The organism is Paenibacillus sp. UNC496MF (assembly GCF_900113915.1).
GTDB classification, from domain to species: Bacteria; Bacillota; Bacilli; order Paenibacillales; family Paenibacillaceae; genus Paenibacillus_Z; species Paenibacillus_Z artemisiicola.
In genome coordinates, this window is the sequence record NZ_FORE01000011.1 from 287003 (window position 1) to 344673 (window position 57671).

The window sequence follows — 57671 nt, forward strand, 5'->3', positions numbered from 1 at the left end:
CTCGAGGCCCGTGACCCACAGCACGACGTCCAGCAGATGGCTGCCCGAATCGTTCAGTTGCCCGCCGCAGGACAACGCAAGGTTTTGCCTCCAGGTGCCCGTTGCGCCGATCAGCCATCTTTGGGCCTGGTAGGCGGTGATGAAGTTGATTTTCCCCAGTTCCCCTCTTGCGATCAAGTCGCGGATAAACATATAGGGACCCATCAGGTGACGCTGGTACGCGACGACCAAATGCTTGTTCACCTTTTCGGCATGCGCGATGATTTTCTCCGCATTGTCGGCCCCGCTTACGAACGGCTTCTCCATCAGCACGTGAAGACCGCCGTCGAGGCATGCCATTCCTTGCTCGAAGTGCATGCTATGCGGGGAAACAATAACGGCCGCATCCGCGCCGGATTGCGCAATCGCTTCCCGGTAGTCCGCGTAGACGGCAATGTCGGCGAGCTGAGGGTATGTTTCCTTCACCACGTTAATGGCCTTGTCGGACGGATCCGACAACGCGACGATTTCTGCTTCAGGCACGTTCAACAATCTGCGGATGTGCTCTCTTCCCATGCCACCTACACCGATCATAAGAAACCGAACTTTATCCATTTCAACGCCTCCCATACCATCCTCTTTTGTTAACGCTTACAGTTCCCGGTCGAAAAAAGATTGTTGCAGCGATGGAGATAACGCGCACGTATACGTGCGGTGCATGATCGACACGTTGCCCAGCAATCCTCGAGGTAAATTATAACATCGCAACATTTTATTGTATACGCTGATTATTTGGACGATTCTACGATTAATTTAGCGATTCTGCGCCTTGGCCGCTTCGCTTAGGTCGCGGACTTTCCCATCGCCAACGGGAAAGCAGCCGATCGTTGCGACCGGCTGCGTCGTTTCCATTCAATCGTTCACCGTCAAATTAACGTTGTCCTCGCGACCAAACGTCCGTGCGCGGTTATCGCCCTTCGACTACATGGGCGGTAAGCTGACGATTGGCGAAGTCGAAGACGAATTCCACGGTTTCGTTATCCCGTTCCAAGATCAACGCCGACTTCGTCGAAGACCCGCTTCGGGGGTAACCGTCGATCGAATACGTCTGGGACAAGGTTCCGTAAGGAGCGACCGCGTAATCGAACGAGCCCCGGAACGGAAATACGAACGTCCGCCGGTAAAGGCCGTTCCCCTTATAGTACATGCGGGTCGTCTCGCTGTTGGAATCGTAATTGATCGCGCCGACCTGATGCTGGAAGCTGCCGTATAAAACGACGCGCGCCGGAAGCTTGACGCCGGTCTCGGGATCGAAGTCGTTCGCCGCGCCGAAGGGAGCGTTCGGAATCGGATTGCTTGCCCGGCCCCGGAGATCTTCCTCCGACTGCCAAAGCCGCTTGATCGTCTCTTCCTGACCGAATCCGAGCGGACAGCCGGCGCCGGGGCGATTGGCTTGATAAACGTCGGCGGCCGCTTCGCCTTCGCCGCTTGCCGGCATCGGGATCCGGCAGCTGCCCAACGTTCTGCGGACCGGCATTTGCAAATACGCATGGATGTTGGTTACGGCCGTCCATTTGAAGGCATACTCCAAGAATCGGTCGCGGCTCTCCGCGTCCTGCGAGGCAAACCACGCAATCTGGTCGTACCCCCACCATTCCATCCAAGCTCGGCGTTCGTCCGGAATGCCGTCGCTTTCGCTGAAGAACTTCCCTCCCCAATTATCGAGCTCCATCAGCATCGGCAAGGAATCGCAGCTCCAGCCGCTCGGCGTTACGCCGCCTTCGCTGAACCCCTCTTGCACCAGCGCGAGCTTGTCTCCCGTCCGATCCAAGATCGGCATCCGCGAATAGGGCATGGAATGAAAGTCGAACAGAAGCTCGCCGTTGATATTGACCCCGTGGGTATGCGCATCGAGCAGCACGATGCCGCGCCTCGCATGGACGCCGGCGTAGTCCCTGATCTTCCGGAACAAGGCGGTCGTCTGCCGAAACCCGTCGTCTTCGGCGGTATACAAATGGACTTGTCCCATATGGATCGCCTCGTACCCGGCATCGATATAACGCACCGCCCTGTAATAGAACCATAGCTGCGCCTCCAGCTTGTTCAAGTTCGGAATGCCGCCGTCCCCATCCCACACGAATCCCTGCGGCTTCGAATCGAACAGCATGTCCGCGTAACGGAACGTACGCCGTTCGACCGGCAATCGAAACGCCTCGAACACCCAAACCGGGATGTCGATGCGCTCCACGCCGCTGAAAACGGCTTCAAAAATGCACGTCTGCAGCATAATGTCCGGGTCGACCGCATGCACGCGTTCCGCAAGCGCCCGAGAGTTCCGGAAGTGCGCGTCGTCATCCGGTTCCAGCAGCCACACGCCCGAGGCGCGGCCGAGAAACTTGGCGCCGATATTGCCGATCATTCTGAGATCGTCGTCCAACGTCGCGCTGTTGACCAGATCCGCGGCCGTGACCGCCCGCGAAAGGTAGCTTTCCAACGCGTCGCGAGGAATCGTTCCGTTATACATAGACTGGCTCATAAGGTACCTCCAATAGCGTGATTAGAACTCGAAGAGAAGCGGTTCGCCGCTTTTCTGGTATCGATACCATACTGACGGATACTCCTACTATACCATCTCTCTTATCAAATGCGCGCTATTTTTCGATAAAATAAAATTGTCCCGATGGATCAACGATTGCTTGATCATCGGGACGCCGTGCGGCGAACATGCATACGCCGGGTTAATTCAGAGCTGCGAAAACTTGGCGACCTTCCGCGCGTACCTCTTTTCGATCCCGAGCGCGATCATATGGAGACCGAGAATGTACGCGATGTACGCGAGCAGCGGAAAGAACAGCACCCACCGGTAGATATACAAATTCCCCCGGGACTGTCCGATCAGCCCGCTCCATTCGTTCGTGCGGCTCGCGTATTCCGGATACAGCAAATCTTTGTAGACCAGCGTGCCGCCGACGAAGAGATTAAAGATCGCCAGCTGTCCGAACAAGCCGAGAATCAAGACGATTTCTTGGACGAACAGAATCAGAAGGCTTTCCTGCAGATGCGGCAGCAGATGCGTGCGAATGATCCGCCGGCGTCCGGCCCCGACCGAGCGGGCGGAGAGGATGAACGGCTCCTCGCGGAGCACCGTCGTTTTCGCTTTCACCGTCGATGCCACCGCCGGAATCCCGACCAGCGCCAGTACGGCGGACAGGATCAGGGTCATCTCGAGGGGAGTCGCCGAAGGATCCATCGAGATGCCGGTCATGATCATCCAGACGACGATAAAAATCGGGATGCCGTTCAACATCGTCCAGATCGGCGTCCGGCCGGTCCGAGAGATCCTTCCCGCCCCGTAATAACCAAGCAGCAGCCCCAGCGCCCCGCCCGCGAAAAGGCGAAAGAACGCGACCGATAACGAGGCGATGATCGTATATTTCGCCCCGTCCAGGAGCTTCGCCGCCATGTCGGTCCCGTATTTATCCGTGCCGAACGGGTGGCTTGCCGACGGCGGGAACGGCGGCGCGACCAGCGTGCGGTGACCGGGCTCGCCGACATAATGGGGCGGCACGTTCTCGCTTAGATCGTACGGGGCGGCATATTCGCCGAAGAAGCACGCAACGAGGAAGAGCATCGTGATCGCCAAACCGGTTGCCAATGTTTTATTCATCGCGCGAACACCTTCTCCCACCCGAATAGCAAGGCTCTTACGAGCGCAAACAAAATCGCGTACAGCAGCAGCAGCGTCAAGATCCCGTTCACGACGAGGTTGTATTGGTACAGTTTGAACGTGGTATACGCGTTGGCGAATACGAACGCCGTCACGCCGTTCAAGTTATACAAATATTCGAAAATGAACAAATTCCCGAACAGAATGGCCAAGAATTTATTCGCGTCGGCTTTGATGAAGGGCAGTACGTTAGGCAGCGCATGGAAGAAGATCCTGTAACGCTTCTTCAATCCTCGCGCTTTCGCGGCCATGATGTAGTCCTCGGTCAGCGTCTGGCTCATGTGAAGCGCGACGTTCCGGATCATGTAGCCCGAAGGAACGATGATGGTCGAGAGGAGCGGAAGCGCGACCGCCGGCCGATCCGCGGTTATGCTCGCAACCTGTACGAGAAGCAGTCCGGTCGCCGACGACAACAGGACGATTGCAAACTGCAGCAGCAGCACGATGACGAAATCCGGGAGCACGCCCGTCACGTCCAATAGACGTCTGAGCCGCTTCGCGCGCGACAGCGCAAAATGGATGCCGAGCGCGATGCCCATGGTTAAGCCGACCGCGGCGCCGGTCGCCAAGTAGATCAAAGAAAGCATGAAGCTGCTTCCGATCTGGCGAAAGAACGGTAATTCCTTCTGGCCGGCCAGGCAGCGGAAGCTGTCGCCGTTCGCGATTCCTTCCAAGTAGCGCGCGAGGCTCGTCCATCCTTCGGACCAATGGAAGCGAAGCGAACCGTCGAACGCGCTTTGCTTCAGTACGGCGGGAAACGTCGCAAATGCAAGCACGAACGACAGCGTGCCCAGTAGCATGAAGATGTACCGCGTTACTTTTGTCATGCCGTAACCGAAATCCTTTCCGTCCGATGCTTACGGGCTTATGCGAGGAAGAGGGCTCGTTCATAACACGACGAACCGCGTCCGTTTGTGACGCCAACGGAAGAAGAGCAATCGGAGGCACTTCGGCCGATTGCTCTTCTTCCTATGTCCCGCGGCTACCTATCCCCGGGCTCATCTATCAATGCAACGGTTAATACGCTAGCGTGGACAGACCGTGAATGTGCGACAGGTAGCGCACATCGCTCGCTTTTTTCATCAAGGTGGCCGGGAAGCCTTTCAGTTCGATGCCGCTTTCGCCGATCCAACCGATGCCGTCCTTGCGTCCCAAGCTCGCGAGCGAACCGGAATTAATCGGCTCGAACGCCTTCATCTTCGCGCCTGTGAAGTAAGCGAACAGACTGCTTCCGACATGCTCGCCCATCTGCCAAGACAGCTGCGCGGTCGGCGGATACGGAAGGCCGTTCGGCCCCATGACGGCGGCGCAGTCGCCGGCAAGGAAGACATCCGGGTGCGAGACGGATTGCAAATAAGCGTTGACCGAGGCGCGTCCGTGGTCGACTTCGATCCCGCAGTTCGCCACGAGCGGGCTGCCCTTCACGCCGCCGGCCCACAGCACCGTACCCGCTTCGATGGTCCGGCCGTCCTTCAGGCTGACCGTCGTCCCCGTCGCCTCCGTGATCGTAAGCCCCGTGAGGAAGCGGACGCCGCGCGCTTCGAGGCTCGCGGTCGCGCGGTCGATCAGATCATCGGAGTAGGTGGCGAGAATGCGCGCTTTGGATTCGACGAGATACAAAGCGACGTCCGCAAAGTCGACGCCGTGCGCCCGGCATAGGCCCGGAAGCTCGTCCGCCAGCTCTCCGGCGAGCTCGACGCCCGTCAAGCCGCCGCCGCCGATGACGAACGTCGCGTCCGCTTTGCGTCTCGTTCTCGCGTACGCGGCTATTTTGTCGTTGATATGCCCGTAGATCCGTTTCGCGTCGGCGACGGATTTCAGCGTAAAGCTATGTTCCTCCAGTCCCGGCACGCCGAAGAAATTCGATTCGCTGCCGAGCGCGAGCACCAGCGCGTCATACGTCAACGCGGTTCCGTCCTCCAGATCGACGCGTCGGGCATCCGGATCGATTCCCGTCACCGTGCCGATCCGCAGGTTGATGTCTTTGCCTTTGAACAGATTCGCGAGCGGCAAGGTGACGGCCTTCTCGGCTACGTTGCCGACAGCCAGACGGTGCAGCTCCGTAATGATTTGGTGCGTCTCGTACTTGTTGATGACCGTAATCGCGGCTTCCTCCGGCGAGAAATGCGCGCGGGCGGATATCGCGCCGAGAAGACCGCCGTAACCCGCTCCTAAAATCAAGATGTGCTTGCTCATGTTGTCCCGATCTCCTTGCCGTTAATTTCTTCGTTCGCCTAGAATCGCCAAGTATGCCTGACCGAAGCGAAGCATCCGTTGAAGCTCGGGATCCTTGAGCAATCCCAGCATCCCGAACAGGCCGATCGCGGCCTCTTCCCGTTCCGCGCGTTCGCGGGCTTCGATGGCGGCCGACGCGAGATGCTTGACCGTTGCCTCCATGGGCTTCACGACCTCCCGGATGGCGCCCAGCGTATCCTGTACGAGTACCCGGTCACCCGCCGCTTGTCTCGCCACATCGTAGAACTTCGTCAGCAGCGCCGTCATCTCGGCGAGCTTGGGCAAATGATCGGCCAGCTTGGTCAACGCCTCCTGGACTTCCGGCTTGACGAGTTGATTCAGAATATCCGCGCCATTCGTTTGGGATTGGAGCGCTTCTTGCTTTTCAAGGGTGGATTGTACCACGTCGTTGTTCCTCCTGTTATCTTGCTCGTTCATCGTGCGACATCCATCTCTCCGAAGAATGGAGACGTTCGCTCATATGACCGGACCGCGCTATTTTTGTCTTCAAATAGCGCACGTTATATTCGGATGCCTCGCCCCAAAGCGGAACGCGGCCGCTTACGGGCATGCCAGCCTTTACGAGCGCTTCTACTTTCCTCGGATTGTTCGTGATCAGCGTGACGGGCTTCGTCCGAAACGTTTTCAGCACTTCGATCGCATCGCCGTAATCGCGCGCATCGTCCGCGAATCCGAGCTTCAGGTTCGCGTCCACGGTGTCGTACCCGTTCTCCTGCAGAATATAGGCCAAGGCCTTGCTAAACAATCCGATCCCTCTGCCTTCATGATTGGCCAGGTAGAATAACGCGCCGTTGCCGCTGCCGACGATTTGCTTCATCGACTGCTTCAGCTGATAGCCGCAGTCGCAGCGTTTGCTGCCGAAGATGTCCCTGGTATGGCAAATCGAATGGAAGCGGATCAAAGCTTGCTCCGCCCGTTGCATATCGCCGTACACCAGCACGCTCGATTGCTGCCATTCGGCCAGATTGACGCGGGATAACCGTTCGATGAGGCAGGCGAGGTCCGGCGTCGTTTCGTCCGCGTTCAACCAGGCATACCACGAGAACGCGATCGTTTTCCCATCCAAGTCAATCGGCAGCTTGATCGGCCCGGCCACGTAAATCGCTTTGTTGCCGGTTTGAATAAGGCGAATTTTATCTCGCAGTGCCGAAATCACTTCCGCATCGTACGCTTTCATCGGTTTCTCTTCTCCAACGCCGTTCGAGGTCATCGTTTCTCTTCCTCCAAGACGCGATCCTTAACCGGCAGGAGGTTGTCCTCGATAAACTCGCGATGGACGACCGACCAGGACGGAAGCTGCGGCGCTTTCGCATGAATCTCGAACGGTTCGTTCATGACGATGCCCGGGGCGTCGGTCGCGACTTCGAAGAGCATGCCGCCTTGTTCGCGGTAATAGAAGGCGTTGTAGCGCTGCCGGTTAATGATCGCCGTCGCTTCGAAACCATGATCGACGACCCGTTCGCGGCACTTCCGAAGCTCTTCGTCGTTCCGGGCCCTCCACGCGATATGATGAACGGTTCCGGCGCCTCGATCTCCCCAGGGCATGGGCGATGCGTTGAGGTCGATGTAGTTCCCGAAGTCCCCGGCAGTACGATAACGAACCCATCCGCCTTCCCGACCGACTCTTTCCAGCCCCAGGATAAGCCGCAGCGTCCGCTGCGTGCCGTCCGGATCCGCGCTGTACAGCTTCGCGCCGCCTAACCCTTTGATCGCCTTATCGAACGGAATATCTCCGAGCGGCCACTTGCTTGGCGCTCCCGCTTCTCGCTCCACCATCTCCAGATGCAAGCCGTCAGGATCGGCGAACCGCAAATACGTCTCATCGAAACGCCGCGCGCGCCTGCATGCCACCCCCAGGTTGGCAAGGCGTTCTTCCCAGAATGCCAGGGCGTTCGCGGGAACGGCAAGCGTCGTATAGCCCACTTGACCGCCGCCTACGCTCCCGCGACGGGCGTCCTTGGAAGGGAAGAACGTCAGGGCCGTTCCCGGACGGCCGGCTTCATTGCCGTAATAGAGATGATAGATTTCCGGTGCATCAAAGTTGATGCTCTTCTTCAATAACCGCAGCCCCAACGTCTTGGAGTAAAAGTCCACGTTCAGCTGCGGCGTGCGGATGAAGGACGTGATGTGGTGAATACCTGCTGTCCCAGCCATGTTAGATGCCCTCCGATTCTCCGAGGATGACGACAATGCCTCATCCAGATCACGCATATTCTCATTATGGACGGCCGCGTATCCCGTCCGGCCGAGCCATTTTCCTACCCTTGCCTTGCGGTGTTCCACCACTCCTTCCGCTCGTGCTATTCGTCGCCCTTTGCGAGGCAATCCCAGTATAGTCGAACCTGCGGCGACGAACGTCACCCGATATTAGCTCCTTGAAGCAAAATATTGATGGATTTGCCGACGATGAATCGGCCCTCCGCAGGGCCGCGCTGCCGCTGCGGCAAGTCGAAACGAACCGAAAAAGAGCAACCGGCAGCTAACAAGCTCCGATTGCTCCTTCGAATTTCATGAAGACCTCGGCCGGTCTCTTCTCCCCCGGCGCGACGCTCAGTTATTCACCCGGTCTGCTGCTTACACGTTTGGAACGATAAACGCAATAATGCCAAGACCGATCGACAACCACGCCAGTTTCTTTTTAGGGGTAGCCAGGGCTGCGAGTCCAAGGATAACGGCGATGCTGCCCATCCACACGGACGCATAGAAAAACCCGATCACGGCGACTACGATTCCGATCCAACTCAGCCATTTTCCAACCATTTCATTCATGTCACACATCTCCTTCATTCGTTCCGCGCTATCAAGCGATTGATTTTTGCGAGCTTCCCCAGTATAGAAGAAGAGGCGACTTTTATCGTTACCTAATATTAGCTCCTTCAAGCAAAATATTGATGCGCTATCCGTTGAAACCGATCTCCTTGGACAATTTCAAGCAGTTCTCTTGCAGCGAACGGACCGCTTCGGCCGTTTCGGATGCGTCCATGGTTCCGCTAAGCGCCAAGATCGTAATGGCGGCGATGATGTGGCCGCTTCGGTTGAATACCGGACATGAAAGGCCCACGATTCCGGGCGCTACGGTCGAGTCGCTCCGCGCGTATCCCTTTTCTTTGATTTCCCGGATCTCCTTCTTGAACGCATCCGCGTCCTTCCGGTCTTCTTCCAATTCGCGTTTGATCAAGTTCTCCGTTTCTTCGTTTCGCATAAAAGCCGCGAACACTTTCCCCGAAGATGATTTCGTTACGCCGACTTGCGATCCCACCCTGATGCCGATGCTGATGGGACGTTTGCTTTCGATGCAGCGGACAAAAAACGGACCGTTCATTCCCCATAGCGACAAATACACCGTTTCATGAACGGCATCGTTGATGGCTTTCATATACGGGACCGCCGCCTCGTTAATATCCATCGCCTCGACGGCCCCGAGGCCCAATAAAACCAGTTCGGATCCGAGGGCGTATTTCAAATCCTCCCCTTTTTTCAAGAAGCCGGATCTGCAAAAGCTCGTTAAATAATGATGGAGTTTGCTTTTCGGCATGTCGCAAATTTCGGCAAGCTGCGTGATCGTCAGCGGTCTTTTTGCCGCGGCGATCTTTTTTAATATCGCTAACCCGATTTCCAATGACTGTATGCCCTGACCTTTTATTTCCTGCGACATCGATGGATTCTCCTCTATATTCGACTATGTATCCGCTTAAAATTGTAAAACCTTCCATAGGATCGGCGCTTCTTTACTTCGGCGTTTGCGCGCTGTTAAGATATATTATATATCACTCACTAAATATTAAACAAAATAGAGCGAACATTTGATACGCTGCTAATTTGAACAAAAGAAAGTCATGCGGTGAACGAAACGCTAGCATGCATTCGAACCCGCATCCGGCAACTTGGAGGAAAATGAAAATGATTCTGCAGAAGCTCGCGGACAATACGTTCAATTATAGGAGAGCCGTAACCTTCCAGTCCCGCAAACCCGCCGCTTTGATTCAAACGGCCGGCGTACGGAGTCCCGGCATGAAGGCGCTGATCGTCGATGGCGAACGGCCTGCCCGGGAAGCCGTTATTCGGTTCGTGGAATGGGAGCGACACGGCATCGGGGAGGTATTCGAGGCAGCGGACGGCGGGTCGGCCAGAAGAATGATCCGGGAGCATCGGCCGGAATTGATCCTGGTGGACATGACGATGCCGGGAATGGACGGCATTGAACTGCTGCGTTGGATCAAGGAACAGCTGCCTTCCGCTAAAACCATCATGATGAGCGGATATCCGGATTTCCGGCTCGTCCGGCGCGCGATGAGGGCCGGAGGCTCGGATTATTTGCTTAAACCCATCCAAGAGACAGACATTCGGAACGCCGTCCATCGGGCCGTTCAGCTGTGGAAGCACGAAGCCGATTGGCGCAGGCAGCAGGGCGGCCTTCATATCGAGATCAACCGGCTCAAGCCGATATGTTGGGAGAAGATGTTCAGCCAGCTGATTCGGCATCCGGAAGATCACCACCGGCACCTTCCCGAAATTCGGCGCGAATTCTCGGCATTCGGCGCCATGACCGCGTGCAGATGCTCCGTACTCAGCCTGGAGCAGATCGATGCGTCCATTCGGCGCGAATTCGACAAGCATCACGACCTGCTGTTCTTCGCGCTCACCAACGTGTGCAACGAGATTCTGCGCCGGTCGCGGTCGGGATTCGCCTTTCGTTATTGGTCGAGCGAGAATGAAATCGTGATTCTCCATTGGCATGCGCCGGAGCAGGCGGAGAGGATCATCCGGAAAATCAATCAGTGCTTGCATCAGGCGCTGGGCGCCAGGTTTGACATTGGCATCGGCACGACCAAGAAGTTCCACCATGAAGTCAGGCATGCCTATCTGGAGGCCAAGGCCGCTCTGCATCGGCGTTATGCCGAACCGGCGGAAGACCGCGTTTATGTTCTCGAAATCGTTCCGGACCGAAGCGCGATGGCAGATATCCGGAACTATATCCAAACGCACTATTTTACCGATATATCGCTCCAGCAACTATCGAACCGGTTTCATTTTAGCCGGGAATATATCTCGCGGCGGTTCAAACAAGATTTCGGCGTGAACTTATCGGATTATTTGGGGGACATCCGGATCGACAAGGCCAAGCAATACTTAGCCCATTCTTCCTTGAAAGTCTCGCAGATCGGCGAGATGGTCGGCTACCCGGATATGAAATATTTCAGCAAGGTGTTCAAAACCAAAACCGGCTGCTCCCCCTTAAGCTATCGGAGCGCCCTCGTGCACGAGAATGGGAACAAGCCGCACTGCTAATCGATGATCGCCGGTCGCCTGCTCAAGGCCGCCGGCGCTTTTTACGTTCCTCTTATAACGTGCTGAGCCGGAGCTCATAAAAATACTGCACGCTCGGATGTTTCAGCTTGATCGTCTCGCGCATGTTCAAGATCCGCTTCTTCCCGATCCGTCTGTCCACCAGGGCTAGAATATTCGCTATAATCTCCTTGCTCTCCAGGCTTTCCTCGATCGAACGGGCCAAAAACTTCGTGGCTTCCGCATGAAAATTCGATTTGCTTAACGTCGACTGCGCGGCCATCAGCTCTTTCGCGAGTTCCGTTCGTCTTCGTCCCCTCGCGATGACTTCGAGCCGTTCCTCCGGAACCGGCCCCTTGGCATCTTTCCTGACCGCCTCCAATTCGTCGCGATGGATCGGAATGTGAATCGACGGGTCATGCTTGATCTCCAGCTCCGATTGGTACCATCGGATCGAAGTCGTCGCATCGTTCATATTGAGCACGTTCTTTTTATCGACCGCGATATTGCAAAGTCCTGCTTTATCCGGTAGATAGCGGTAGCTGGTTGCGAGATAGTCGACCCTCCCGATTAAGGCCGGACTGAGAAAACTCTCCAATTGTTGCTTCAATTTGCTCCAGGACATGGAATCCTCCTCTGCACGACATGAATTCTACCTCATCAGGGCGTCCTTCCATTATAGCCATCATACAATAACGAACGCCTAAATGAATAACCGGAGACTGGATCCGCTCGGGAGTTCGCCAGGCATCGCATCAATAAAAGCAGCCGGTCATCTAAAGAGACCGGCTGCCTGCTCGTTATGACTGACGTTCGTTTTCCTCTTGCATGCCATCCTAGGCATTCACCAGAAAATAAAGAATACGCACGCAGCGGCCCGTGCTTAATGCAGGCGAATCCGCCGCGATGCGAATGTCGACCGTATGTCCGCCGGGTACCAATCCGTCCGTCAGCAGTACGATTTTCGGCCGGTAAAACGCCGTGCATCGCGAATCAAAGAGCCGCATCGGCTCGTAACGCCCGCCATCGATCGCGAATTCGATGTCGCCGAGGTCCATGCCGGCCAACACCGCGATGCCCACCGCGGTACCATGGAAACGCAATCTGAAAGCCGCTCCGGCCGTATCCCCGATCAAGGCCTCGCCAGGCAGCTTCCAATAACAGACATGCTCGAATCGCCATGGCTGCTCGTGCCTCCAGCCGGGCGCGCTCGCCGCCGTACCGGGCGGAAGCAGTCCGGCATGCTCGTAGCACGACGGTTCCAAGGGCTCCGGCAGGCCTGCGGTCTCGTCCTGATCCGCATCATCATCCTCTCGATACCCGAGCGTTTCGTGCAGAAACGTTTCAACCAAGCCGCCGTACAGGCCGAAGCCCGCGTCGTGGGGATGCACCTCATCCGCGCTGTAATCCTCCCATCGCAGCTCGCCGGCCGCGATCCCCTCGTAGATGCTCCGCGCGATCGAGAGGGACGGAATGCCGTAATGCGCCGCGACTTCCTCATAGTGCCCGATCGCGGGCTGGAGCCTGCCCTGTTCCCCGAACAGCCGCAAGCCGGCCGTATTCGGCGAGTAAATGAACCCGATCGCCATCCGCGGATTCGACCGCTTGGCCTGCCGCACGATGCCTTCCATGGCGCGGACCGAGGCCGTCCGGTCGCCGGCGTCGTTCACCGCGAATTCGACGAACAACAAGTCGACCGGTCCTTGCTTAAGGACATGCTCCCGGAAACGATAGGCCCCATAGACCGAATCCGTTCCGCCGACGGCCGCATTCACGAACGTAAAGGCAACCTCAGGATACCGGCTCGCCAAATATTGACCGGTCAGCGCGCGATAGCTATAGCGCTCCGCGTCCGAGGCTCCGGCGCCTTCCGTGACCGAGCCGCCGATAAAGGCGACCTTGAACGTCCGCGCGCCCGCGCGCAGCTTCTTGGCCGCATGAGCCAAGCCGCCGCGCAGGTGATAGTGAACTCTCATCTCTTCTCCTCCTAGGTCCCGGAACTGGTGAATCTCCGCGAAAAAAGGACGGTTCCGGGATCCGCGGGGATCCCGGAACCGCCCTCTGCCTACGCTTGCTTCGCCACGGACTCGTTCACCGTAACGACCATGACTTCGCTGGAAGTCGTCCCTGCATCGTTCTCGATCTCGCACCGATACTCGTAGATGCCGGCCGGCCGGCCCGCGATCGGCGTCGTAGCCGATTGCGCCTGCGGCGTTTGGCCCGCGAGCGTCTGCGTATCGATCAGCACGCCGTTCTCGTACAGCCGGTAGGTCGCGCCGTTCGTGCCCCACCATAGGTTCATGTTCACGCTGTAGCTTCCGTCGCCGTCCCAATTGTCATTGGCGAGCACCGGTTCGGCCGGCTCCGCTTGCGTGACGTTTACGGTCAATTCGTCGCTGCGCGTCGTGCCGTAAGCGTTGGCAAGCTCGGCATAGTAGCGGTACGCGCCGTTCTTCCTGCCGCTTACGGACGTGACGGCGGATTGCGGGTTCGGCGAATCGTCGGCGAGCGTTTGCGTGTCGATCAGCACGTCGTTCTCGTACAGCTTGTAGACGCCGCCGTTATTGCCCCACCACATATTCATGCTGATCGTATAGCTCCCGTCCGGAATGCCCGTATCGTATCCGTTATCGCTCGACAGGATCGGTTTTCCCGGCACGCCCGCGCTTTTCGGGGCAATGTTCGCCACCGCGGCCGTAACCGTTCCCGGATTGCCGGCTTGGTCTACGAACGCGAACGTAAACTCGCCGTTGCTTTGGAACGTATAGCTGTCGGAGCCTCCGTTGTTGGTGACCGTGACTTGCTCGCTTGGCGCGATCGTCGCGACCACGCTGCCGGAGGTCGGCGCTGCGGTGCTGTAACCGACTTCCGCCGTCGGCGCGGTCCGATCGATCGGAACGGTTAACGTTCGGGCTTCTTCCACGTTCCCCGCGCCATCCGTCGAGCGATAGCGAATGACGGTTGAACCGTCTTGATCGACCGTGAACGGGTTCTCGTAAGGCTGCCAGTTTACCCCGTTATCCAGACTGTACTCGCTTCCCGCCGCGCCCGGCTTGTCGTCCTCCGCCGTCAACGTTACGCTGACCGGCTGGACATACCAGCCGTTTTGTCCGTCCGGCTGCGCCGGAGACAGCGCGGCCGTCGTCACGGGCGCCGTCGTGTCAGGCGATTCGATACTCCCGATCGCGATCGGCGAAAGCGGCGTCGACCCGTAAACTTCGAAATACCCTTCGTCCTGAATCGGATTGTTCGTGTCCGTCCAGTTGACGACTTCGGTCCCGTCCACGTTCATGATCACTTGCACGCCTTCGTGCGTATCGATGGCTCCCAGCTGCACCGTATGCCAGATGCCGCTTTGCAGAAACGTATTCGGTATGCTCTGCACGATCAGGTTCGTGCCGTTCCACTTCTGCACTTCGATAACGGCCGTCTTGACCACGATCAAGTACTGGCTGTTCGCTTCCCATGCCGGCTTGCTCGTATTGGTCGCGCGTATGCCGAACCCCTGCAGGCCGTTGGACGTATCGAGCTTCGCTTTGAACCGCACCAGCTCGTTGTGCTTGATTTTGGCGCCCGCGTAACCGAAGACCGTCCGAGCCGTCGCCGGCGTAAACACCAGGCCGTCGTCCGAGAAATTCAAGCTGCCCGGGTCGGCGTCCCAGCCCGCTTGATCGGCGAGCATGTCATTGACGTCGACGGTCACGGTCGCGTCCAAATTGCGGGACGACCGAAATGCGGAGATTGCGGTATTCAGCGTACGCACCGCGGCGTCGACCGCATCCTCCGACGCGTTCGAATCGGCCGAAACCGCCGTCGCACTTTGGACGGCGGACAGCAATTCCGCTTTCGCGCCCGCGGGATACTGGCCGGGTTCGCTTCCTTCCGCCGCTCCCGCATAAAGCGCCTGCGCCGTGGAGATCGCGGCGTTCAGCTTCGTTTTGTCCACGTACAGGCCCGGGGGCGTCAATCGCGTTTTGAATTCGTCCGCGAACATGTCGTCGACGTACAAATCCGCGAGCGAGGTGCCCGTCTGGACATACAGGTTGGCGGCGGTAATCGGCGCTGCCAGATTGAACGTATAGGTGCGGGTCAATTGCGTCCATGCCGTCGCATTGATCGGGTTCGACGCCAGCTGGATCCAGGACGTTTGGCCTCCGCTTACGACTTCGAGCACCATGTAGGCCGAATCGGTGCCGGAACCCAATTTCGTAAAGGCGGAAAACGTATATGTTTTGCCGTTTTGTATCGGCAGATTCTGTCTCGCGCTGTTGGATGCGCCGGTGCGGTTGAAGACCTTCAGCGAAGCCGTGCCGCTGTGGGAATCCGAGGCGGCCGCAATCGAGCCTCCGGCCGCGTGCCACCCGGCCGTGCCTTGTTCGAAGCCGGGATTCGAGACCAAGTTCGTCGGGCTGCACGAGCTTCCGTAGCCGTTGAAGTTGCATCCCGGGACCCAATCGTATTGCCCGAATTCATAAGCGCCCTGATCCGGCGCCGCGCCGCTGTAGCCGTCCGTGATGCCCGGCACGACGGCTCCCGCGTTAATGGCGGGCGACCCGGTCTGCAAGTGAAAATTCGACGCGGTCTCGTCGACGAACAACGGATTCGCCGCGGGCAACAGATTGTTCAGGAACGCCGATCCGCCCGGCATCGGATCCGTCGGCCCGCGGAATATATTGTTCTGCACGACGGTGTCCGCCGAGTTGACGACGCCCGCGGAACCGATGCTTTTCGTCTGGCCGCCTCCGAGCGTGTTGTTGTACACTTTGTTGCCTTGGCTTTTGCCGGTCGTCAAGCCGTTCAAGATCATGCCCGCGCCGTTATTGTTCCACGACACGTTATGATGGATCAGGAATTGCGACGCGCCGTTGTCGATATAGATGCCTACGCCGCCGCCGGATTTGTCGTCGTGCACCCAGTTGTGGTCGATGCTGGATCCGGTTCCGAGCGTGGAGCCGCAGCACGTGTAGAAGCCGCCCAGATCGTTGGCGATCAAGCCGTAATTGTAGATGTTGTTATACGCGACCTTATTGCGCAAGCCTCCGCCGATCATCCCGTCGCGGCCGGTATTATAGATCGTGTTGTACGTCGCGGTCACGTCGACGCCGGCTCCCAGGAACCGGATCGGCGCATTGTAGGTGCCGGCGTAATCGACGTCGTGAATCAAATTGTTCGTAATGACGTTGAACCGGCCGATCTGCGCGACGCCATTGCCCGCGCTGTAGGCGATCGTGCTGTTCTTGAGCGTGTTCGTCAACCCGTCCATGATGATGCCGGTATCGTAGTTATGCGACGCGTAAGGACCGTTCCGCGGATCGTCGGGAATCTCGATATAATGCGAGGGATACTGCGCGTTGATGCCGTCGATCACGTTGTTTCTGCTTGCGCTGTCCGTGAATATCGTCGTCGCGAACAACCGGAAGCCTTTGATTTGCACGAACAAACGGCCGGCAAGGTCGAACCCGTATTGGCGCTGCTTGACCTGGACCGTATGCGCGGACGGATCGGTATTGTCGGACGTTCGCAGGTAGAGCGTCTGCGAGCCGCTATCATAGTGAAATTCGGAGGGCGCGTCCAGGAAGGCCAGCGAACCGAAGAGGAAATACCGGCTGCCGGGCTTCGAGCACAGACTCGCGCAGCCGGCCATCGGCTGATTGAACGTAAAGGAGCCGGGCGAGCTCGCCGAGATCGTGCCGGAATGCGCCGTAAATTGAGCGCCCCCCAAGATCCATACCTTCGCGCCGGTCAAATCCAGATCCGGCAGATGGGAATCGTACACCGTCTCGGTCGCGGTCCCCGTCGTCGTCGTGTTCGCCTCGGCTGCCGCCAACGTCGGGTACATCAGCTGACCGCTCGTATTGGGCCAGCGGGCCTGCGTCATCATGCTGCCGTCCACGAACAATTGATTGGCGAACAACGCCGGGTTCAAGGCGATGTTCGTCTGATAGATGTCGCTGCTCCCGCTCTTCAGCGTCCATCCGGACGTCACGATATCCGTGCCGTCTACGGTCACGCTTTCGTTCTGGTAAGGCTGGAACGTGATCGGCGCCGCGGCCGTGCCGGAGGCGGCCGGCTTGACCGTTTCCCGGTAAACGCCTTCGCGAACGGCGCACGTATCTCCGGGAGCCGCGATGCTGGCGCATTTCTGAATCGTCAGAAAGGGGCCGGTCGAGCCGGATACGAAGTCCGCGGCAGTTCCGTTCCAAGCGTCGTTCCCGTTCTTCGCCACATAATAAACGGTCGGAGACGCCTCGGCGTCCTCGCTTGCAAAAACAAACCCCGAAAGCAGCATTGCGCCCGCCAGCATCAAAATAAACCCGATTCTCGGCAATTCGAATTTCGGTAAGCGCTTTCTATTTGTTGCTGAGCCGCTTCCTAAACCTGTTGCCTTCATCAACGCTTCCTCCTTTGTGGTGTCGCGTCCTGCCTGTTCGGCGATGCGCGATTGCATCCGCCTAGAAACGGGCATTCGTTCGGGATGCGGTACTCCCGCAAGCAAACGAATGTCCGTCCTCCCGCTAGGCGGCCGTCATGATTTGCCGTTCTTCGCGGCCCAAGCCGCGAGCTGCTTGTTCATCTCGGCTTGAATCTTGTCGCTGCCCGCTTTCTTCAGCGCGTCCAGATACTTCGGGAGCACCTCGTTCGGATCGGCCGTTCCCGTCTCCAGCGGAACCGCGTATTCCGCCTGCACGGCGGCGACGGCGGCGACCTCCGTCTTCAAGCTCGAGTCGTCGAACTTGAAGCCGTTGATCGGGTGAATCGCGGCCTGCTCGTTCAACCGCTTCGTCTGCTCGAAGACGTCGGCCGGCTGGCCCGGACGCAGCAGTCCGTTGAACTGGTTGCCGAACACCCAATCCACGTTCGGCGCGTACGCCGAATTCTCGACGGGCGCGTACACGCCGTTCGCCACGGTGTAATGCTTGCCTTCGATGCCGTAGCAGAGCAGATCGTACAGCTTCTTGTCGTTGTTGACGAGCTCGAGCAGCATGAGCGCCCGCTCCGGATTCTTCGATGCCTTGCTGATGGCGTTCATCGACGTCGTGACCCCGGTGAAGAGCGGATCGGTGATGGCTTTCCGGACGACTTCGTTCCCGCCGTTCTTGGCCGGATAGCCCGCTTCGCCGCCCGGCTTGAAGGTCACGTCCGTCATGACCGCGATGTTGCCCTTCGCCATCAATTGATTGAAGTCCTTGACCGTCGCGAGGTCCGGGTAGATGTAGCCCTTCCGGTACCAGTCGTGCATGAGATCCAAGTAGGCTTTGTACTCCGGCGTCTCGCGTTTGTCCACGCTCTTGTACGGATCGTTCTTGTAGTACGTGACCGGGCCGTAATCCAGCAGGTTCCCGTCGATCGGGCCGTTGTTGCCGGCTTGGAAGGCGAACGGCACGACGTCCGGCTCGTTCTTCTTGAGCGTCTCCAGGAACGGCGCCAGGTCGGCTTCCGTCTTCACGCTGCCGATATCGAACTTGTACTTGTCGACGAACCGCTTCTGGAAGACGAAGCCGAAGGACGTGGCCGCGACCTGATAGCTCGGCACCGCATAGATTTTGCCGTCCGAATCCGCTTTCACGTCGTCCCAGAATGCCGCCGGCATGAGGCTGCCGAGCGTCTGCGGCGCGTACTTCGGCAGCAGGTCGTCGATCGCCAGGAAGGCGCCCTTCTTGACGTTCTCGTTATACTTGAGCAGCCAGGCCCCCGTCGTCCATACGATGTCCATCTTCTCGTTGGACGCGATGGTCACGTTCATCTTCTGATCGTAGCTGCCGAAATCGACCGGTTTCAGCCGTACCGTGGCGTTCAGCTTGGTGTTGTCCTTCAAGTATTGATTGACCGCGTCCTCGACGTCCTGCTGGCCCGGCTGCTGCGCGCTTACCCCGTAATACCAGGTCAGCTCGACCGGCGGAAGCGCTTCGTCCTCCGCGTTTGCGTCCGGGGCCGGGGCGTTCGCGGCCGTACCGTTGTCCGCGGGCGCGTTCGCGGCCTTGCCGTTGTCCGCGGGCGCGTTCGCGGCCCCCCCGTCGTTTGATTTGCCGCTGCAGCCCGTGATCGCCATCATCAGTACGACCGCGAACAACGAGAGATGGATTGCCTTCTTCTTCAACCGCCTCATCTGTATGAAACCTCCCTTATATATGCAGTGCTTGTATGAAAATAATAACATGGAGAACAATCGCCCGGGCGTTCCTTCCCTCCTTCCGTTTGGCTCGCCCTCTCCGTTATTAGACCCACCCGAATGGCGGTTTGCCGGCAAGCGGCCTTTCCGGGACCGGCCGTCAGCCCTTGAGCGAGCCGACGGTCAACCCCTGCACGAAATAGCGCTGGAAGAACGGAAAGACGAGCATCATCGGCCCGGCGGCCAGCACCACCATCACCATGCGCGCGGACATCGTCGGGAACTGGCTGGCGTCGAGATCCGGAATGCCGAGCAAAGCCAGGTTCTGCGTCAGCACCTCCATGCTGTTCAGCATGCGGACGAGCAGCAATTGCAGCGGAACCAGACTCGGATTGTCGATGAACAACAGCGCGTTGAACCATTCGTTCCAATACCCGAACGCGATCAGCAGGCCGATCGTCGCGAGCGCCGGGGTGGACAGCGGGATGATGACGGTGAAGAAGATCCGCCGCTCCCGGGCGCCGTCCATCTTGGCCGACTCGATGATTTCCATCGGGATTTTCGCGAAGAAGCCTCTTAGAATCATGACGTTCCACGCGCTGAGCAGCCCCGGCAGAATCATCGCCCACAGCGTGTCCTTGGCGTGCAGGTACTGCGTCATCAGCATATAGAACGGGACGAGGCCTCCGCTGAACAGCATCGTGAAGAACACGTAGAAGCTCGTGACGTTCTTGTATTTGTAGTCCGGCCGGGAGATCGTATACGCCATCATCGCCGTCATCAGCAATCCGGCGGCCGTGCCGATCGCCGTCACGAGCGCCGTCACTCCGTAAGCGCGGAGAATGACATCCGGCACCTTGAAGATATACCGATAGGCGGTCAGCACGAACGTATCCGGTATGAACCGGTAGCCGTTCCGGGCAAGCGATGCTTCGCTCGTGAACGAAACCGAGAGGACCAACGCGAACGGGATGACCATGAGCAGGCTTAATCCGATAAAAAACAGGTTGATGACGGCGGCCGTCTTCTTGCTGTAACCCAAGCGGGCACCTCCTAGAACAGTGCGTTCTCGTGATTGATTTTGCGAACGACGTAGTTGGCGGCGAGCACGAGGACGAACCCGACGACGGATTGATAGACGCCCGCCGCCGAGGACATGCCGATGTCGCCGAGCATCCGCAGGGACCGGAACACGTACGTATCGATGATGTCCGTGGTCGGCAGCGCGAAGGACGAATCGTTCGGAACGAAATAATGCAGGCCGAAATCGCCCCTGAACATATTGCCGATCGCCAGAATCAGCATGATGGTCATCAGCGGCAGCAGCAGGGGCAGCGTGATTTTCCGCACCATCTGAAGCTTCGAGGCCCCGTCGATGCGGGCCGCTTCGTAATAATCCTGATTGATGCCGAGCAGCCCGGCAAAATAAATCAGCGTCGCGAAGCCGATGCTCTTCCACTCGTGCGCGATGACCAGGATGTACGGCCACGGACCCGATTCGAAGTACCACTTATGCGGCGCGAGTCCGACGTAACCGAGCAGCTGGTTCAGATAGCCCGACGTATTGTCGAGGAGCGCCAGCGCGATGTACCCGACCACGACCCACGACACGAAATACGGCAGGAAGAGCACCGTCTGGTGCAGCTTGACCCAATTCTTCCCCACGTGGGTCAGCAGGATGGCGAGCGTCACGGCGATCAGCATGCCGACGACGATGTACGTCAAGGAATAGAGGACGGTGTTGCGCGTGATGCGCCAAGCGTTCTCGGAGGCGAACAGAAACTCGAAATTTTTGAAGCCGACCCATTCGCTGCCCAGGATGCCCTCGTCGTAACGGTAATTCTTGAAGGCGATCAGGATGCCGAACATGGGCACGTACGAGAAGATGAAGAGATAAATCAAGCCCGGCACGGACAAGCTGAACAGCTCGCCGTGCTTGAACCGCCCCTTGCGCTTCTCGCGAACGACAATCTTTTGCGCCGGCGGATGATGCAGCTCCGCTTCTTTGGTGATCATGCGCGTTCTTCTCCTTTCCGTCTGCTTGCTCGTTTCATAGCCCCATTTTGGCGAAAATGCGGGCCGGAGAGAAGTCCAAAATCCCGGTTTCGCTCCAAGATGACCGTCCGTTTTCACCGGAAACGTCCTGATCGGACGGGCCTTGGCTAATCCTGCGCAAGCAGCGCCGGCAATACGCGTCCGAGCGCAAAAAAAGCCGTCCCCGAGGACGGCTTAGGCTGAGGTACACGACTGCGTTCACTCCAACAGATTCCGTTTGATCCGATACTCCTTCGGCGTCGTGCCGTATTTGTTCTTGAACAGTCGGAAGAAGTTGCTTCGGGTGCCGAATCCGATGCGTTCGATGAGATCGTTGATCGTATAATCGCCATGCTCCAAATAATGCACGGCTTGGCGGAGTCTGGCGTCGTTGATGTATTCGGCGACGGACAGCCCCGCCTGTTTCTTGAACAGCCGCCCGATATAGTCGGGGGACAGCTTCATCATGTCCGCGATCATCTGCAGGCCGAGATTCGCGTCCGCATGGTTTTGCACGATGATGTCCTTGATCGCGTCGACGAGAATTTCGCTGCGCTCCTCCTCCGGGCTCCGCTTGCTCTCGTTCATTCCCCGGTATACGTCGAGCAGCATGAGTTTCATGTCCGCGAGCGTCGCGCAGTCCATGATTTTCCGGTTGATATCGCCCCGCTCGCCGGGCAGCGAGACGATGCGGGACGCATTGATCTCTTTGATCGCCTGCCTCATCACGATCAAGACATGCAAGACCATATAGACCATATACTCGTAATTCAGCGATGCGATGAAGGCGAAGATGGTATCCAGCGTCTTCTCGAAGCCTTCGTCCTGGTTCGACTTCATGCTTTCGATCAGCTTCTTCTCCAGCTCCGGAGGCAGCGCGGCTTCCGCGCTGCTTAGGTTATCCCGGATCATGGACGGCGTGATGACGGCTTGCCGGCCGAACGCCAGCGTATACCTGAGCTGCTGCAGGCAGGCGGCATAATGACCGTGCAGCAGCCGGTATTCGGGAATGCCATCGCTCAGGGCAGCGGAGAACGTCGCCCGGTACATCGTCGCGATGATCGCCTGAATGCCCGCGATTTCCTGCCGGATCCGGTCGAGCGCGGCGGCCGATGCGTCCGGCATGCCGATGAGGGCCGCCACATGGTCATGCTTCAATTCAACGGTTTCGATGGCATAGGTCCGGGCGAGCAGCTCCTGCGCGATGTTGGCGATCGCGAAGCGCAGCAGCCTGCGATCCGGATCGTCCTCGCGCCCGGAAGCGCCGTCCGGTTCGTCGAGCTTCATGACGCAGAGCAGGTAAGGACCTTCGGCATCCATCCTCAGCTTCTGCGCTTGAATGAGCTCGATCAAGTCCTTGCGCGTCAGCGCCGCGCCGTCCGTAATGATCGTCCGGATCGAATAGGAACGCACGATATGGCGCGACGTCAGCTGCTCGCTCCTCGCGAGGAGCAAGCGATTTCGCGTTTCTTGATAGATGCCGGTCATGTAGGACAGCTCGTCGCCGTCCGGCGGCTTCGGCCCCGCTTCGTCGTCGGAGTCTTGCCGGACGAAGCTCACCAGTTTGCCGAGCGGCCGGTATAGCCGGTGGGAGATGCCGAGCGTGGCGAGCAGCGCAAGCAGGAGAAAGACCGCCGTCAGTACGATCGACGTCGTTTTCAACGAGTCGGCTTTGCTGACCAACGTCTCGTAGGACTGAATGCTGATCAGCGTCCAGCCGTTGATGCCCGTGTTCAAGTAGTTCACGATCTTCGGCTTGCTGCCGAGCGAATAATTGAAGCTGCCCGTATCCGCCGCGGGCTGCCGATGGACATGGGTCAACATCGCCTTTTTGAAGGCCTCGTCCATGGGTGGGGCAACCGGATCGGACGACAGGATCCGGCCGTCATCCGCCAAGATGAAGACGTTCTCGTTCTCCTGCCAAGCCAGTTGATTCATGACCTTCATATTATCGAACAGCCATTGCGGCCTGATGTTCAGCACGAATACGCTCTCGCCTTGCCGATATTCAAAGGCATCGTATTTGAAGATCGAGAACACGTCCGCCCGGCTCCGGTCGCCGCTTAGGCTCATCGGCACCATTTGCAGCTTGGGCAGCGGCCCGGTTCCTTTGAACAGCGCCCTCAACGCGCCGTAGATCGGCGCGTCCCGCTCCTGCACGGCAGGATCCCCGCCCCATATGAATCGGTCCGTCTTCGCGTTATAGATCATGATGGAATGGATGAAGGGCGTATAGTCCGCAAACTTGTCGATCCGCGACCGCTTCGTCAGCGTGTCGAAGATATCGGAGTCCTCGCTCGCCGTCATCAGCGGAATGATGTCGTTATCGTAATAGAGCGACATCGCGAGCCGCTGGATCACGTCGTTCAGATACGTCATGTTGAATTTGATTTGGGAGAGGACCTTCGTGTTGGCCTCCCGCTGCATGGTGAGAATGATCTTCTCGGCGTTGAAATAGAGGGTGCCCGAAAAGACGACGAGCAGCATCAGCACCAGGACGGAGAAGCTGAGAACAAGACGCCGGAGATACTTCTTCGATCGATACATGCGAAGGATATTCATCGTGGTTCCCTTCCCGATTGGCCGGACTTCGATCGCGGTTTTAGTCCTATCATGACATATTCCCCGCCCCGCAACCACTCCGAAATCCCGGTTTCGGTCCAATTTCCCGCTGCCTTCGCGTGTTTGTTGACCTGATCCCTTTCCTATCGGGCGGCGCATTTTCATAGGGTTATCCGTATGCGAGGGTTACGTCTCCCGAATGAAGTGCGTTCGCCGATTGTCACGCGTCCAAGCGTTCACCCGTATACTGATCATCACAAAGAGCGCTTCCCGCATAAGTACCTTGCATATTGGAGCGGGCGCTGATAGACGGCGGACCGGTTGGGAATGCCCCGGTACAGATCCTTCTGCGGCTTGCCGTTCAGTTCGATAATCCAAGGATGCGCTTCAGGGTCCAAGGCGACGTCGACGCTGAATTCGCCCAGGTGATAGTCGGTCTCCATGTCGATGATCTCTGCCGTTCGCAGGCTGACATCGTAAATGGACGTCATGATGGCTTGCACCTTGTTCGGCGAATACAACTTCTTAAGGATATCCTGAGACAAACAGGATTTTACGAAGATGCTCGTATTAAAGCTGCCTTTGTAGGCGATCCGGCTCACGAGATTCGTAACGGACCAGAGCCCCTGCTCATTCTTCTGCACAAGCGAGCGAATATCGAAGACCTGCCCGTCGATTTGGCGAATCGGGATCCCCTTTTGCACGATGTACGGCGTCGAGCGAACCAACTGCTTCATGTGCTCCCGGAAAAAGGCATGGTCGCTCGTCACGGTCTGAGGGACGAAATAGTGCTGGCCCGTGCGGACATCCCCCGAAGGACTCCTTTCCGCCCGATACACCCCTTTGCCCATGCAGCCGAATAGCGGCTTAAAATAGATCTCTCCATGACGCTCCAGCATGCTCGTCGCGTTCGCTTCGTCATAAGGTACCGTCTCCGGCAGATTGGGGGCGAGCCATCGATTCAGCTTATTGTAAATATCCAGCTTGTTTAATTGATTCACATCGTTAAAACAATGGTCCGCTCCGATTGCGGCCCCCAGCTTGTGGATCAGCTGCGGATCAGAGCCGTAACAGCGGTTATACACGACTTGGGGAAACGGAAACCGGCCGAGCGACCACGTTCCTTTCGCGCGATGCAAGCCGACGATCGTCCGGCCTTTCCAATCGATCGAAGACGGAGTGAAAGCGATCAGTTTCACGTTTGCCGCGTTGTGCGATAGATATTGGCTTAGCACGCTTTTCCGCTGCGTTCGATTCGCGACTAGTATTCCTACGAACCCGTTTTTCATAGTCATGGTCTCCTCCGTCCAAAATTCGCAAGATTCATAAGATCAACGTATGTAAGCCGCCGCTTGCCTGCATGGACAACAATACAATGCCATGCAAAAATACCGAATCCAAATAGTGGTACACAACGGATTCGATTGGAATATGTTATCAGCGGGCTGCCTCACCTGGCGATAAGCCCGACCCAATCCCCCAAAACAAGGAGAGTGTAAGTTACCTATGGGTAGATTACCAGGTCCTCCGGGACCTCCCGGGCCGCAAGGCCCTCCAGGGCCTCAAGGGCCTCCAGGATTAAACGGCGCCGCAGGCGCGCAAGGTCCTGCCGGTCCTGCCGGACCGCAAGGCCCCGCCGGCCCGGCTGTTCCGGATATGTTCGCCTTCCTGTGCAGCACGGTCGACCAGACGATCGCCGCCGCGCCCGCTCCCGGTGCCCAAGGCGGAGCCGTTACCTTCAATAACACCGTGATTAACTCGACGGATGTTACGTTTACCGCGCCTTCCACCGTAAACATCCTGAGGACCGGATTTTACCGCATTACCTGGGAAGTATTCCCGACCGCCGGCAACTCCGCCTTCGGCCTGTTCTTCGACCCGGACGGCCCGGGTCCGACTCCGCCGGCGCTCGTTCCTTGCAGCAACTACGGAACGAGCGCGGGCAACCAACCCTATACGGGTCAAGTCGTCGCCCAATTAACCGCCGGCGGCACGCTCACGCTCAACCGGATCGACAATATGGGTGCATTGACTTTGCAAGCGAGCATCGGCGGCGGAACGGCCGTCACGAGCGCTTCGCTGATCATTGAAAGCTTGACCTAATGCAATCGTAATCAGCGCGGCATTCCCTCGGATCGGGCAGGATCCTTGGGATAAGCATGAAAGAAACCAACCCCTTCGGGAGTTGGTTTCTTTCTGCGGCACAGGTTCTATTTCCCGCCCGCGCCTTACGCTTCGCCTCGGAATACGCGCAAGCTCAATTCGCTGCCGATCCTCGTACGAAATAAAACCGCACGGTCGTAAAATCAAGTCAGCATAAGGTTTGAAGTCGATCGGGCGTTCTTTATTGCCGCCCGTCTCTGACCGGCCGCGCTGCCCGCCGTTCGATGAGCCCGATCAGCGCCCAGCAGACGATGACGGCTAGCGTTGCCAGAATAGCCGAGCCGCCTACATGGACGATCGCGACGATGGCGAACGCGGTCGCCAGCAAAAAATGAATTCGCCGAACATGCTTCAGCTTCACCCGGCGGATCAAATAGCCGTATACGGCCAATGACAACAGCAGCGTAAAGGCCGCGATGCCCGTAAAGGTATCGTCCTTCATCGCCGCTTGCGTCAAGAAGTAGCTCCCGTGGGCGGCGACGAACGCGAGTGCCGCATAACCCGCCGGTTGATGCAGCCGGTTGAACAGCTTGCCGAGCTTCTTCACGACCGGCGACGGCGATTTGCGCTTCTTCTTCAGGCGCAGCCACGCGTAACCGACGGCCCCGCACCAGACGGCAATCGTCCCCAGGGTCCTGAACAGCCCGTCGCCGCCCTCCGCATCGCGTCTCATGCCGGCCGCGACTCCGCTTTGAAGCGTATCCGGATGGATGCTCCCGAATAAGGCGTACAGGACGAAGGCCAGACTGACCAGTGCCGCAAGGACGGCGGGAATGAATAAGAGGCGGTTAGGCTTCATGGATTTCCCTTCTCTCGTTCTTCAATGTCGGGACCGTTTCGTCTTCTTTCTCGCGAGCCGGCGCGCCGCCCCGAAATACGACGAGCAGCACGATCAGAACGGTCAGCACGAACGTCACCGGCCCCTTCCCCCAGCCCAGGCCGCCGCGAGCATGCGCCGCGGACATCCAATCCGCGAAGGAAGCCCCGACCGGACGCGTCATGATATACGCGAACCAAAACGCGGCGGTCTCGCGAAGTCCGAATCGATAAAACGCGATTGCCGGCACGGCCAGCACCGCCGCAAACAGCAAGCCGGACGCGAGGTACCCGAGCTGCATGCTCTCTGCCGTCATATCCCCCGCGGCCGTGCCGAGCGCGAACGTCGTCAGCACGGTCAACCAGTAAAAAATCTCCCGGCGGCGCGTGAATACGCTGTGCACGGATAAAGTGCCTTCGCGCTTATGCCACACCACGAGCAATGCCGCGAGCGCGATCATGAAGAAGAGCGTCGAGGCGATATAGGGAATGCCGAGCCCGACGCGCACGACATCGGCAGCCGTCGTGCCGAAGATGCTGACCATCACCACGACGAGCCAATAGACGCCGGGTACGTATCGCCGCGCCTTGAACTGCAGCAGCATGGCGGCAACGAAGAGGAGCACGCTTAACGGAGCCGAAAGGACGGGGTTCAGCCGTTCGAACAGGAAGTCGGACGCCACTTCCCCCATCCCGGTCGTCAACAGCTTCGTGATCCAAAAATAAACCGTAATCTCCGGAACTTTGGCTAACAGGCCTCCCGTATGCTGCCTGGCCGCTTTCAAAAATTCGCTCATAGTCGCCAACTCTTTCTCATTAGGATTGGACTCCGATTGCCGATGTCATGCCGAAGCATCGCGGATGCCTCTCAGGAACAAGAGTAACCCGTACATGAAGAAGAACGATCCCGCTTCCGCGCCGATCAGCTTGATATAGAACGGAGCGTGCATCAAGATCGTCCCCGCATAAATGCCGGTTCCGAGTCCTAGCAAACTCACCGTTAACCCATACTTGTTCATCAGCAGCCCCTCCAGCCGGATGGCGTGAATTTACCGTTCTTCGGGATTCGAACGCCGCCGCGCTTTCCTCCCTTTTTTGTTCCATCCCGTTTTCCGCCAAGTCTTCGTTCCCGCGAGAACAACGATCCCGGCCAAAAGCATCCATGCGCCCATTCGGACGGCAGCCATCACGGGGCTCTGTCGTACAGCGGGGCCGCCCCCATCGCCTCTTTCAGCCCGAGCTTGCTCGAACGCGGCCGGCGTCACTTCAAAATCAAACCGCTCCGCTTTCGCGCCCTCCGGGTCCCGCAATCGAACTTCCGCCTCATAAGTGCCCGGCTTCAGCAACGGCGCCGCGCCGATCCGGAGATGCCGTGCTTCGCCCGGCGGAAAAGTCGCGTTTCGCAGCGCTTTCGTGCTTGCCGCGCGCTTATAGACATACTCGTTCTGCGCCGTTTGCAGCGCCCGGCTGACGTTGATGCCAATATCGCCGCGCAGCACTTCCGTGTCCGGATTCAGGACCGTCAATTCAATGACGGGTTGACCGGCTTCGTTATACGCGTACTGGTAGGATTCGATGACGAGAACCGCGAGCTGCTGCATGTCCTTCACTCCTATCTGCCGGAGATCTGCCGCTTGCTATCGGTTCGCGATGAGCAGGTACAGCAGGAATACGGCGGCCAGCGCGAACCGGTAGTACGCGAACGGCGCAAGCTTCAGGCGTTCGAGCCATTTCAGAAACGTGAGGACGGCAAGCAGCGCCACGACGAACGCGACGACGAAGCCGGTCGCGAAGAAGCCGAGATCCGAACGCGTCAACGTATCGTAGCTCTTCAGCAGTTCATACCCGCTGGCCGCGATCATCATGGGAATGGCAATCAGAAACGAGAAGTTCGTCGCGGCCCGGTAGCCGACGCCCGACAACAAGCCGCCGGCGATGGTGGCGCCGGAACGGGAGAAGCCCGGCCAAAGGGCGAGACATTGGTAGAAGCCGATGAGCATGGCTTGTTTGTAGGATAATTGGTCGATTTCCTCCGCCATGGCGGCGGTCAGCTTCTTCTGCCCCAGCAGCATGAAGATGCCGCCCAGAACCAGACCGGCAAGCACCGTATACGGGGAGAACAAGTAATCCTTGATCAATGCATGCAGGAGTACGCCGAGCGCCATCGCCGGTAAACAAGCCAGTATGACATGGATCAGATTCAGCTTCGAGGTCTGTCCCGCGGCTGGCGTCCGGCGATTCGGCTCTTGGTCGCGCTCAAGCGCTTCCGTCGGATTCAAGCGGCGCAGTCCGAGCAAATGAAGAATTCGCCGCCAATAGATGACGGCGACCGCCAGGATGGCGCCGAGCTGGATGATGATTTCGAACGTGTCCGCCTTCTCGCCGGAGAATCCAAGCAGCTTCCCGCTCAGAATCAAGTGGCCGGTCGACGAAACCGGCAAAAACTCCGTCAGTCCTTCTACAATGCCTTGTACGATCGCGGTGAATAAGTCTTGCATAATGGGCTTGCACGCTCCCTTACCGTGGTGGACGTCCTGGATGAGGCCCTTTCTACTGTAGCGTCCGATCCTCAACTCGACGTGAACCAACGCTTAACGTTTTCTTAACGGAGATTAAACTTTCCGTAAGTCGTCCGCCTGCGAAGCGCGCGATAGAAAAAGCCGCCTTCCGGGTCTTCGACCGGAAAGCGGCTTTCATTGGAACTTGCTGGCGGATATTCGCGCTGCACCTCATTCAGTCTTTGAATCGATATCCGGTGCCCCAGACCGTCTCGATGTAGGTCGGATTGGCGGGATCCTGCTCGATTTTCTCGCGAATCTTCCGAATATGCACGGTAATCGTCTGCATATCGCCTTTCGCTCCGATATCCCATATCCGTTCGAACAAATGCTCCTTGGTAAATACGCGGCCGGGATTGCTCGCGAGTACGTAGAGCAGGTCGAATTCTTTGGTGGTCAGCGCGGTCTCCGTCTCGTTCACGAACACTTTCCGCGTGTCCGGTTCGATCCGCAGCCCGCGGATGTGTACGTCGTTCTTGGCGCTCTTCGCGCCGGTCAACCGATCGTACCGCGCCAGGTGCGCCTTGACTCTGGCCACTAATTCGGCAGGCTTGAACGGTTTGGCGATATAATCGTCCGCTCCGAGGCCGAGACCGCGGATCACGTCGATGTCCTCGCTTCGGGAAGTCACCATGAGGATGGGAATATCCCTCTTCTCCCGAATGCCCTTGCATACTTCAAACCCGTTCTTCTTCGGCAGCATGACGTCCAAGATCACCAGGTCGTATTTGCCCGACAGACTCTTGCTCAGGCCGGACTCGCCATCGGCGGCAATGTCGACGTTGAACCCGCTGATCTCCAAGTAATCCTTCTGCAGCTCCGAGATCGAGACGTCATCTTCGATGAGCAAAATCGTTTTCGTAGTCATCTATTCCCCTCCATGCCATACGGGAATGCGAAGCGTCACGGTCGTTCCTTCGTTCGGCCGGCTGACCGCCGAGATCGTGCCGCCATGCCCCTCCATGATCTGCTTGGCGATCGCAAGCCCAAGCCCGCTGCCGCCCGTATCCGCGTTTCGCGACTCCTCGGCCCGGTAGAATCGTTCGAAAATATGAGTGAGCGCCTCCGGCTCGATTCCGATCCCGTTGTCGGCAATGCGGATCACGACTTCCTGGCCGTCGCGAGCGGCTGACAGCGCGATGGCCGGTTCGGCCTTGTCCGAATACCGCACGCTGTTTTGAATGATATTGTTCAGCACCCGTTTGAAATGGTCCCAGTCCAGCGAAACGACCGTCTCCGGGTCAAGCGCGATAGCGGCGGTATACCCGATCCGCCGTTTCTCCAACTCGAATTGCAATTCGTCCGACCAATCGCGAAGATACGGCTCGAGGCGGACCGCTTCGAAACGAAACGGCTCGCGATTTAAGTCGAGCTTGGAATATAAGAAGAGTTCGTTAATCAGAACGTCCAGTTCGTCTGCCTTAGCGGCGATGGTCCGCATGTACTTCGCGCTCTTTTCGGGCGTGTCCGCCACCCCTTCCACGATCCCGTCCACGTAGCCCTTGATGGCCGTGAGCGGCGTCTTCAGGTCATGGGAGATATTCGCGATCAGCGTTTTTCGATTCTCCTCGTACTGCGCTTGCCGTTCAATGGACTGCTGCAAACGCGAACGCATCTCCTCGAACGCGACGCCTAATTGACCGATTTCGTCCTTCCCTGCCACGCGAAGCCGAAAATCCAGGTTGCCTTCCTTGATCTCTCTCGCGGCGTTCCGCAGCGCTTGAAGCGGACGAATGATCCGCCTGGACATGAAGGTCGTGAGCAAGAGATGCGTCAAGACGAGCACGAACAGCAAGGAGATAAACAGCGTCGGAAAATATTTGCGGATGAAATAAGTCACGGGATCGATCTTCGAGATGATGAAGACCGTGCCCTGCTTGGCCGTCCGATCATCGAAATCGAACTGCAGGTACAAATAGTTCGCGTTCGCGATTTTGACCGCCGGATATTGGCTCGCGGCGTCGGGCTTCTTGAAAGGCGGAAGCCCCGCGGTCAATTCGGGGACCTGCCGGACGTCCGCGGACTGATACACGAGCGCCCCGTCCAGCCGAACGGCCAAACCGGCGTCTCTTGCTTTCAACTCGGCCGTCATTTCGTCCAGGTAGGCTTGGTCCGTCAATAACTCGGGCTGCCGCTGGACCGAACGTTTGATTTCTTTCGCGATATGCTCCACGCGGTCATAGTCGAATCGATCTTCCGTGGACTCGTACAAGCTTTTGATATTCTGCAGATCGCCTTGGAAGAAGATCACCATCAACAACGAGATCAGCATGATGGACACGAGCGGGATGACGAGCATCGCCGCATAGGACAGGAGCAGCTTCAATCGAATGGACATACCGTACTTCTTCTCCTCCGCGCGCCGCGCCGCGATCAATGCAAGCCGTATGTATAACGGTTCGCTCGCGACCGGATGCCGGAATCGGTCCGGTCTATTCCAGCATAACCGCTGCTTCTAAAGGATTGGTGAACAGGTTCTTAAATTTGTATGAACTTCCTCTCCCGGATTCATTGTCCCCACTTCTTGATGCAAAAATAAACGAAAAGAAGGCTGGCCGCGATTCAGGCCAACCTTCCCGTTCATGCTTAAGCTTCGGTCAAGCGCGTGATTCATGACGCCACCGTGTTGTACATCATCACCCACATCGATCCCGCGACGATCACGATCAAGATCACCAGCCCGAGAATCAGGGCAAGCAAATTGTAGCGCGGCTTCTTCTCTTCCCGCAAATGCATGAAGAACAACAGCTGCACGGCCAATTGCAGGACGGCGGCCGCCATCAGCGAATAGGTTGTCGAACTGCCGTCCAACCAGCCGCCCATGACGATGGCTGCCGGAATAACGGTCAGCACGATGGAGCATAGAAAGCCGACCGTATACGAGCGCAAGGAGCCGTGCGCGTCCCCTTGCGAATGAGCCGATTCCATCGACGCCATCCTAGTTCACCCCCATTAAATAGACAACGGTGAAGACGAAGATCCAGACGACGTCCAGGAAGTGCCAGAACAGACTGACCACTTGCACTTTGCGCCTCGTTACAGGGGTAATCCCCTTCTTCGCCAGCTGCACCGTCAACGCGATCATCCAGCCCAAGCCGATGGTGACATGGATGCCGTGGGTCCCCACCAGGGTGAAGAAGGCCGACAAGAAAGCGCTGGCGCCCATCGTGGCCCCTTCGTTCGCGAAATGGGCGAATTCTTTGACCTCGAGTCCGATAAACGCGGCGCCCAGCAATGCCGTGACGCCGAGCCACCCGATCAAAGCCCGTACCTTTCCCTTTTGCATGGCCAGAACCGCCAAACCGCATGTATAACTGCTCGTGAGCAGGATAAAGGTGCTGGCGATCACGCCGCCCAGCTCGAATAGCTCGGCAGGTCCAGGACCGCCGGCGGTGCTGTTTCGCAGCACGATATAGGCGGCGAAGAACGTGCCGAAAATCATAATATCCGTCATGAGATAAATCCAGAACCCGAACGCGCGCAGCTCCTCCGCGTCCGGATGCTCGTGGTGCCCGGCGGTCCCGTGTCCGGACAGCTCGTTGGTCATCATGGGTTCACCTTCCTTGCGGCCGCTTCCGTGCGTCGTATCTCCTCGACCGGGATATAATAGTCGGTATCGTAGTTGAAGGAATGGGCCAGCGTGCAGGCCGCGACGCCCGCCAATCCCGGTATGATCAGCCACAGCCAATGGAACACGAAGCCGAAGCCGGCCAAGAACCAGCAGCCTGCCATGACGATCGGAATGCCGGAATTGCGGGGCATATGAATCGGCTCCAGCTTCGGGGAAGCGGCGGCACCGGAGATGCCTTGTTCCCGGTCCTGCTTGGCTTCCCACCACTCGTCGAGCCGGGATGCTTGCGGAAGCGCCGCGAAATTGTAGGCCGGCGCAGGCGAAGGAATCGACCACTCCAGCGTGCGGCCGTTCCAAGGATCGCCCGTCGCGTCGAGGTTGCTCCGGAAATGCCGGATACCGTGCGCGATTTGCCACACTTGAAATAAGAAGGCGATCCCCATCAGACCGGCGCCGAGCGAGGATACCAGGTTAAGCGCCCACCAGCCTTTGTCCCAGCCGTAGGTGACGAGCCGCCTCGTCATCCCCATCAGCCCGAGCGCGTATTGCGGCATGAAGCAGACGTAGAAGCCGATGTTCCAGAACCAGAACGCCCATTTGCCGATGCGCTCGTTCAGCTTGAAGCCGAACAGCTTCGGCCACCAGTAATATAACCCGGCAAAATAGCCGAACACGACGCCGCCGATGATCACCTGATGGAAATGCGCGATCAGAAAATAGCTGTTGTGATATTGAAAGTCCGCGGGCGCCACCGAGAGCAGCACCCCGGTCATGCCTCCGATCACGAAGCAGGGAATGAAGCCGATCGTCCACAGCATCGGGGTTTCGAACGTGATTTTGCCCCGGAACATGGTGAACAGCCAGTTGAAGATTTTCACCCCGGTCGGGATGGCGATGATCATGGTCGTCAAGGCGAAGAAGGCGTTGACGTCCGCGCCCGAGCCCATCGTGAAGAAATGATGCGCCCACACGAGGAACGACAGGATGCTGATGATGAGCATGGCGTAGACCATCGACTTGTAGCCGAACAGCTTCTTCCGGGAGAAGGTCGCCGCCACCTCGGAGAAGATCCCGAAGGCCGGCAGCACGATAATATAGACCTCGGGATGCCCCCACATCCAGATCAGATTGATGTACATCATCGGATTCCCGCCGCCGTCCAGCGTGAAGAAGTGCGCGCCGGCGTACCGATCCAGGAAGAGCAGCGCCAGCGTGGCCGTCAAGACGGGGAACGAGAAAATGATCGCGATGCAGCTCGACAGCACCGACCACGAGAACATCGGCATGCGCATGAGCTTCATGCCGGGCGCGCGCATCTTCAGAATCGTGACGATGAAGTTGATGCCGGTCATCAAGCTGCCGATGCCGGAAATCTGAATCCCCCAGATATAGAAATCCTGGCCGACCCCGGGGTTGTACATCAGCTCGGAATACGGCGGATAGGCGAGCCATCCCGAATCCGGCGAACCGCCGATCACGAAGCTCAGATTGAACAGCATGGCGCCCGCGAAGAACAGCCAGAAGCTGAGCGAATTGAGGAACGGGTACGCGACGTCGCGCGCCCCGATCTGCAGCGGCACCGTCACGTTGAACAGCCCGAACATGAACGGCATGGCCATGAACAGAATCATAATCACGCCGTGCGTGGTGAAGATGCCGTTGTAATGGTCGGGCTGCAGGAATTGCAGTTCCGGTACCGCCAGCTGCGCCCGCATCATGATGGCGTCCACGCCGCCGCGGAACAGCATGAGGAACGCCGCCATGATATACAGGATGCCGACTTTTTTATGATCGACCGTGGTCAGCCATTCCCGCCACAACCACCCCCATCTTTTGAAATAGGTCAGTACGAATGCGAGGGTGACGAGCGTCAGTACGATAGCCGCGTCCGCGCCGTAAATCAACGGATCTCCCGTAACGAAAAAACGGCCGGCGAAGCTTGTTATAGCATCGAGCATGATTGCCTTGCTCCTTTCCGCGATCTCTAGTTGTCGATCGGCATGGCCGGCATATCGGGCATGGCCGGCATATCATGGCCGCCCTTATCGCCTTGCTCCGGAATAGCGGACATGCCGTGCGAATGAGCGGCGTACTTCTTCACGATCTTGTCGAAGAGCCCTTCGGGAAAGGAAGAATACGTCAGCGCCTCCGACGAAGCGGGCTTGGCGAGCTGTTCGTACCCTGTCTGCGTCAGCGCCGGCGATTCCGCCTTCACCTCGCTCACCCATTGGCTGAACCGCTCCGGCGTGACGGCCTCCACGTCAAAGGACATCTTCGCGAAGCCGGTACCGGTAAAATTAGCGCCGGACCCCGCGTACGTCCCCACCTCGTCGGCCTGCAAATAAAGCGTCATGGCCATCCCCGACATCGCGTAAATTTGACCGCCGAGCTGGGGAATCCAGAACGAATTCATCGGAGAATCGGCCGTGATTTCGAACCGGACCGGCACGCCCTGCGGAATTTTCAGCTCGTTCACGGCCGCGATCCCCTGCCCGGGATATTGGAACAGCCATTTCCAATCGAGGGAAGTCACTTGCACCGTCAACGGCGCCGCATCGGACTTGATCGGCTTGGACGGCTCAAGCGCGTAGGTTGCCCGCGCGGTCACGACCGCGATCGCCACGATGACGATAACGGGAATCCCCCACCACACCGTCTCCAGCTTCGCGCTGTGCGCCCAATTCGGCGCATAAGCCGCTTTGCGGTCCGTTCTGTCCCGATAGCGCCAAATAATGATCGCCGAAAGAACGAGCACGGGAACGATGACAATCGCGCATAGCGCCGTCGACAGGTACATCAGATCCCGCTGCCGTTCCGCGATCGGCCCTTTGGGGTCGAGCACGCCGGCGTTCGAGCAGCCGGCCGAGACGAGCAGCATGACCGCCGCCATGGATAGCAAACAAAACCGGCGCCATAATTTGGGAACGTTCATCTTCATCAACTCCTTGTATCCGTCTTGCATATGCCAAGGTCCACTTTATAGGACGGCATGTACGTCGTCACCATCCGCTTGCGCGTTCGAAACCCCGACCATGTTCAAGGGATTGCAACGATTTGCACACGATTTGGACATCATTCGCGGCGGGGTAGAACGTAAAAAGACCGCAGCGCGGCTGCGATCCCTGCACGAATGCCGATTTTAAAATCTCAATGGGTTGCTTGCCGGACTCGTCAAGTGGATGGTTCCTTTCGCGGAGATTCGATTTATAGTCATGGACATCTCGTTCAATGAAGAGGCCGTCCGCGATCTCGCTGAACGAAACCATCATCTCGGGAAAGGAATGGAACCTATGCTTGCGGAACGCGCTTTAGGCGGCGTATTCGTTCCCGTCGTGACGCCTTTTGATTCCCTTGGCCGATTGGACGTGAAGTCCTTCGAAGCGTTGGTTGACCGTCTGGTGCGCAAAGGCGTGCACGGGCTCGTGCTCAACGATACCCTCGGAGAAGCGCCGGCCGCTCACGCCGGCGAATTGGACGCGCTGATCGAAACGGCGCGCGGCGTCGCCGGGGACCTCCCTCTGCTTGTCGATGCGGGTTCCGGCCCTGCGGCCGAAACGGCGAAAACGATCGCGCGGGCCAAGTCGCTCGGCGCCGATGCCGCGCTCGTCCAACCTCCGCGCGGCTTTCGCCCATCGCCGCAAGCCGTCGCCCGGCATGTTCGCGAAGCGGCTCGCGCCGGGCTTCCGATCATTCTCTGCGACCCCCCGTTCGGAACGGGGAGATCGTTGAACGTTGAAACGATTCAAGCACTTATGGACTTGGAGGGCATCGTCGGTTTGAAGGAGAGCTCGGGGAGTATCGCGCGCTTCCTAACGTTGGCCCGGACGTTGGCCAAGCCGATCTTGTGCGGAGCGGACAAGCTGTTCTTCGGCGCGATGTGTTACGGGGGAAAAGGGGGAATCTTGGCCAGCGCGAATGTGGATACCGAACAATTCGTTCACGTGCACGCGCTGTTCCGGGACGGACAAATCGATGCCGCGCTTCGGAGCTTCGAACAATTGCTTCCGCTGATTCGATTTGTCCATTCGGAACCGCATCCCGGACCGTTAAAATGGTTATTGGCCGAGCGCGGGCACATTCGTTCGGATCGGATGCGATTGCCCGGGAGAACGATGGGATGCGTTAGCTCGGACAAACGACCTTGACCGAGCTCGGTTCCATGCATAAAATCCGCGGCAGCCGCGGCTTTCATGGCATGAAGTTCTTGCCGCACGTCCATTGCAAGCGCCTTGCCTTGAACGTTCGCATCCCGATTCGAGGTTCAGACCCGGCTTTCGAACAGCGAACCGCCGGCTAGCCGGTACCATACGCCATACCGATACTGCGTCTCGTTCGGACCGCCGAAGACATGCTCCCGGTATTGGAATTGCGACCACACGCCGGTAACTTCTATGATTTTATCCGCTTGCTTGAAATAGATGTACGTATGTCTGTTATAGGTGTAGGTGACCGATCCGTCCGGCCACGTCTTATCGATGCTGAGGGGCAGATCCGTAGGAGACCACCAAGTGGCTGCGAACACCGGCTTATCCACGCCCTCCGGCGAGCGAACGTACAGGATCCAGCTGTCTTTGTCCTTTTCATACTTGGTATAAGCAATCCAGCCGTTATTGACGTCATAGTCGACCGCTGCCGGCCAGGGGTTAATGGCTAAGGTGGTACGCTTGCCATCCGGGCCGATCAATCGCGTCACCCATTTCAGATAGCGGTAATTATCAATCAGCATGAGTTCGCGGAAGACGATGTTCGTTCCGTCCGTTACAGGCTGATATAACCCTAAATTCGCATGATACCACTGCGAGACGAGGCTTGGCGATCGCGATGCCAGCTTCGTCGGCGTGCCGCCCGGGAGCTGCTCGTACAGATCGCCGATCGTCGAATAAACGATGGCGCCGTCCGGCGAGACATCCGTATCGGAAGGACCGAGCGGACGGGACTGCCCGGTCGCGATATCCACGACCCGATCGGCAAACAACGCGTAATTCCCTTTGATTGCGGTAAAACTCGCATCGGCAAGCTGCCGTGCCTCGCCGTCCTTCCAATACTCCGTGACCGCTTTGCGGGACTTTGGGTCCGTGAAGGTATACACGACGCCTTCGGCGGTTAATTTCGCTTGACTGACGACGGCGTCGGTCCCCGCGGCATCATACACCTTTGCTTCGCTCTTGTTCGTACGGTTGTACAACCACAGCACCTTATTGCCGGTTGCCTTCCAAACGATGCGGGTCTGGTCGAAGTCGGAGATGGCTCCGTCAAACTGGTAAAGCAGCTGCTTGCTCGCGGCGTTTGCTTGGACGGGCAGAACCAGCATGAAGAGCATCAAGCCCGCAGCCAGCAGCACCAATCGGCGTTTCATCATGTTTTCCCTCCCATGGACGATCTAGTATAAATCTAGCATAATTTGGCAATTTAGAATTCTACTAAATTTCCTAATACGCCCTCCTACCCATTCACCAAATATTTTACATAAAATGGTTAAATCGATTGGACTAGATGCCCACAAGAGTACAAAAAAACGCTACGAACTGTCCCGTTCCTGCTTCATGCCGGGAATATTGACTTGGGTTGCCCGCAGACCGCGATTGACTGAAACATGATTAAAAGGGCTTCAGCACCATAAGCGCCAAGATGGCGATCATCAGCAGCTGCGACGCCGTTTCGACGGGGACGATCCGTTTGATCAGCGGTCCGAGCTCGGCGGGGAGTTCGCTGCCCCCGTCTTGACGTTCCGCGATGAGCTTCATGATCTTTTTCAGGCGCGGCTCGATCCAACCGTCGATCAGGACGACCATGAGCAGCGATAGCAGGATGGCGGCATTCAGCCACATTTGCGATAAGCCGGCCCTGGTCAGGATCATCAGCCATACGCCGGTTATGAGAAGCACGAATCCGCCGAGCTTAGGCAGAACGGCAAGCCGGGCCGTGATGCCGAACGCAAAGCGCAGCTGCCCGACGGTGCCGGCGGATCTTCGAATGAGGGGCATCATGAAAGCAGGACCGATGATGGCGATCGCGGCCAAGACGTGCGCGACGAGCAGCAAGCCAAACCAACTCATGCTTCCCCATCCCCTCGGAGCGCCGGCGCCGTGCGTCGATACGCCAGACCGACCCTTTTCCGCTTGAACGGGCCGCCGAGCTCAAGATGGTCCAGCATCCATGAGGCGACGTCGTCGTACGCAACGTTCAGCTCATGCAGCCGGCTGAACAAGTGACCGGCAATCTCCGCTTCGGAACAGGCCCCGATCGCCTCCGGAACCGGAACGGGCAGGATGTCCGTCGCGACCTGCAGACGAACCGGCTCCGGATGCTCCCTCGATTCCGTCATGGTTCCCGGACACATCACGGACCAATCGAGCGCAGAGCGCTGCAGCCGTTCGAAATTCCGGTTGTGCGTTTGAAACTCGGGCGGGAAACCGGGCAAATTGTTGCCGATCAGCGCGGTATGGGGAATATCCAGCAGCCCGGCGCCGCCCATCATCCACACCCGCCCGGAGAAACGGGGCTGGCTCTCGCATTGGCTGATCACGGTATCGACGATGCGAACGAATTCCTCCCCCTGCCCCGCATGGCCGGCCGCCAGAATGGCGGCGTCCTGCTGCGCGAGCGCCGCGCCGACGCTCGCCGGATCCGTCATATCGGCCGCGATCACCCGCACCCGCCCTGCGGCATGCTCGCCGAGTTGATCGCGCAGCTTCTGCGGATTTCGCACGAAAGCGGTCATTTCATGCCCCGATTGCAACCCTTGCGCCAGCACTCTTCTTCCCGTATTCCCCGTCGCTCCGAACACCATGATTTTCATGTTTCGTTCCTCCTTTTGAATGGCCCCTCTATTTGGTTGACTCCAGCTTAACATCCCTTCGCCATGCCGGTAAGAACGCACTTTAAAGTAGGGGACTTACTTAAAAGTAAGCCTGCCGGAGCGGGAGCCGCGATCGTCGCGCGGAGAACGGCGGACGGAGAACGACGGCAGACGGTTTGGCGCCAAAGAAAAAAGCTGCCCGGAATTCCGAGGCAGCATTGGCAGGGAATCGTTCGCGTTCCCGGACACGTTCAGGGAACCGGACTTACGACGCCGATTCTTCGTATTTGCGCTTATTGTGGATTTCTCCCCACGCGCACATGACTTCCGCGACGGGAATCAAGGTTTTGCCGTAATCGCTAAGGGAATATTCGACTTTCGGAGGAACGGACGGATAGACCGTTCGATCGACGATGCCTTCTCGTTCCAAGTCCCGGAGATGCTGCGAAAGCATCTTTTGCGTGACGCCGGGAATCAGCTTCTCCAGATCGTTGAACCGCTTCTTGGACTCGATCAATTGCCACAAAATCATGGGTTTCCACTTGCCGCCCAACACCTGAATGAGCGTCTCGACCGGACATTCGCGCTGATGATCCATGGTTCCGTCATCCCCTTGCTTAAGGAAGTGCATATCCTGAAATTGCCATACCGAAATTTTACGGCAGCGCAAGCAACCGCGTCAATCCTCGAAACCGAGCTGCGCGAGCCCGATAGCCGATCCGCGGGGCTGCGGCGCTTGCCATCCGAACCGGCATCGGACTGACAGCATTCTCCTGTTGAGCCCCTTCTAGCAAGCTTGTAAAGTGAAGAAGAGGTGATCGCGATGCAGAACTCCCTATTGCGGCATTGGCGCGTCAAGCGGCTTAAACTGCGCATATGGAACCGTCGGCTCCAAGAAAGCCTGCGCGAAATCGCAGCCGAATTCGGTCCGTCGATCGCTTGCTCCGTTCACGTGCGCTGGGGGCCGTTCTTCGGGGGGAGCATGACCGTCGGCCGCAGGCTCCGCCGCGCCAAAATCATGATTCAACTCCCGTACGACGGCTATCTAACCGCCAACGAACGGCAGGTGCTTAGCCGGTATTCCCTTAAGAAGACGATGCTGCCTTACTTCATCCTCTATCACGAAGCCGCTCATCTGCTGGAGATTATGCCCTATATCGGCAGCGCCGATCTGCACGGGCTGAAGCGGCACGTCGCCGCGCATAGACGGCTCGCGGCCGAAGCCGCGTCGTCGCCTTCGCCCGCGTACCGGGATCTCGCCTTCGAGGAAGAGGCCGACCGGTACGCTTACCGGATGATCGTGAAGAACCGCAGGCAAGCCGGTTAAGCCCGGCTTGCCTGCAGTTCTTGTTTGCGCGCTTTCTCGATGATATGTTCCGCCGTGCGCAGCGCCAGCGCCATGACGGTATTCGTCGGGTTTCCCGCGCCGGAAGTGACGAAGGTGCTCGCGTCGCAGATGAACAAATTGTCGATGTCGTGCGTTTGCCCGTAGGAATTGACCACCGAGGCCGCGGGGTCGTCCCCCATTCGGCAGCCGCCCATCATATGCGCGGTATCCGGAACGACGAACTCCGGCTTGCCGCCCTCCGCTTCCAGAATGGCGCGCATCGTGCGAACGGCATGGTCGATCAACCGGTTGTCGTTGTCCCCGTAGCCGAAGGTGACCTTGGCTCGCGGCAGCCCGTACTCGTCGGTCTCGGCGGTCAACGTCACGCGATTGTCCGCGTTCGGCAGCACTTCCCCGACCAGCGTCACCCGCCCGTAGTAGTTATAGTGAAGCAGGGCGTCGCGGAACCGTTCCCCCCACACGGGTCCTCCCTGCGCCTTCGATATCCCCTTCGCGAACTCGACCGGCCTGGCCCCGTGGGCGTGCAGCGTATACCCGCGGACGAACGGACGGTTCGGGTCCGTCCGGTAGAAATCCTGCGTCGTCGCCAGCACCGGCGTCCCCTTGTACAACCGGATTTCCTTATCGAATCTCGCATAGACGTCGTTGCTGCTGTGGACCATGATCGACCGGCCGACCATCCCGCTGCTGTTCGCGAGCCCGTCCGGAAATGCCGACGTGGCCGAATTCAGCAGCAATCTCGGCGTTTCGACCACGAACGCGCTTAGAATGACGAGCTTCGCCTTCTGCTCGTACTCGGTGCCGTCATGCACGAACGCGACGCCCTTGGCCCTTCCGTCGCTTCCCATGACAATGCGCGTCACCATGCAGTCCGGCAGCACCTCCGCGCCGGCTTGGATCGCCTTCGGGATGTGCACGATCAAGGTGCTGAATTTGGCGTTCGGCATGCAGCCCTGGTTGCAGAACCCCCGATTGATGCAGGGCGGGCGTCCTTCGAACGGCGCGGACAGGATGGCAAGCGGCGCGACGGCGGAGCGAATGCCGAGCTTGTCGCAGCCGTTCATGAACAGATACGCGTTCGGACTGAGCGGCTCCCGCTCGGGGTACGGGTAAGGGCCTCCGTAATTCCCCCAAGGGAAGCGCTTCGGCCCCGAAACGGCGATTTCCCGCTCGTTCCGCGCATAATACGGCTCGAGATCCCCGTACGCGATCGGCCAGTCCTCGCCGGTGCCTTCCATGGTCCGTCCTTTGAAATCGACGTCGTGAAAGCGAAGGAAGACGCCGGTAAAATGCGTCGTTCCTCCCCCGATGCCGCGGCCGGAATTGTTATGTCCCAGCGTAAGCGGGTCGCTGCCGTCCACGATCCGGGTATCCTGCCAGCCGAGCGACTGCATGGCCAGCTCGTCGCTGGCGAAATCCTTCTGCGGATCCAGGAACGGGCCGGCGTCCAGGACGACGACGCTCATGCCGGCTTCGCTCAGCTCCTTGGCCACTACGCCTCCGGCCGCTCCGGCGCCGACGATGACCGCATCGACTTCTACGTTCGCGTATTTTCTGTTCATTGTTCCGCCTTCGCCTCCCATGGATCCAAGTGGCCGAGCTGCGTCCGCACGTAGCCGCGCGGGTAAGCCGGACCGGCATAACCGATCTCGGACCAGACCTCCGGATGCGAGCAGTACGATTCGACCGTCAACGTCAGGAGCTTCTGGAAGAACGGCTGCTGAGGGACGCCGGCCCAAGCCTCCTGCGGCCGCGCCGTCCCCGCGCCGATCTCCTCGAGCAGCTTCCGCTGTTGATCGGAACCGAGCTTCGCGAAAGAAGACGCATGCGCCGCCTTCGCGCTCTGCTCGACCGCCCGCAAGCCTTGGCGGATCAGCGTCTTCCCTTCCGGCACCCCGGCTTTGCGCTGGCCTTCTCCCGGCGACGAATGAAGCGTCTGATCGAAATGCCGCAGCACGAAGCGCAGCACGGCAGGCTTGTCGTCGTCCAGAAGCCGGGCGCATATGGCCCCGAGCAGGTCCGCTTCTTGACGGCTGAGCGCCTGATGCCGCGGCGTCGCCGACAGCCGCGATTGCACGATCTCCTGCGTATGGTCGTCCCAGGCATCCTCCTCGTCCATCACGTTGAAGGACGGATAATGCGTCTTCTGCGTCACGTCTTACATCCCCTTCCAATATGCCGCGATCAGGCCAAGCACGGCGATCGCCGTGAACACCATCGGCAGGATGACCGGCGGACCGGTCATGAAATTGCGCAGCGCGAAGCCGCCGACCCGGATCCCCACGCCGCGTACGTGGAAATACAAGCCGATTAGGCCGTCGACGGCGCCGATCCACATCAGCGCGATGAACAGCGTATGCAGCCACGCCGCGTTGTACCAGACGAGGATGACGCCCGCCGCGAAGAAAATCGGAGACGCGATTACCGGCATCCACATCGCCTTGTTATGAAAATTTTGGCGATAGTGGTACAGCGTCACCTGAATGCCAATCAACAGAAAAGCAAGACCGACGAACAAAATCAACACGCGATTCAGCGACCAGTGATCCCAATACATGCTTCAACCCCGTTTCGGCAAATGTTGTATGCCGTTATCGTCTCCGGCGCCCGAAGCGATTATCCAGTATTCGACATAAAAGCCGGGAGGACTGCCATACTAACCTCAGCACGTAAACGGAAGGCGGCGCCTAAAAGTGAAGATTCGTACCGTAGACACCTATCCGCTCCTGTATCGTCTCCCCGCGCCTTACGGCGACGCCAACGGGTTGAAGACGTTTCGGTCCACCTACCTGATCCGGATCGAGACGGATGACGGCGTCAGCGGCTGGGGCGAATGCGCGGACGCGCTGGAGACGCTGCACAAAGGCTTCCATGACCGGATCATCCCCGAGCTGATCGGGCAGCCCGCCAACGATCGGAGGAAGCTGGTCCGAACGGTGAAAAAGCACCATGCCCGCGCCGCCTCGGCGGTCGGCATGGCGTTATCCGAAATCGCGGCGCTCCGGGCCGGAATGAATCTCTGCGATGCATGGGGCGGCCGATTCCGCGACAAGGTCCCCGTCTACGCGTCGTTTCAGTCCTATTCGGCTGGCGCGGACTGGCAGAAGCGATCCGTCGCGGCCGTCGAGCAGGCGGCCGCCGCCGGCTTCGACGCGTTCAAGGTCAAGATCGGCGGAAAATCCGTCGATGAAGATCAACGGCATATCGCCGCCGTTCAGGCTGCGCTGTCCGGGGACCCGCGGCTCGCCCTGGATGCGAATCAAAGCTATGACGCGGCGGCGGCTCTCGCCTGGCGGCCCCTGCTGGAGCGGATGCCCCGGCTGCTATGGCTCGAGGAACCGCTGCAGATCAGATACGCCGCCGCTTACTCCCTGCTCCGGCAGCGGCTGCCCGTCCCCCTTGCCGGCGGCGAGAACCTCGAAACGGCGGCGGATTTCCTGCCGCTGCTCGCCCGGCATGCGCTGGATTACATCACGCCCGATCCGCTGCACGTCACGGGCATCGACGAGTACCGGGAGACGTTGGGCCTGGCCCGGGCCTTCGGCATCCGCGCCACGCCGCACGCGTTCGACGGCGCGCTGACGCGGCTGTACGCGCTGTTCGCGCAAGCCTGTCTCGAACCGTTCGGCAAGATGCAGCCGGACGCCATCGAGCCGGTGGAGTGGGACGCGATGGACAATCCGTTCACGCGGCTGGTCCCGCTCCGGCCCGCGGGAGGCGAAGTCGCCGTGCCGGGCGGCACCGGAATCGGCATCGAGATCGACACGGACCTCCTGGCCTTCTACCGGTGGGACGGGAGCCGTTACGAATGAACGACAGCATACGGAAGGAGCGGATCAGGATGTCCGACATCGCGGCGAAGTCGCCGCCGGCTGCAGGCGCGGCGGCCCCTTATTCCCGCAGCGTGGCGGAAGCCATGCTCGAGCAGCTGGCTCTCTGGGGCGTGAAACGCGTCTACGGCGTCACGGGAGACGCCATCTTCGGCTTGATGGACGCGCTCGCCGAACAAGCGCAAATCGCGTTCATCGCCGTAAAGCATGAATCGGCCGCGGCGCTGATGGCGTCCGCGGAGGCGAAGCTGACGGGCGGGCTCGGCGTCTGCGTGGCGCAGATGGGGCCCGGCTTGGCGAACTTGGCGGTCGGACTCGGCGATGCCTATCTGGACAACGCGCCGGTGCTCGCCATCACGGGACAGGCGCCGCTCGCCATGATCGGGACGCCGTCCAAGCAATTCATCGATCAGCAGGCGCTGATGCAGGCGATTACCGGGTACAGCCGGCTCGTCGCCGATCCCGACGCGGCGATGGCCGGCTTGACGGAAGCGATGCACCGCGCGCGCGCGAACTTGAGCGTGTCCCACTTGTCGGTTCCCGCCGACCTGTTCGGCCGGCCGACGGCGATTCCGGCCAAGCGGCCCCCGGCCGCGCCCGTCCTGCAGCCGGATCCTGCGGCGCTGGACCGGGCCGCCGGCATGATGCGCGCCGCGAAGAGACCGATGATCCTCGCCGGCTGCGGTCTTCGGCGCGAGCGGGAATCGCTGCTCAAGCTCGCGGAAGCCCGGGGCTGCGGGATCGCGCTCGCGTACGGAGCGGCGGGCATCGTGCCGGACGATCATCCCTTGCTGCTGAACGGGTTGGGAGAAGGCGGCAATCCTCATCTGGGCGAGTTGTTCCGGCAAGCCGACGCCGTCCTGGTCCTGGAGTCGGATTGGTGGCCCGAAGGCAGCGTTCCGCAAGGCGCGCGCGTCGTTCGGACCGCCTCGCATCCCGGGCTGCTCGGCCTCTCCCGGCCGGCGGAAGCCGCGCTCGTCGGAGACTCGTCCATCGTGTTGAAGCAACTGACCGAGCGGCTGCGCGATTGTCCGGCCGACCCGTCCTGGACGGAAGCGATCCGCCGCTGCAAGCGGACGTGGCAGGCGCAGCATGAACGGGAAGCGGGCATGCGCGAAAGCCCGCTCCATCCGGCCGGCATCATTCAAGCCGTCGAGCGGGCCGTCGACGAGGATGCGGTCATCGCCTTGGACGAAGGCGATGCCACCTTGTGGTTCCTGCGGGGCTTCCGCGCGCGGAAGCAGCAGGTGCTGCTCTCCAACCGGTTCCGGACGATGGGCTTCGGCCTGCCCGCCGCCATCGCGGCGAAGCTCAGCCGGCCCGAGAAGCAAGTCGTGTGCCTCACGGGCGACGGCGGACTCGGGATGGTGATGGCCGATCTGTTGACCGCCGCCCGATACAGGCTGGCGATCGGCGTCATCGTCTTCCGCAACGACAGCCTGCAGATGGAGCGGGATAAAACGGCGCAGCAAGGACTGCGGCCGGAAGGAACGGAGCTGACGAACCCCGATTTCGTACGGGTCGCCGAAGCTTGCGGCTGGGCGGCGCGGCGAGTTGCGAGTGTGCGGCAATTGGAAGAAGCGCTCGCGCATGACCTGGGCGGCAGCCGTCCGTTCTTGCTCGAGGCGGTTACGGCGCGCGTGCCGTTCCCCGAATTTCAATCCTAAAGGAGATCATGCCATGACAACGACGAAGCACGAGCAAGCATCCGCGCCGAACCCGTTAACGCCCTCTCCCCCGTATCCCGCGCAGCATCAAGACCGGCAGCCCGGCATCGAGTCGGAGATGAATCCAAAGCCCGTCTTCGACGATCCCGGCTATGCCGGCAGCGGGAAACTGAAGGACAAAGTGGCGATCGTCACCGGCGGCGACAGCGGCCAAGGCAGAGCCATCGCGCTCGCGTTCGCCAAGGAAGGCGCCCATGTCGTCGTCTCCTACCTGGACGAGCATGCCGACGCGGAGGAAACGAAACGGCTGGTCGAACGCAAAGGCAGCCGCTGCCTGACCGTCGCCGGCGACATCGGCAACGAAACGTTCTGCGGACAATTGGTCGCGCAGACGATCGACCGGTTCGGCAAGCTCGATATTCTGGTCAACAACGCGGCGGAACAGCATGTGCAAACCGATCTGGCGAACATTACGTCCGCCCAGATGGAGCGAACGTTCCGGACCAACTTCTACGCCGTCTTCTACCTGACGAAGGCGGCTTTGCCCCATATGAAAGCCGGCGGCGCGATCGTCAATGCGGCATCCCTGACGGCTTATGAGGGCAACGAGCAGCTGATGGACTATTCCGCGACGAAGGGCGCGATCGTCGCTTTCACCCGCTCCCTCTCCAAATCGCTGCAAGGCAAAGGCATTCGCGTCAACGGCGTCGTGCCCGGCACGATCTGGACGCCGCTCATTCCGGCATCCTTTCCCGCCGACCAGGTGGCGAAGTGGGGCGAGAAAACGCCGTTGAAGCGCGCGGGCCAGCCCTTCGAGGTCGCCCCGGCGTACGTCTATCTGGCATCGGACGATTCGTCGTTCGTCTCCGGCCAGTTCATCCACGTCACCGGCGGCGTCATTATGAACGGCTAGCGTTGAATCGCGTCAAGATCGAAGTCCGCGGACCCCGCGGGCTTTTTCATTTGCGTCTTGCTTTCGGCTTGCGCCTTGCCTTCGGAGCCTTCCCGGCTTGCATCGGCCAGCCCCGCCGACGTGAATAAAGTTGGCTTTATTGGAAAGAAAGATATACCATAACGGATTTCACTCGGGAAGGCGCGGCATCCTGCCATGAATAATTTCAGAAGCGAATATCGGACTCGGTATTATCAAGCCTACACGACGGTAATCGGCACCATCCAGCTTCACCAGCGAAAACCGCATGTCGTGGCTTTGTGGTCCGTTGCTTTCCCGGGCTTCGGCCACTTCTTGGTCCATCGATTCTTCACGGGCTTCGCTTTGTTCTTTTGGGAGTTTTATATCAATCAAGTAACGCATCTGAACACGGCGATGATGTATTCGTTCAACGGCCAATTCGACCGGGCAAAGGCCATTTTGGACGAAAAGCACATCTACCTCTACATTCCGGTTTATCTGTTCGCCATCTGGGACAGCTACCGGACGGCCGTCGACGAAAACAAGATCCACGTGTTGGCCAAACGGGAAAACGCCAAGTTCTCGACGATCTCGATTACCCCGTTCGGATGCGAATATCTCAGCAAGAAGGACCCTTGGATCGCGTTTGCATGGGCCATGGCCTTCCCGAGTCTCGGGCAAATGTACATCCATCGCATCGTAAACGCCATGTTGACGCTGGTGATGACCATCGTCGTCATCCTGAATTCAAACTTGGTGGAAGGCATTCACTACTGCATGTTATTCAACTTCTCGAAAGCCAGGGACGTCATCGACCAGCAGTGGTCCCTCTATTTCCCGTCGATTTATTTCTACGGCATCTACGACGCCTACTCGAATGCGGTGGAATTATCAAAACTCTATAACCGCGAGCAAGCGGATTTTTTGAAAGAGCACCATCAATCCGAACATTTCGTCCTGTATAAAGGAGAAAAAATCGAATGAGCATCCAGATCTTCTCCACCTTCCAGCACTCCCACTATCTCGAGCTTGCGATAAGCGAACTGAAAGATAAGGAGATCAACGCGATCTATGCCATCCCGCTCGATAATCGCCAACTGGATACCAAGCTGCTGGATACCATGCACGGCATGGACGGAACCTCCTTGGTCGATCTTGGCCTGATCCTCGCCATGATGGGCGGAACGATCGGGGTGGCGAGAGGGTTCATTCTGGACTGGGGCCCCGTCATTTGGGGGCTCATCGGATCGGCGGGCGGTTTCGCCATCGGGTTTGCCATCGACCTTCTCGTGACCCTTTATCGGCGAAGAAAACTCCGGACCGTGAAACAAAAGCACGGCGAAGTCCTATTAATCGTACAGTGTTCGAATGAACAATCCGCCTTGGTCGAGCAGACGCTATGGGGGAACATGGCGATCGGCGTTGCCAAAACGCGCATCGTAACGAACTTCTAGCCGCGGCAGCGTCGCGCGATGCGCGATGCGCATCCCCGTAAAAAAGCCCGCGCTTCGCGCGGGCTTTTTTACGGGGATGCGATATGTCCGGCGCCATTTAGCCGCCGTTCTCGTGAACCGCTTCCAGGCCTTTATTGACGGTTTTCATGATTTGGGTCATGTCCGCGTACGGTTGATCCTGCTGGTTAACCAGACCGAGATTGAAATTCTCGTTGTCTCTCCGGCCGGTAACGGCTTGATCGTAATAGGAAAACCACCCCGAGCCGACGAACAGCGGGTTCGCCGCCTGCGCTTCGACGAAGGCTTCGAACGCCAGCCCTCGCTCTTCCGCGCTCGACACGCCGGTCGACGCGTTGACCGCGGACATGCCGCGCGCCGCTTGGCTGAACGTGAATTCCAGGTTGAGAAGCGGCTTGTTGAAGGATTCGTACCGGGCGATCCAGTTCGGATCGTTCGAATAATTGTCGACCGAGAACGCGTCCACGTAGTCCATCGCCGCGGAATCCCACTCGAGGCTGGTTCTCCAGGTCGGCACGATCGACGCGCCCATGAACAGATGGTGCCGATCGTATTTGGCGATAATGCCTTTAATCGTCGAGAAGTAGGTGCGGGAAGCGAGGCGAATATAGTCCGACACGATCTCCGCCGGCACGGCCGCGCTATTAATGGACGTCGCCTTCAGCGCGTCGAACGATTCGGCGCTCGTGCCGAGAACCGCGTTGACGGCGGCGATGTCCTGATTGTATGTGGCGGCGATTTGGTCGACGAACGCGCTTTTGGCCGCCGAATCCGCCCCGTAGGTCAAGACGGTCTTCACGATATCGGCGTTCCAGCCCGCTTCATTGTCGTACGTATAGCCGATCAGCCACCGGTCGTTCTTCAATTGGATCAGCCGCGGCGCGATCGCCGCTTCGATGATGGACGGCGCTTGCGGGTCGAATACATCGTAGGTCCATTGAATGCGCTTTAAATTCATCGGATCCTGAAGCAGCTCGATATAAGGAAAATCATTGATGAATCGCGGCTTGCTCCACTTCGAGAAGGCGTTGAAGCCCCAATCGATCAGCCGTTTCCTCGTGATGTCTTCCCACTTCGCCTCGAAATCGCCGCCGTATTTTCGCATGACGTTCGTTACCAGGAAACTGACGCGTTCGCCGTTCGCGTCGTTGGCATAGGCCGGGGCAAACGCGGAGGGATCGGGAAGCGCCTCGAATACCTGCCTCGGCGTGCCGTCCGCTTTGTGATACGGCGTGCCGTATCCCCATTCCCATATGCTCGCCGCGTCTACCCCCTTCAGGATGAATTTGTAGCCGTCCGGCGTAATAAACCACCATTTGCCGTTGATTTGCTGCAGCCTGAAATAACCGGTGCTTTTATAGGCTCCGCCGCTTCTTAGGCCGCCGTATTGGTCGTACTTTTTCCGGTCCGGCTTCACGGTCGACAGCGCGCCGGCTTCCGCCTTGTATTCCTGCCGGAGCTGGTCGTCGGACGTCACCTTGCCGTCCCAGGTCTCATAGATCCATTGGCCGTACTTATCCGCCATCAAGGCATCCTTCTTCAGCTCGGCCCGCAGCTGCTCCTCCGTATACGCGGGACTCGTCACCGCGCCTTCTTCGCCCGCCCCTTTATAAATCTGCACGTCCGTCAGCGGGATATGCTGATAGGGCTGCGAGCGCTTCATGTCGATGACGATGAACCGGGCCGCCTTGTTGTCCATCGGCAGGTTGACCGCGTTGTTCAGGGCGGTGCCCGTTCTCGCATACTTGCCGGCGATATAATAAGCGTCCGGCTCCGCTTCGCTCCGGTATTTGACCGTGATTTCTTTGAATCCCCAATAACTGTTCGGCGAATTCATGACGACGTTGATGGCGCCGATCGGATAATCCTTCAGCAGGTCGATGACGACCTGAACCGTTCCGGCGGAAGTCGCGCTTCCCATCCATCCGGCATACGTGGTCATCACGCCGTCCAGGATGACGCCGTTCTCCGCGGATACGAGCCCCGCGGCTCCTTTATCCGGCAGCTGCCCCGCATCCGGAGCCAGACTATAGACGTAGTTTCCGGTTTTCAGCGGCTCTCCTTCCGCTTTCGCGTATTCCCGATGAACCGTGACGACCGGCACCAACAGGACGAGCGCCAACAGGAGCTTCCCCGCCCATTCCCAAATCCGCTTCTTCCCGCTTCGCATCGCGGACTCCCCCTCTCATGGTCCGAGACCAAACAAGATCAACGAATGAATCCTCTTTCGCTTGCCTACCCTTTAACCGCTCCGATCGTCATTCCTTTTATGAAATACCGCTGCAGCCACGGGTACAAAAAGATCATCGGCCCGATCGTGACGACCACCGTCGACAGCTGTACCCCCGTTGCGGAGACGGGAATGTTCGCGCTCGTGTTCAAATAGTCCAGGTTTTGCGAATTGGATATGATTCTGCGCAGCATCATCTGGAGCGGATGACGATGCGAATCATCGATGAACATCAGCGCGTTGAACCAGTCGTTCCAATACGACAGCGCGTAGAACAACGCGATCGTCGCGATCACGGGCATGGACACCGGCCAAATAATCCGGAAAAAAACGTACAGCTCGTGCGCTCCGTCCACCGTGGCCGCCTCGTTCAGTTCAAACGGCAGCGTGCGGAAATACGACGTCATGAGAAACGAATTGAAGGCGGAGAACAACAGCGGCAGCAGCAAGGCGAGCAGCGAATCCCGCAGGCCGAGCCAGTTGGAGATCAGCAAATAATAACCGACCAGGCCCGGCGGGAACAGCATCGTGAAATAGATGTAGAAGGACAGCGCATGGCGGTATTTGACCTTCGGATGCGCGGCTACGTAAGCGAACATCGCCGTCATGAGCACCGCGGCCATCGTACCGGCAACCGTAATGAATACGGAGACGAAGCCGCTGCGATAGACTTGGCTCCCCTCGAACAGGAACCGATAGGCATCGAGCGAGAAAGCCGTCGGGAACATGCGGAACCCTTGCACGATTTGGCTTTCCGCCGTGAACGAGCCGATATAGACCAGCCAGAACGGAATGAAGCAGAGCAAGGCGAACGCCCCGATGAACGCGTACGCGACCGCCGACACGGCAAGCTGGGACGCATCGCGCGGCTTCGCCGGCCGCGACCGATTCCCCCTCATGGGCAAGCCTCCTTATCCGGAACTAAAACAGCTTCGAATCGTTGTCGACCCGGCGGACGACCCAATTGAAGAAGAGAATCGTCAGCAAGCCCATGACGGATTGAAACAGCGCGACCGCGGCGGCATTGCTGTAGCTGTTCATATTCGTCGACCGGAGCGATCGGTACGTATACGTATCGATGACGTCCGTCGAATCGAAGAGCAGCGAGTTGTCGCCGATAATGCCGTAGATCAAGCCGAAATCGCCGTAAAAGATCCGTCCCAGCCCCAGCAGCGTAAGCACGATGATCGTCGGCCGCAGCAGGGGAAGCGTAATGTGCCAGAGCTGCCGCAAGCGATTGGCGCCGTCGATTCGCGCGCTTTCGTAATATTCCTCCGAGAAGCCGGTCAAGGTGGCCAAGTAGATGATCGAGCCCCATCCCGCGCCTTTCCAGACGAAGATGAGCGTCAGCAGACCCGGCCAGACGGCCGGCGTCTGGAACCAATACACCGGATCGGCGCCGAACTGGCCGAACATCCGATTGATCATGCCGTCTTGGCCGTTGAAGAAGTTCAGGACCATCAGGTTCACGACCACGATGGAGATGAAATGCGGCAAGATGACCAGGGATTGCGTCGCCTTCTTGAAGTACGCATGGCGGATTTCGTTCAGCAGCAGCGCGATGCATAAGGAACACGCCGTGCCGGCTGCCATGAACAGCAGGTTCAGATAGATCGTGTTCACCGTTACGCCCAGCCAGTCGGGGCCGGTGAAAAAAAACCGGAGATTGTCGAGTCCGACCCACTTGCTGCCCCACAACCCTTTTACGGGTATGAACTGCTTGAACGCCAGCAGATGGGCCGACATCGGCACGTAGGAAAACGTGAACACGTAGATGACGACGGGGAGCGCCATGGCGTAAAGCCATTTGTTCTTGCGGAGCTCGCGCCATACTCCCATGATCGGTTCCCTCCTTTCGCGAAGGCTCTGCCTGCATCGTATTCGACATCCGCGCGCGGAGACAGTCCTGAAAGTAACGATGAGTATGAACGGCCATACTCGCGGCGGTAGGAATGTTATTCCTGGCGGCCGTACGGATTCTACCGCGGCGATGTCCGGCCGTCCGCCGGCCAAAAAAGTCTCGGCCCGCGATCCGCGGTTCCCGCAGGGAACGAACGGATGCGCAGGCCGAGACTGAACCTTCCTTCCGGCGGCCGGCGGCCGTTTACTTCTTGGCTGCCAGATAAGCGTCCAGCTGCTTCTGATATTCCGCCTGCACCTTTTTCACGTCGCCGTACGCCGCCTTTTTAAACTTCGCTAGCCCTTCGTTCGGTTCCGTCACGCCCATCACGATCGGGTCGTAGAACTCGCTGCCCGCGTTCGTCAGCTGCGCCGCCTCGTTCGCGACCGGGCTCGGATCGAACGTGAAGCCAGCCAGAATATCCGGCGTAAAATAGCTCGGATCCCGCTGCCACTTGTTCAGCGCGATCACGTCCTCGGGAAAGCTGGCGTCGATCCGGTCCAGCTTCGGATTCCAGCCCCACGCGAACGGAATGCCCGCATACGGATTCGCCTGGATCGGCTTATACAGCCCGTCGCCCGCCTCTTCCCAGTTCTTGCCTTTGATCCCGTACGCCAGCAAATCGTAATTGTCCTTCTGGTTCAGCCAGTTGAGAAACTGAACGGCGCGCTCCTTGTTCTTGCTGACGACCGGAACCGCGATGAAATTGCCCGCCTTGTAGGTCGAATTCAGCTTCATATCCGGGCTGTACAGCGTGAACGCCTCCGCGGTCGCGCCCGGCACCGATTTTTCCAGCGTGGTGCGGGTGCTGAGGTTGACCCCGAAATCATTGAAGGTGGATACCGCCGCCTTGCCTTTCGCGAACTCCGAATTGCGCAGCGTGAGATCGTCCTTCGCCAGGATGCCGTCCTGGTACAGCTTGTAATTCTGCTCGAACGTGCTCATGATCAGCGGGTCCATGTCGTCGAAAATGTTATAGACTTTGCCGTCGTTTCCTTTCGTGTACAAGCCGGGGTAATTGAGCACGGACGCCAGATTGGCCGTCGGGTCGAGCATCCCGGCCAGCTTCAAGCCGATATGCTCGGCGCCGTTCGGAATATAGGGCGTCAAGCCCGGCTCCTTCTCCTTCACCTTGTACATGAAGTCGATCAGCTCGTCGTATTTGGTGATCGGACCGACGCCGAGCTTCTCCCGAATATCCTTGCGGATGACGAACGTCCACGGACGGATGAAATTCACCTCAAGCGGCACCGCGTACAGCTTCCCGTTCACCTTGTTCGCGTCCATCTGCTCGGCGGAGCGGACGGCCTTGATGTCGGGCCCGTATTGATCGATCAGCGCGTCCAACGGCTCGTAGAGCCCGGCGGCGATATTTTGCACGGGGCTGTTGTCCCAGATCAGATCGTAGTCCTCCGCCGAGGACAGCGAGACCTGGCGCTTCTGGCGGACGTCGGACCAAGGGATGAACACGACGTTCAGCTTCACGTTGAGCGAGCCGGCCATCCGGTTCTCCATCTCCGTCTTGACTTCGTCCCAGTTCGCCGGCGGATCACCGGGAAACATGATTTTGAGCGTCACCGCTTTCGCGGCGGTTCCCTCTCCGGAATCCGGCGTTTGGCCGCTTTCGGCGGGCGGCGTCGTCCCGCCATTGCCGTTGCCGTTGCCGTTGTTGCTGCAGGCGGTCAACGCCGTCGCGAGCACGCACGATGCCAGCACGAATCCTTTTCTACCGAATCTCATAGCCTAGCCCCTCCCCATCGATTCGCCGGACGGCGGTTGCGGCATGCGGCAGGCGAAGCTTCGCGGGGCCGCCGGTCCGGCTCGTGTGTTCGATCATACCCGGCTGCCGGGCATTCGGTACAGTACGGTATTCATCGAACGGTTCGGATCTTGAGGAAGAAGACCGTAGCGATTATGGGAATGAGCCGGGTACGTCCGCGCCATGCTCGGACCGGTCAACGCTCCGGCTTCGCTTGCTCCTGGCGGTATTGACCCGGCGTCATGCCGGTGGCCCGCTTGAACAGCGAGAAAAAGGTGCTTTTCGTTTGAAATCCGGATTGCTCCGTAATATCCGCTACCGTCCAATCGGTCGTCGTAAGCAGGTGAATCGCATATTTGATCCGCTGGTCCGTAATATAGTCGGACAAGGACAGCGCGTAGTGCTCTTTGAAGATTTGCCGGACGTAGTTGACGGACAGGTTGACGTGCTCGGCGATATCGTCGACCGACAGCATCGGATTGTGCAGGTGATTGCGCACGAATTCGACCATTTCGGAGACGAACTCTTCCTTCCGCGCCGAGCCGCTGCGCGGTCGCTCCCGATCCATCATTTGCAGCAGCTCCTGCAGCAGCCAGGCCTTCACTTCGCCGATGGTGGAGAATCGCCCCAGGAACGCATGGATGCTCTTCATGCCTTGCAACGTACCTGCGTTCTTGAAGCTCTTCATAAGCGAATAAATGATATGGGTCAGCTGCAGCTTGCATTCTTCGTAGCCAAGCCCCTGCATATGCCGGGTAAGGCTGTCCAGATCGGATGCCAGCGCGTCCGCGTTCCGAAGGCGTACGGCATGAATGGCTTGCTTCAGCAGCCGTTCGTCCGGGCCGCTTCCTTCCTCCGCCCGATACCGCTCCAGATCGTCCATGGCGAATACCCGGTCCTCGTCGCTCAGGAAAGCCAGCAGCGTCAATTCGTATACGCGGTCGTAGACCGGTTGGAGATTGGCCCCTTCGTCAAGCGCGGGGCCGACCGCCGCCTGCAGATCCAGCTTGAGCCAGCGCTTGATTTGAGCGCGCACGTCCTTCATCGCTTCCAGGACGCGGCTTTCTTCGTCCGCGGCGGAAGCGGCGATCAGCGCCACGATGTGATCGGAGCCGAAATCGACCGTTTCCGCGGCGAAATCGTGAGTGGCCAGCACCTCCGCCATCATGTTCCCGAGCGCGTATCGCAGCAGCTTGCGCGACGCGAAATCGTAGCTTTCCGTGAACCTGCCGTACGATTCCAGACGGATCACCGCGATACGGAATGCACCTTCCCGAAGAATCCCGGTCTGATGCCGGATATACTGCGCCGCCGGGCCGGAAGCTTTGGAGCCGAGGATCCATTGCCGCAAGAGATCGTCCTTGATCAGCGCCTTGCTGCTCTTCAGGGAGATATCCTGCTGTTCGAGCCGGCCGACCAGCGTATCGAAGCGGGAATCGAGCCAGGCGATCTCGTTGCCGCCATTTCCCGCTTGCGCGGTCGGCTCCTCGGGTCCCAGCTTGGATTGAAGCCGCGCCGTCAAGTCGCTGATCGGCTTCAACCGGCGATACGATTGCCAATACAGAAACAACAGCAGCGCAAAGACAAGGACGACGGAAGCGGCGATGATGTCGAAGCGGATGCGATCGATTTTGGCTTGCCATGCCGAGATCGGCGACAGCAAGTATACCTTCCAGCCTTCGATCGGCAATTCCGCCGTTTGGATCGACCAGGTGCCTCCGCCGCCGGTCCATTTCCGGCTCGGCGCGTCCGATGCGGGCCGCTCGGCCTTCGCCAGCGCCGACGCCAGCTCCGCGTCCGCATTGCCGAGAATGAACGCACGGTCCGCGTTCTCGACGATCAGCTTGTTCTGGTCCCGCCCGGAGATTTGGAGCATATGCTCGTTCAGCAGCGGCTTGCTGAAGAGGATCGATACGTACCCGCTGTAATTCCGGTTCGGCCCGGCTGCTGCCGGCACGACAAGCGCGAGATACGATTTGCCCTGAACGGCATGATCGAAGAACTGCAGGTACGGCGTCGTCCCTTCGTTTTGGATCGCGTCGACCATCGCGGGGTCGAAGTAATCTTGCAGCGTATAGAGACCGGCATCCGACGAGGCGTAGATTTGATTCATCTTGAAATTGAACAAGCTGATGCTTTGGATAAACGGCTCGCTGTTCGCGAATTCCCTCACGCTGGCGGCCGCCTTGTACAACGACAACGGGGAATACCGGTCCGGGGTCATGTTCAGCCAGAGCGCGATGTTTTCTTCCGAATACACCCGAAGCGCGAACTGGCGCAGTTTTTGCAGCGTGAATTCCGACGTTTGCACGACCTGCTGCATTTTGTCCCGATTGGACGCGTCGATTTCGTTCATCGTGCTTTGCACGAACAACCGGCTTAAGTACATCGTGAACGCCAGGGTAAGGACGCAAACGGCCATGCAGGCGTATAAAAACAGGCGGACATACGTCTTCCTCGGCAGCACCCGGCTCCACATTCCGATCTCCCCCCCGCTTCCGCGCTTCCGTTCGATGACGGATAACCGCCCGACCTTGTCCACTATGAAATTTATTCCAATCGCGGGGGTTCTATTACCTCGCGACGCGCGCGGCAGCCTTTCCGCCGATGCGTCGGTTCGCCCCGGCTTCGGATCCCGGCCAAGACTGCAGGCAGACGCAACAAAAAAAGACCGCTCAACGCGATCTCTTG

The 57671-nt window shown here is 58.8% G+C and carries 50 protein-coding genes (1 of these 50 cut by a window edge); 9 read left to right on the plus strand and 41 right to left on the minus strand.

Going from position 1 to position 57671, the window contains the following annotated elements:
* The 10 genes from BMZ79_RS20865 to BMZ79_RS35615 all read right to left on the minus strand — a co-directional run.
* A protein-coding gene (locus tag BMZ79_RS20865) for a Gfo/Idh/MocA family protein (RefSeq protein WP_256252920.1) crosses the window boundary here: on the minus strand, window positions 1-609 show its 5' portion. It extends 405 nt beyond the left edge of the window; 609 of the gene's 1014 nt are visible here — the first part of the coding sequence; the start codon lies at window positions 607-609; its stop codon lies beyond the left edge, outside the window.
* Between the two features lie 337 nt (window positions 610-946).
* Window positions 947-2515 (minus strand): hypothetical protein, encoded by a 1569-nt coding sequence (locus tag BMZ79_RS20870; RefSeq protein WP_143089014.1) that lies wholly within the window; start codon window positions 2513-2515, stop codon window positions 947-949.
* A 207-nt stretch (window positions 2516-2722) separates the two neighbouring features.
* Window positions 2723-3646: an ABC transporter permease gene (locus BMZ79_RS20875; RefSeq protein ID WP_090643310.1), complete on the minus strand. Its 924-nt coding sequence runs from the start codon at window positions 3644-3646 to the stop codon at window positions 2723-2725.
* Window positions 3643-4533: an ABC transporter permease subunit gene (locus BMZ79_RS20880; protein ID WP_090643313.1), complete on the minus strand. Its 891-nt coding sequence runs from the start codon at window positions 4531-4533 to the stop codon at window positions 3643-3645. Before BMZ79_RS20880 ends, BMZ79_RS20875 begins: the two co-directional genes overlap by 4 nt.
* 190 nt (window positions 4534-4723) lie before the next feature.
* Complete coding sequence (locus BMZ79_RS20885) at window positions 4724-5902, minus strand: NAD(P)/FAD-dependent oxidoreductase (RefSeq protein WP_090643315.1); 1179 nt, start codon at window positions 5900-5902, stop codon at window positions 4724-4726.
* A gap of 21 nt (window positions 5903-5923) precedes the next feature.
* Entirely contained in the window at window positions 5924-6379 is a 456-nt protein-coding gene (locus tag BMZ79_RS20890; RefSeq protein WP_090643318.1) for a DUF1641 domain-containing protein, read from the minus strand.
* A complete protein-coding gene (locus BMZ79_RS20895; protein WP_090643606.1) occupies window positions 6363-7139 on the minus strand; it encodes a GTP cyclohydrolase II in 777 nt (258 codons plus the stop codon). Before BMZ79_RS20895 ends, BMZ79_RS20890 begins: the two co-directional genes overlap by 17 nt.
* A 29-nt stretch (window positions 7140-7168) precedes the next feature.
* Window positions 7169-8116 carry a VOC family protein gene (locus BMZ79_RS20900; RefSeq protein ID WP_090643321.1) on the minus strand — a complete coding sequence of 316 codons (948 nt, stop codon included), beginning with the start codon at window positions 8114-8116 and terminating at the stop codon, window positions 7169-7171.
* Between the two features lie 420 nt (window positions 8117-8536).
* On the minus strand, window positions 8537-8731 hold the full coding sequence (locus BMZ79_RS20905; RefSeq protein WP_218154744.1) for a hypothetical protein: 195 nt from the start codon (window positions 8729-8731) through the stop codon (window positions 8537-8539).
* A 127-nt stretch (window positions 8732-8858) separates the two neighbouring features.
* Window positions 8859-9617 (minus strand): IclR family transcriptional regulator, encoded by a 759-nt coding sequence (locus tag BMZ79_RS35615; protein WP_090643323.1) that lies wholly within the window; start codon window positions 9615-9617, stop codon window positions 8859-8861.
* A 245-nt stretch (window positions 9618-9862) separates the two neighbouring features.
* On the opposite strand from BMZ79_RS35615, the gene BMZ79_RS20915 reads away from it, so the two are divergent.
* Window positions 9863-11251: a response regulator gene (locus BMZ79_RS20915; RefSeq protein WP_177222245.1), complete on the plus strand. Its 1389-nt coding sequence runs from the start codon at window positions 9863-9865 to the stop codon at window positions 11249-11251.
* Between the two features lie 52 nt (window positions 11252-11303).
* Here the strand turns inward: BMZ79_RS20915 and BMZ79_RS20920 are convergent, their stop codons facing one another.
* From BMZ79_RS20920 to BMZ79_RS20955, 8 genes are all read right to left on the minus strand, one after another.
* On the minus strand, window positions 11304-11873 hold the full coding sequence (locus BMZ79_RS20920) for an SF0329 family protein (protein WP_090643329.1): 570 nt from the start codon (window positions 11871-11873) through the stop codon (window positions 11304-11306).
* A gap of 211 nt (window positions 11874-12084) precedes the next feature.
* Window positions 12085-13224: an SGNH/GDSL hydrolase family protein gene (locus BMZ79_RS20925; protein WP_090643332.1), complete on the minus strand. Its 1140-nt coding sequence runs from the start codon at window positions 13222-13224 to the stop codon at window positions 12085-12087.
* An 89-nt stretch (window positions 13225-13313) separates the two neighbouring features.
* Window positions 13314-17474 (minus strand): carbohydrate binding domain-containing protein, encoded by a 4161-nt coding sequence (locus BMZ79_RS20930; RefSeq protein WP_256252923.1) that lies wholly within the window; start codon window positions 17472-17474, stop codon window positions 13314-13316.
* Window positions 17475-17774: 300 nt separating this feature from the next.
* Window positions 17775-19355, minus strand: a complete 1581-nt coding sequence (locus BMZ79_RS20935) for an ABC transporter substrate-binding protein (RefSeq protein WP_177222247.1) — start codon at window positions 19353-19355, stop codon at window positions 17775-17777.
* A 163-nt stretch (window positions 19356-19518) separates the two neighbouring features.
* On the minus strand, window positions 19519-20337 hold the full coding sequence (locus BMZ79_RS20940) for a carbohydrate ABC transporter permease (RefSeq protein ID WP_090643611.1): 819 nt from the start codon (window positions 20335-20337) through the stop codon (window positions 19519-19521).
* 74 nt (window positions 20338-20411) lie between these two features.
* Complete coding sequence (locus BMZ79_RS20945; protein WP_090643337.1) at window positions 20412-21374, minus strand: ABC transporter permease; 963 nt, start codon at window positions 21372-21374, stop codon at window positions 20412-20414.
* Window positions 21375-21611: 237 nt separating this feature from the next.
* Complete coding sequence (locus BMZ79_RS20950; RefSeq protein WP_218154745.1) at window positions 21612-23939, minus strand: AraC family transcriptional regulator; 2328 nt, start codon at window positions 23937-23939, stop codon at window positions 21612-21614.
* 269 nt (window positions 23940-24208) lie between these two features.
* Window positions 24209-25153, minus strand: a complete 945-nt coding sequence (locus BMZ79_RS20955; RefSeq protein WP_256252925.1) for a YheC/YheD family endospore coat-associated protein — start codon at window positions 25151-25153, stop codon at window positions 24209-24211.
* A gap of 457 nt (window positions 25154-25610) precedes the next feature.
* On the opposite strand from BMZ79_RS20955, the gene BMZ79_RS20960 reads away from it, so the two are divergent.
* Window positions 25611-26057, plus strand: a complete 447-nt coding sequence (locus tag BMZ79_RS20960; protein WP_256252926.1) for a collagen-like protein — start codon at window positions 25611-25613, stop codon at window positions 26055-26057.
* A 241-nt stretch (window positions 26058-26298) separates the two neighbouring features.
* Here the strand turns inward: BMZ79_RS20960 and BMZ79_RS20965 are convergent, their stop codons facing one another.
* The 11 genes from BMZ79_RS20965 to cyoA all read right to left on the minus strand — a co-directional run bounded on the left by BMZ79_RS20965 (window position 26299) and on the right by cyoA (window position 35994).
* The gene (locus BMZ79_RS20965; protein WP_090643347.1) at window positions 26299-26916 is read right to left on the minus strand and encodes a hypothetical protein; all 618 of its coding nucleotides are present in this window, start codon (window positions 26914-26916) and stop codon (window positions 26299-26301) included.
* The gene (locus tag BMZ79_RS20970) at window positions 26906-27730 is read right to left on the minus strand and encodes a COG4705 family protein (protein ID WP_090643349.1); all 825 of its coding nucleotides are present in this window, start codon (window positions 27728-27730) and stop codon (window positions 26906-26908) included. Before BMZ79_RS20970 ends, BMZ79_RS20965 begins: the two co-directional genes overlap by 11 nt.
* 45 nt (window positions 27731-27775) lie before the next feature.
* Window positions 27776-27952 (minus strand): hypothetical protein, encoded by a 177-nt coding sequence (locus tag BMZ79_RS34370; protein WP_177222249.1) that lies wholly within the window; start codon window positions 27950-27952, stop codon window positions 27776-27778.
* 30 nt (window positions 27953-27982) lie between these two features.
* Window positions 27983-28534, minus strand: a complete 552-nt coding sequence (locus BMZ79_RS20975; RefSeq protein ID WP_090643352.1) for a hypothetical protein — start codon at window positions 28532-28534, stop codon at window positions 27983-27985.
* A gap of 36 nt (window positions 28535-28570) precedes the next feature.
* Entirely contained in the window at window positions 28571-29431 is an 861-nt protein-coding gene (locus tag BMZ79_RS20980; RefSeq protein WP_090643354.1) for an undecaprenyl-diphosphate phosphatase, read from the minus strand.
* 235 nt (window positions 29432-29666) lie between these two features.
* Window positions 29667-30359 (minus strand): response regulator transcription factor, encoded by a 693-nt coding sequence (locus BMZ79_RS20985; RefSeq protein ID WP_090643357.1) that lies wholly within the window; start codon window positions 30357-30359, stop codon window positions 29667-29669.
* Complete coding sequence (locus tag BMZ79_RS20990; protein WP_090643360.1) at window positions 30360-31829, minus strand: sensor histidine kinase; 1470 nt, start codon at window positions 31827-31829, stop codon at window positions 30360-30362.
* 272 nt (window positions 31830-32101) lie between these two features.
* On the minus strand, window positions 32102-32428 hold the full coding sequence (gene cyoD / locus BMZ79_RS20995) for a cytochrome o ubiquinol oxidase subunit IV (protein ID WP_090643361.1): 327 nt from the start codon (window positions 32426-32428) through the stop codon (window positions 32102-32104).
* Window position 32429: 1 nt separating this feature from the next.
* Complete coding sequence (gene cyoC, locus BMZ79_RS21000; protein ID WP_090643614.1) at window positions 32430-33038, minus strand: cytochrome o ubiquinol oxidase subunit III; 609 nt, start codon at window positions 33036-33038, stop codon at window positions 32430-32432.
* Complete coding sequence (locus BMZ79_RS21005; protein ID WP_090643364.1) at window positions 33038-35020, minus strand: cbb3-type cytochrome c oxidase subunit I; 1983 nt, start codon at window positions 35018-35020, stop codon at window positions 33038-33040. The genes cyoC and BMZ79_RS21005 overlap by 1 nt, the downstream gene beginning before the upstream one ends.
* Window positions 35021-35046: 26 nt before the next feature.
* Window positions 35047-35994, minus strand: coding sequence for a ubiquinol oxidase subunit II (gene cyoA / locus BMZ79_RS21010; protein WP_090643366.1), 948 nt, complete (start codon window positions 35992-35994; stop codon window positions 35047-35049).
* Between the two features lie 358 nt (window positions 35995-36352).
* Here cyoA and BMZ79_RS21015 point away from each other — a divergent pair, with 358 nt between their 5' ends.
* Complete coding sequence (locus BMZ79_RS21015; protein WP_090643369.1) at window positions 36353-37207, plus strand: dihydrodipicolinate synthase family protein; 855 nt, start codon at window positions 36353-36355, stop codon at window positions 37205-37207.
* A gap of 116 nt (window positions 37208-37323) precedes the next feature.
* Here BMZ79_RS21015 and BMZ79_RS21020 read toward each other — a convergent pair whose 3' ends face one another.
* The 4 genes from BMZ79_RS21020 to BMZ79_RS21035 form a co-directional block, all read right to left on the minus strand.
* Window positions 37324-38418 (minus strand): hypothetical protein, encoded by a 1095-nt coding sequence (locus BMZ79_RS21020; RefSeq protein ID WP_218154746.1) that lies wholly within the window; start codon window positions 38416-38418, stop codon window positions 37324-37326.
* Window positions 38419-38659: 241 nt separating this feature from the next.
* Complete coding sequence (locus BMZ79_RS21025) at window positions 38660-39118, minus strand: DUF2269 family protein (protein ID WP_090643375.1); 459 nt, start codon at window positions 39116-39118, stop codon at window positions 38660-38662.
* The gene (locus BMZ79_RS21030; protein WP_090643378.1) at window positions 39115-39861 is read right to left on the minus strand and encodes an NAD(P)-dependent oxidoreductase; all 747 of its coding nucleotides are present in this window, start codon (window positions 39859-39861) and stop codon (window positions 39115-39117) included. Before BMZ79_RS21030 ends, BMZ79_RS21025 begins: the two co-directional genes overlap by 4 nt.
* A gap of 265 nt (window positions 39862-40126) precedes the next feature.
* Entirely contained in the window at window positions 40127-40459 is a 333-nt protein-coding gene (locus BMZ79_RS21035; protein ID WP_090643380.1) for a winged helix-turn-helix transcriptional regulator, read from the minus strand.
* Between the two features lie 225 nt (window positions 40460-40684).
* On the opposite strand from BMZ79_RS21035, the gene BMZ79_RS21040 reads away from it, so the two are divergent.
* Window positions 40685-41188: a hypothetical protein gene (locus BMZ79_RS21040; RefSeq protein ID WP_090643383.1), complete on the plus strand. Its 504-nt coding sequence runs from the start codon at window positions 40685-40687 to the stop codon at window positions 41186-41188.
* Here the strand turns inward: BMZ79_RS21040 and BMZ79_RS21045 are convergent.
* The 3 genes from BMZ79_RS21045 to BMZ79_RS21055 are packed head-to-tail and all read right to left on the minus strand — an operon-like array spanning window position 41185 to window position 43766.
* Window positions 41185-42771: a GMC family oxidoreductase gene (locus BMZ79_RS21045; protein ID WP_090643386.1), complete on the minus strand. Its 1587-nt coding sequence runs from the start codon at window positions 42769-42771 to the stop codon at window positions 41185-41187. The two genes, BMZ79_RS21040 and BMZ79_RS21045, sit on opposite strands and share 4 nt — an antisense overlap.
* Complete coding sequence (locus tag BMZ79_RS21050; RefSeq protein WP_090643388.1) at window positions 42768-43364, minus strand: gluconate 2-dehydrogenase subunit 3 family protein; 597 nt, start codon at window positions 43362-43364, stop codon at window positions 42768-42770. The genes BMZ79_RS21045 and BMZ79_RS21050 overlap by 4 nt, the downstream gene beginning before the upstream one ends.
* 3 nt (window positions 43365-43367) lie before the next feature.
* The gene (locus BMZ79_RS21055) at window positions 43368-43766 is read right to left on the minus strand and encodes a hypothetical protein (RefSeq protein ID WP_090643391.1); all 399 of its coding nucleotides are present in this window, start codon (window positions 43764-43766) and stop codon (window positions 43368-43370) included.
* A gap of 136 nt (window positions 43767-43902) precedes the next feature.
* On the opposite strand from BMZ79_RS21055, the gene BMZ79_RS21060 reads away from it, so the two are divergent.
* From BMZ79_RS21060 to BMZ79_RS21085, 5 genes are all read left to right on the plus strand, one after another.
* Window positions 43903-45021 carry a mandelate racemase/muconate lactonizing enzyme family protein gene (locus BMZ79_RS21060; RefSeq protein WP_090643393.1) on the plus strand — a complete coding sequence of 373 codons (1119 nt, stop codon included), beginning with the start codon at window positions 43903-43905 and terminating at the stop codon, window positions 45019-45021.
* Window positions 45018-46706: a thiamine pyrophosphate-binding protein gene (locus BMZ79_RS21065; RefSeq protein ID WP_256252927.1), complete on the plus strand. Its 1689-nt coding sequence runs from the start codon at window positions 45018-45020 to the stop codon at window positions 46704-46706. The genes BMZ79_RS21060 and BMZ79_RS21065 overlap by 4 nt, the downstream gene beginning before the upstream one ends.
* A 13-nt stretch (window positions 46707-46719) precedes the next feature.
* Complete coding sequence (locus BMZ79_RS21070) at window positions 46720-47619, plus strand: SDR family oxidoreductase (RefSeq protein ID WP_090643398.1); 900 nt, start codon at window positions 46720-46722, stop codon at window positions 47617-47619.
* A 195-nt stretch (window positions 47620-47814) separates the two neighbouring features.
* Window positions 47815-48603 (plus strand): hypothetical protein, encoded by a 789-nt coding sequence (locus BMZ79_RS21080; RefSeq protein WP_090643404.1) that lies wholly within the window; start codon window positions 47815-47817, stop codon window positions 48601-48603.
* On the plus strand, window positions 48600-49073 hold the full coding sequence (locus BMZ79_RS21085) for a hypothetical protein (protein WP_256252928.1): 474 nt from the start codon (window positions 48600-48602) through the stop codon (window positions 49071-49073). Before BMZ79_RS21080 ends, BMZ79_RS21085 begins: the two co-directional genes overlap by 4 nt.
* 97 nt (window positions 49074-49170) lie before the next feature.
* Here the strand turns inward: BMZ79_RS21085 and BMZ79_RS21090 are convergent, their stop codons facing one another.
* From BMZ79_RS21090 to BMZ79_RS21110, 5 genes are all read right to left on the minus strand, one after another.
* Window positions 49171-51261, minus strand: a complete 2091-nt coding sequence (locus BMZ79_RS21090) for a hypothetical protein (protein ID WP_090643406.1) — start codon at window positions 51259-51261, stop codon at window positions 49171-49173.
* Window positions 51262-51326: 65 nt separating this feature from the next.
* A complete protein-coding gene (locus tag BMZ79_RS21095) occupies window positions 51327-52220 on the minus strand; it encodes a carbohydrate ABC transporter permease (RefSeq protein ID WP_090643409.1) in 894 nt (297 codons plus the stop codon).
* 22 nt (window positions 52221-52242) lie between these two features.
* Complete coding sequence (locus BMZ79_RS21100) at window positions 52243-53160, minus strand: ABC transporter permease (protein ID WP_090643412.1); 918 nt, start codon at window positions 53158-53160, stop codon at window positions 52243-52245.
* Between the two features lie 265 nt (window positions 53161-53425).
* Window positions 53426-54961, minus strand: coding sequence for a DUF3502 domain-containing protein (locus BMZ79_RS21105; RefSeq protein ID WP_090643414.1), 1536 nt, complete (start codon window positions 54959-54961; stop codon window positions 53426-53428).
* A gap of 215 nt (window positions 54962-55176) precedes the next feature.
* Entirely contained in the window at window positions 55177-57459 is a 2283-nt protein-coding gene (locus BMZ79_RS21110) for an AraC family transcriptional regulator (protein ID WP_090643619.1), read from the minus strand.
* Between the last annotated feature and the right edge of the window lie 212 nt (window positions 57460-57671).

Coding starts and splice junctions, on each gene's coding strand:
- BMZ79_RS20870 (WP_143089014.1), bottom strand. CDS start 2,515: ATGAGCCAGTCTATGTATAACGGAACGATTCCTCGCGACGCGTTGGAA.
- BMZ79_RS20875 (WP_090643310.1), bottom strand. CDS start 3,646: ATGAATAAAACATTGGCAACCGGTTTGGCGATCACGATGCTCTTCCTC.
- BMZ79_RS20880 (WP_090643313.1), bottom strand. CDS start 4,533: ATGACAAAAGTAACGCGGTACATCTTCATGCTACTGGGCACGCTGTCG.
- BMZ79_RS20885 (WP_090643315.1), bottom strand. CDS start 5,902: ATGAGCAAGCACATCTTGATTTTAGGAGCGGGTTACGGCGGTCTTCTC.
- BMZ79_RS20890 (WP_090643318.1), bottom strand. CDS start 6,379: ATGAACGAGCAAGATAACAGGAGGAACAACGACGTGGTACAATCCACC.
- BMZ79_RS20895 (WP_090643606.1), bottom strand. CDS start 7,139: ATGAAAGCGTACGATGCGGAAGTGATTTCGGCACTGCGAGATAAAATT.
- BMZ79_RS20900 (WP_090643321.1), bottom strand. CDS start 8,116: ATGGCTGGGACAGCAGGTATTCACCACATCACGTCCTTCATCCGCACG.
- BMZ79_RS20905 (WP_218154744.1), bottom strand. CDS start 8,731: ATGAATGAAATGGTTGGAAAATGGCTGAGTTGGATCGGAATCGTAGTC.
- BMZ79_RS35615 (WP_090643323.1), bottom strand. CDS start 9,617: ATGTCGCAGGAAATAAAAGGTCAGGGCATACAGTCATTGGAAATCGGG.
- BMZ79_RS20915 (WP_177222245.1), top strand. CDS start 9,863: ATGATTCTGCAGAAGCTCGCGGACAATACGTTCAATTATAGGAGAGCC.
- BMZ79_RS20920 (WP_090643329.1), bottom strand. CDS start 11,873: ATGTCCTGGAGCAAATTGAAGCAACAATTGGAGAGTTTTCTCAGTCCG.
- BMZ79_RS20925 (WP_090643332.1), bottom strand. CDS start 13,224: ATGAGAGTTCACTATCACCTGCGCGGCGGCTTGGCTCATGCGGCCAAG.
- BMZ79_RS20935 (WP_177222247.1), bottom strand. CDS start 19,355: ATGAGGCGGTTGAAGAAGAAGGCAATCCATCTCTCGTTGTTCGCGGTC.
- BMZ79_RS20940 (WP_090643611.1), bottom strand. CDS start 20,337: ATGGTCATCCCGTTCGCGTTGGTCCTCTCGGTTTCGTTCACGAGCGAA.
- BMZ79_RS20945 (WP_090643337.1), bottom strand. CDS start 21,374: ATGATCACCAAAGAAGCGGAGCTGCATCATCCGCCGGCGCAAAAGATT.
- BMZ79_RS20950 (WP_218154745.1), bottom strand. CDS start 23,939: ATGTATCGATCGAAGAAGTATCTCCGGCGTCTTGTTCTCAGCTTCTCC.
- BMZ79_RS20960 (WP_256252926.1), top strand. CDS start 25,611: ATGTTCGCCTTCCTGTGCAGCACGGTCGACCAGACGATCGCCGCCGCG.
- BMZ79_RS20965 (WP_090643347.1), bottom strand. CDS start 26,916: ATGAAGCCTAACCGCCTCTTATTCATTCCCGCCGTCCTTGCGGCACTG.
- BMZ79_RS20970 (WP_090643349.1), bottom strand. CDS start 27,730: ATGAGCGAATTTTTGAAAGCGGCCAGGCAGCATACGGGAGGCCTGTTA.
- BMZ79_RS34370 (WP_177222249.1), bottom strand. CDS start 27,952: ATGAACAAGTATGGGTTAACGGTGAGTTTGCTAGGACTCGGAACCGGC.
- BMZ79_RS20975 (WP_090643352.1), bottom strand. CDS start 28,534: ATGCAGCAGCTCGCGGTTCTCGTCATCGAATCCTACCAGTACGCGTAT.
- BMZ79_RS20980 (WP_090643354.1), bottom strand. CDS start 29,431: ATGCAAGACTTATTCACCGCGATCGTACAAGGCATTGTAGAAGGACTG.
- BMZ79_RS20985 (WP_090643357.1), bottom strand. CDS start 30,359: ATGACTACGAAAACGATTTTGCTCATCGAAGATGACGTCTCGATCTCG.
- BMZ79_RS20990 (WP_090643360.1), bottom strand. CDS start 31,829: ATGTCCATTCGATTGAAGCTGCTCCTGTCCTATGCGGCGATGCTCGTC.
- cyoD (WP_090643361.1), bottom strand. CDS start 32,428: ATGGCGTCGATGGAATCGGCTCATTCGCAAGGGGACGCGCACGGCTCC.
- cyoC (WP_090643614.1), bottom strand. CDS start 33,038: ATGACCAACGAGCTGTCCGGACACGGGACCGCCGGGCACCACGAGCAT.
- BMZ79_RS21005 (WP_090643364.1), bottom strand. CDS start 35,020: ATGCTCGATGCTATAACAAGCTTCGCCGGCCGTTTTTTCGTTACGGGA.
- cyoA (WP_090643366.1), bottom strand. CDS start 35,994: ATGAACGTTCCCAAATTATGGCGCCGGTTTTGTTTGCTATCCATGGCG.
- BMZ79_RS21015 (WP_090643369.1), top strand. CDS start 36,353: ATGCTTGCGGAACGCGCTTTAGGCGGCGTATTCGTTCCCGTCGTGACG.
- BMZ79_RS21020 (WP_218154746.1), bottom strand. CDS start 38,418: ATGAAACGCCGATTGGTGCTGCTGGCTGCGGGCTTGATGCTCTTCATG.
- BMZ79_RS21025 (WP_090643375.1), bottom strand. CDS start 39,118: ATGAGTTGGTTTGGCTTGCTGCTCGTCGCGCACGTCTTGGCCGCGATC.
- BMZ79_RS21030 (WP_090643378.1), bottom strand. CDS start 39,861: ATGAAAATCATGGTGTTCGGAGCGACGGGGAATACGGGAAGAAGAGTG.
- BMZ79_RS21035 (WP_090643380.1), bottom strand. CDS start 40,459: ATGGATCATCAGCGCGAATGTCCGGTCGAGACGCTCATTCAGGTGTTG.
- BMZ79_RS21040 (WP_090643383.1), top strand. CDS start 40,685: ATGCAGAACTCCCTATTGCGGCATTGGCGCGTCAAGCGGCTTAAACTG.
- BMZ79_RS21045 (WP_090643386.1), bottom strand. CDS start 42,771: ATGAACAGAAAATACGCGAACGTAGAAGTCGATGCGGTCATCGTCGGC.
- BMZ79_RS21055 (WP_090643391.1), bottom strand. CDS start 43,766: ATGTATTGGGATCACTGGTCGCTGAATCGCGTGTTGATTTTGTTCGTC.
- BMZ79_RS21065 (WP_256252927.1), top strand. CDS start 45,018: ATGAACGACAGCATACGGAAGGAGCGGATCAGGATGTCCGACATCGCG.
- BMZ79_RS21070 (WP_090643398.1), top strand. CDS start 46,720: ATGACAACGACGAAGCACGAGCAAGCATCCGCGCCGAACCCGTTAACG.
- BMZ79_RS21080 (WP_090643404.1), top strand. CDS start 47,815: ATGAATAATTTCAGAAGCGAATATCGGACTCGGTATTATCAAGCCTAC.
- BMZ79_RS21085 (WP_256252928.1), top strand. CDS start 48,600: ATGAGCATCCAGATCTTCTCCACCTTCCAGCACTCCCACTATCTCGAG.
- BMZ79_RS21090 (WP_090643406.1), bottom strand. CDS start 51,261: ATGCGAAGCGGGAAGAAGCGGATTTGGGAATGGGCGGGGAAGCTCCTG.
- BMZ79_RS21095 (WP_090643409.1), bottom strand. CDS start 52,220: ATGAGGGGGAATCGGTCGCGGCCGGCGAAGCCGCGCGATGCGTCCCAG.
- BMZ79_RS21100 (WP_090643412.1), bottom strand. CDS start 53,160: ATGGGAGTATGGCGCGAGCTCCGCAAGAACAAATGGCTTTACGCCATG.
- BMZ79_RS21105 (WP_090643414.1), bottom strand. CDS start 54,961: ATGAGATTCGGTAGAAAAGGATTCGTGCTGGCATCGTGCGTGCTCGCG.
- BMZ79_RS21110 (WP_090643619.1), bottom strand. CDS start 57,459: ATGTGGAGCCGGGTGCTGCCGAGGAAGACGTATGTCCGCCTGTTTTTA.